At 65.3% G+C, this 56,708-nt stretch carries 53 protein-coding genes and 1 pseudogene (2 of these 54 running past the window's edge); 25 read left to right on the top strand and 29 right to left on the bottom strand.

The features are described from left to right. The 6 genes from N5B55_RS19120 to N5B55_RS19095 all read right to left on the bottom strand — a co-directional run. On the bottom strand, nt 1-43 hold the 5' portion of the coding sequence (locus N5B55_RS19120) for an NAD(P)/FAD-dependent oxidoreductase (RefSeq protein WP_304541216.1). Its footprint begins 1,184 nt before the window's first position; 43 of the gene's 1,227 nt are visible here — the first part of the coding sequence; its start codon is at nt 41-43; its stop codon lies off the left edge, out of view. Nucleotides 44-45: 2 nt separating this feature from the next. Continuing rightward, on the bottom strand, nt 46-384 hold the full coding sequence (gene nirD, locus N5B55_RS19115; protein WP_304541214.1) for a nitrite reductase small subunit NirD: 339 nt from the start codon (nt 382-384) through the stop codon (nt 46-48). Between the two features lie 26 nt (nt 385-410). Beyond that, nucleotides 411-2,966, bottom strand: coding sequence for a nitrite reductase large subunit NirB (gene nirB, locus N5B55_RS19110; RefSeq protein ID WP_304541212.1), 2,556 nt, complete (start codon nt 2,964-2,966; stop codon nt 411-413). A gap of 14 nt (nt 2,967-2,980) precedes the next feature. Beyond that, entirely contained in the window at nt 2,981-4,312 is a 1,332-nt protein-coding gene (locus tag N5B55_RS19105) for an MFS transporter (protein ID WP_304541210.1), read from the bottom strand. 381 nt (nt 4,313-4,693) lie between these two features. Beyond that, nucleotides 4,694-4,987 (bottom strand): hypothetical protein, encoded by a 294-nt coding sequence (locus N5B55_RS19100; RefSeq protein WP_065854484.1) that lies wholly within the window; start codon nt 4,985-4,987, stop codon nt 4,694-4,696. A gap of 161 nt (nt 4,988-5,148) precedes the next feature. Then, nucleotides 5,149-5,403 (bottom strand): GlsB/YeaQ/YmgE family stress response membrane protein, encoded by a 255-nt coding sequence (locus N5B55_RS19095; RefSeq protein ID WP_065854483.1) that lies wholly within the window; start codon nt 5,401-5,403, stop codon nt 5,149-5,151. Nucleotides 5,404-5,611: 208 nt separating this feature from the next. On the opposite strand from N5B55_RS19095, the gene N5B55_RS19090 reads away from it, so the two are divergent. The 3 genes from N5B55_RS19090 to N5B55_RS19080 are packed head-to-tail and all read left to right on the top strand — an operon-like array spanning nt 5,612 to nt 8,604. Further along, nucleotides 5,612-6,172: a GbsR/MarR family transcriptional regulator gene (locus N5B55_RS19090; protein ID WP_024974666.1), complete on the top strand. Its 561-nt coding sequence runs from the start codon at nt 5,612-5,614 to the stop codon at nt 6,170-6,172. Nucleotides 6,173-6,187: 15 nt separating this feature from the next. Beyond that, nucleotides 6,188-7,576: a cytochrome ubiquinol oxidase subunit I gene (locus N5B55_RS19085; RefSeq protein WP_178961968.1), complete on the top strand. Its 1,389-nt coding sequence runs from the start codon at nt 6,188-6,190 to the stop codon at nt 7,574-7,576. Then, nucleotides 7,573-8,604 carry a cytochrome d ubiquinol oxidase subunit II gene (locus N5B55_RS19080; protein ID WP_304541203.1) on the top strand — a complete coding sequence of 344 codons (1,032 nt, stop codon included), beginning with the start codon at nt 7,573-7,575 and terminating at the stop codon, nt 8,602-8,604. The genes N5B55_RS19085 and N5B55_RS19080 overlap by 4 nt, the downstream gene beginning before the upstream one ends. Before the next feature lie 14 nt (nt 8,605-8,618). On the opposite strand, the gene N5B55_RS19075 is transcribed toward N5B55_RS19080, so the two are convergent. Then, nucleotides 8,619-10,046, bottom strand: a complete 1,428-nt coding sequence (locus N5B55_RS19075) for a dipeptidase (RefSeq protein WP_304541201.1) — start codon at nt 10,044-10,046, stop codon at nt 8,619-8,621. A 239-nt stretch (nt 10,047-10,285) separates the two neighbouring features. On the opposite strand from N5B55_RS19075, the gene N5B55_RS19070 reads away from it, so the two are divergent. Next, on the top strand, nt 10,286-10,717 hold the full coding sequence (locus N5B55_RS19070; RefSeq protein WP_304541199.1) for a PGDYG domain-containing protein: 432 nt from the start codon (nt 10,286-10,288) through the stop codon (nt 10,715-10,717). Between the two features lie 4 nt (nt 10,718-10,721). Here N5B55_RS19070 and N5B55_RS19065 read toward each other — a convergent pair whose 3' ends face one another. After that, nucleotides 10,722-11,651 (bottom strand): hypothetical protein, encoded by a 930-nt coding sequence (locus N5B55_RS19065; RefSeq protein WP_304541197.1) that lies wholly within the window; start codon nt 11,649-11,651, stop codon nt 10,722-10,724. A gap of 184 nt (nt 11,652-11,835) precedes the next feature. Here N5B55_RS19065 and N5B55_RS19060 point away from each other — a divergent pair, with 184 nt between their 5' ends. Beyond that, the gene (locus N5B55_RS19060) at nt 11,836-12,732 is read left to right on the top strand and encodes an oxygenase MpaB family protein (protein ID WP_304541195.1); all 897 of its coding nucleotides are present in this window, start codon (nt 11,836-11,838) and stop codon (nt 12,730-12,732) included. 12 nt (nt 12,733-12,744) lie between these two features. Here the strand turns inward: N5B55_RS19060 and N5B55_RS19055 are convergent, their stop codons facing one another. Beyond that, nucleotides 12,745-14,325: an MDR family MFS transporter gene (locus N5B55_RS19055; protein WP_304541193.1), complete on the bottom strand. Its 1,581-nt coding sequence runs from the start codon at nt 14,323-14,325 to the stop codon at nt 12,745-12,747. A gap of 90 nt (nt 14,326-14,415) precedes the next feature. Then, nucleotides 14,416-15,363, bottom strand: a complete 948-nt coding sequence (locus N5B55_RS19050; protein WP_065854471.1) for a LysR family transcriptional regulator — start codon at nt 15,361-15,363, stop codon at nt 14,416-14,418. A gap of 127 nt (nt 15,364-15,490) precedes the next feature. On the opposite strand from N5B55_RS19050, the gene N5B55_RS19045 reads away from it, so the two are divergent. After that, a complete protein-coding gene (locus N5B55_RS19045; protein WP_304541191.1) occupies nt 15,491-16,117 on the top strand; it encodes an FMN-dependent NADH-azoreductase in 627 nt (208 codons plus the stop codon). Nucleotides 16,118-16,257: 140 nt separating this feature from the next. Here the strand turns inward: N5B55_RS19045 and N5B55_RS19040 are convergent, their stop codons facing one another. Next, nucleotides 16,258-16,404 carry a hypothetical protein gene (locus N5B55_RS19040; protein ID WP_178961952.1) on the bottom strand — a complete coding sequence of 49 codons (147 nt, stop codon included), beginning with the start codon at nt 16,402-16,404 and terminating at the stop codon, nt 16,258-16,260. A gap of 456 nt (nt 16,405-16,860) precedes the next feature. Between N5B55_RS19040 and N5B55_RS19035 the strand changes: the two genes are divergently transcribed. Further along, the gene (locus N5B55_RS19035; protein WP_004627564.1) at nt 16,861-16,992 is read left to right on the top strand and encodes a hypothetical protein; all 132 of its coding nucleotides are present in this window, start codon (nt 16,861-16,863) and stop codon (nt 16,990-16,992) included. A gap of 16 nt (nt 16,993-17,008) precedes the next feature. Here N5B55_RS19035 and N5B55_RS19030 read toward each other — a convergent pair whose 3' ends face one another. The 3 genes and pseudogenes from N5B55_RS19030 to N5B55_RS19020 form a co-directional block, all read right to left on the bottom strand. Then, nucleotides 17,009-18,742 (bottom strand): S10 family peptidase, encoded by a 1,734-nt coding sequence (locus N5B55_RS19030; protein WP_304541186.1) that lies wholly within the window; start codon nt 18,740-18,742, stop codon nt 17,009-17,011. 94 nt (nt 18,743-18,836) lie between these two features. After that, nucleotides 18,837-20,201: pseudogene (locus N5B55_RS19025) on the bottom strand (S53 family peptidase); the annotation flags it as partial. Nucleotides 20,202-20,352: 151 nt separating this feature from the next. Continuing rightward, a complete protein-coding gene (locus tag N5B55_RS19020; protein WP_304541184.1) occupies nt 20,353-21,411 on the bottom strand; it encodes a hypothetical protein in 1,059 nt (352 codons plus the stop codon). An 886-nt stretch (nt 21,412-22,297) separates the two neighbouring features. Here N5B55_RS19020 and N5B55_RS19015 point away from each other — a divergent pair. Further along, entirely contained in the window at nt 22,298-22,639 is a 342-nt protein-coding gene (locus N5B55_RS19015) for a DUF1488 family protein (RefSeq protein ID WP_065854467.1), read from the top strand. Nucleotides 22,640-22,725: 86 nt separating this feature from the next. Here the strand turns inward: N5B55_RS19015 and N5B55_RS19010 are convergent, their stop codons facing one another. The 3 genes from N5B55_RS19010 to N5B55_RS19000 form a co-directional block, all read right to left on the bottom strand. Next, a complete protein-coding gene (locus tag N5B55_RS19010) occupies nt 22,726-24,423 on the bottom strand; it encodes an AMP-binding protein (protein ID WP_304541181.1) in 1,698 nt (565 codons plus the stop codon). Nucleotides 24,424-24,575: 152 nt separating this feature from the next. Further along, nucleotides 24,576-25,097: a hypothetical protein gene (locus N5B55_RS19005; RefSeq protein ID WP_009240550.1), complete on the bottom strand. Its 522-nt coding sequence runs from the start codon at nt 25,095-25,097 to the stop codon at nt 24,576-24,578. 145 nt (nt 25,098-25,242) lie between these two features. Beyond that, the gene (locus tag N5B55_RS19000) at nt 25,243-26,127 is read right to left on the bottom strand and encodes a LysR substrate-binding domain-containing protein (RefSeq protein ID WP_304541179.1); all 885 of its coding nucleotides are present in this window, start codon (nt 26,125-26,127) and stop codon (nt 25,243-25,245) included. A gap of 131 nt (nt 26,128-26,258) precedes the next feature. Here N5B55_RS19000 and N5B55_RS18995 point away from each other — a divergent pair, with 131 nt between their 5' ends. Beyond that, nucleotides 26,259-27,017 (top strand): sulfite exporter TauE/SafE family protein, encoded by a 759-nt coding sequence (locus N5B55_RS18995; RefSeq protein WP_304541177.1) that lies wholly within the window; start codon nt 26,259-26,261, stop codon nt 27,015-27,017. A 546-nt stretch (nt 27,018-27,563) separates the two neighbouring features. Here the strand turns inward: N5B55_RS18995 and N5B55_RS18990 are convergent. From N5B55_RS18990 to N5B55_RS18975, 4 genes are all read right to left on the bottom strand, one after another. Next, a complete protein-coding gene (locus N5B55_RS18990; RefSeq protein WP_304541175.1) occupies nt 27,564-28,070 on the bottom strand; it encodes a redoxin domain-containing protein in 507 nt (168 codons plus the stop codon). Next, entirely contained in the window at nt 28,067-29,320 is a 1,254-nt protein-coding gene (locus tag N5B55_RS18985; protein ID WP_304541173.1) for a sialidase family protein, read from the bottom strand. Before N5B55_RS18985 ends, N5B55_RS18990 begins: the two co-directional genes overlap by 4 nt. Then, nucleotides 29,320-31,638: a TonB-dependent receptor gene (locus N5B55_RS18980; protein WP_304541171.1), complete on the bottom strand. Its 2,319-nt coding sequence runs from the start codon at nt 31,636-31,638 to the stop codon at nt 29,320-29,322. Before N5B55_RS18980 ends, N5B55_RS18985 begins: the two co-directional genes overlap by 1 nt. Nucleotides 31,639-31,722: 84 nt before the next feature. Continuing rightward, nucleotides 31,723-32,124 (bottom strand): DUF2946 domain-containing protein, encoded by a 402-nt coding sequence (locus N5B55_RS18975; RefSeq protein ID WP_065854453.1) that lies wholly within the window; start codon nt 32,122-32,124, stop codon nt 31,723-31,725. Between the two features lie 195 nt (nt 32,125-32,319). Between N5B55_RS18975 and N5B55_RS18970 the strand changes: the two genes are divergently transcribed. Then, entirely contained in the window at nt 32,320-33,501 is a 1,182-nt protein-coding gene (locus N5B55_RS18970; protein WP_304541168.1) for a hypothetical protein, read from the top strand. Nucleotides 33,502-33,590: 89 nt separating this feature from the next. Continuing rightward, the gene (locus N5B55_RS18965) at nt 33,591-34,619 is read left to right on the top strand and encodes a TraB/GumN family protein (RefSeq protein WP_304541165.1); all 1,029 of its coding nucleotides are present in this window, start codon (nt 33,591-33,593) and stop codon (nt 34,617-34,619) included. A 4-nt stretch (nt 34,620-34,623) separates the two neighbouring features. Here the strand turns inward: N5B55_RS18965 and N5B55_RS18960 are convergent, their stop codons facing one another. Beyond that, entirely contained in the window at nt 34,624-34,932 is a 309-nt protein-coding gene (locus N5B55_RS18960; protein WP_154205762.1) for a DUF1272 domain-containing protein, read from the bottom strand. Between the two features lie 21 nt (nt 34,933-34,953). Next, the gene (locus N5B55_RS18955; protein ID WP_304541163.1) at nt 34,954-35,907 is read right to left on the bottom strand and encodes a sugar-binding transcriptional regulator; all 954 of its coding nucleotides are present in this window, start codon (nt 35,905-35,907) and stop codon (nt 34,954-34,956) included. Nucleotides 35,908-36,118: 211 nt separating this feature from the next. Here N5B55_RS18955 and N5B55_RS18950 point away from each other — a divergent pair, with 211 nt between their 5' ends. The 11 genes from N5B55_RS18950 to N5B55_RS18900 all read left to right on the top strand — a co-directional run bounded on the left by N5B55_RS18950 (nt 36,119) and on the right by N5B55_RS18900 (nt 48,208). Continuing rightward, a complete protein-coding gene (locus N5B55_RS18950; protein ID WP_369812461.1) occupies nt 36,119-37,444 on the top strand; it encodes an ABC transporter substrate-binding protein in 1,326 nt (441 codons plus the stop codon). A 28-nt stretch (nt 37,445-37,472) separates the two neighbouring features. Then, nucleotides 37,473-38,426, top strand: a complete 954-nt coding sequence (locus N5B55_RS18945) for a carbohydrate ABC transporter permease (protein WP_369812448.1) — start codon at nt 37,473-37,475, stop codon at nt 38,424-38,426. Beyond that, nucleotides 38,423-39,244: a carbohydrate ABC transporter permease gene (locus tag N5B55_RS18940; protein ID WP_304541158.1), complete on the top strand. Its 822-nt coding sequence runs from the start codon at nt 38,423-38,425 to the stop codon at nt 39,242-39,244. The genes N5B55_RS18945 and N5B55_RS18940 overlap by 4 nt, the downstream gene beginning before the upstream one ends. Then, nucleotides 39,241-39,957, top strand: coding sequence for an HAD family hydrolase (locus N5B55_RS18935; protein ID WP_304541156.1), 717 nt, complete (start codon nt 39,241-39,243; stop codon nt 39,955-39,957). The genes N5B55_RS18940 and N5B55_RS18935 overlap by 4 nt, the downstream gene beginning before the upstream one ends. 34 nt (nt 39,958-39,991) lie before the next feature. Beyond that, nucleotides 39,992-41,110: an ABC transporter ATP-binding protein gene (locus tag N5B55_RS18930; RefSeq protein ID WP_304541154.1), complete on the top strand. Its 1,119-nt coding sequence runs from the start codon at nt 39,992-39,994 to the stop codon at nt 41,108-41,110. Nucleotides 41,111-41,143: 33 nt separating this feature from the next. Continuing rightward, a complete protein-coding gene (dalD, locus tag N5B55_RS18925) occupies nt 41,144-42,562 on the top strand; it encodes a D-arabinitol 4-dehydrogenase (RefSeq protein WP_304541152.1) in 1,419 nt (472 codons plus the stop codon). 68 nt (nt 42,563-42,630) lie between these two features. Further along, the gene (xylB, locus tag N5B55_RS18920; protein WP_304541150.1) at nt 42,631-44,139 is read left to right on the top strand and encodes a xylulokinase; all 1,509 of its coding nucleotides are present in this window, start codon (nt 42,631-42,633) and stop codon (nt 44,137-44,139) included. After that, nucleotides 44,136-45,083 carry a carbohydrate kinase family protein gene (locus tag N5B55_RS18915; protein ID WP_304541148.1) on the top strand — a complete coding sequence of 316 codons (948 nt, stop codon included), beginning with the start codon at nt 44,136-44,138 and terminating at the stop codon, nt 45,081-45,083. The genes xylB and N5B55_RS18915 overlap by 4 nt, the downstream gene beginning before the upstream one ends. An 80-nt stretch (nt 45,084-45,163) precedes the next feature. Continuing rightward, nucleotides 45,164-45,496 (top strand): YnfA family protein, encoded by a 333-nt coding sequence (locus N5B55_RS18910; protein WP_304541146.1) that lies wholly within the window; start codon nt 45,164-45,166, stop codon nt 45,494-45,496. A gap of 143 nt (nt 45,497-45,639) precedes the next feature. After that, on the top strand, nt 45,640-45,957 hold the full coding sequence (locus tag N5B55_RS18905; protein ID WP_154205754.1) for a hypothetical protein: 318 nt from the start codon (nt 45,640-45,642) through the stop codon (nt 45,955-45,957). Between the two features lie 100 nt (nt 45,958-46,057). After that, complete coding sequence (locus N5B55_RS18900; RefSeq protein ID WP_304541144.1) at nt 46,058-48,208, top strand: ATP-dependent helicase; 2,151 nt, start codon at nt 46,058-46,060, stop codon at nt 48,206-48,208. Nucleotides 48,209-48,233: 25 nt separating this feature from the next. Here N5B55_RS18900 and mdtD read toward each other — a convergent pair whose 3' ends face one another. Further along, nucleotides 48,234-49,664 carry a multidrug transporter subunit MdtD gene (gene mdtD / locus N5B55_RS18895; RefSeq protein ID WP_103519153.1) on the bottom strand — a complete coding sequence of 477 codons (1,431 nt, stop codon included), beginning with the start codon at nt 49,662-49,664 and terminating at the stop codon, nt 48,234-48,236. Between the two features lie 190 nt (nt 49,665-49,854). Here mdtD and fumC point away from each other — a divergent pair, with 190 nt between their 5' ends. Together fumC and N5B55_RS18885 are read left to right on the top strand one after the other, a co-directional pair. After that, entirely contained in the window at nt 49,855-51,243 is a 1,389-nt protein-coding gene (fumC, locus tag N5B55_RS18890; protein WP_154205752.1) for a class II fumarate hydratase, read from the top strand. Between the two features lie 103 nt (nt 51,244-51,346). Beyond that, nucleotides 51,347-52,393, top strand: a complete 1,047-nt coding sequence (locus N5B55_RS18885) for a sensor domain-containing diguanylate cyclase (RefSeq protein ID WP_304541136.1) — start codon at nt 51,347-51,349, stop codon at nt 52,391-52,393. 1 nt (nt 52,394) lies between these two features. Here the strand turns inward: N5B55_RS18885 and speD are convergent, their stop codons facing one another. The 5 genes from speD to N5B55_RS18860 all read right to left on the bottom strand — a co-directional run bounded on the left by speD (nt 52,395) and on the right by N5B55_RS18860 (nt 56,033). Then, the gene (speD, locus tag N5B55_RS18880; protein WP_116575242.1) at nt 52,395-52,820 is read right to left on the bottom strand and encodes an adenosylmethionine decarboxylase; all 426 of its coding nucleotides are present in this window, start codon (nt 52,818-52,820) and stop codon (nt 52,395-52,397) included. Then, nucleotides 52,817-53,002: a hypothetical protein gene (locus N5B55_RS18875; protein WP_039375299.1), complete on the bottom strand. Its 186-nt coding sequence runs from the start codon at nt 53,000-53,002 to the stop codon at nt 52,817-52,819. The genes speD and N5B55_RS18875 overlap by 4 nt, the downstream gene beginning before the upstream one ends. After that, nucleotides 52,999-54,447, bottom strand: a complete 1,449-nt coding sequence (locus N5B55_RS18870; protein WP_304541131.1) for a DUF4178 domain-containing protein — start codon at nt 54,445-54,447, stop codon at nt 52,999-53,001. Before N5B55_RS18870 ends, N5B55_RS18875 begins: the two co-directional genes overlap by 4 nt. A gap of 88 nt (nt 54,448-54,535) precedes the next feature. Continuing rightward, on the bottom strand, nt 54,536-55,585 hold the full coding sequence (locus N5B55_RS18865) for an SPFH domain-containing protein (protein ID WP_304541129.1): 1,050 nt from the start codon (nt 55,583-55,585) through the stop codon (nt 54,536-54,538). A 49-nt stretch (nt 55,586-55,634) separates the two neighbouring features. Continuing rightward, nucleotides 55,635-56,033 carry a DUF350 domain-containing protein gene (locus N5B55_RS18860; protein WP_009240530.1) on the bottom strand — a complete coding sequence of 133 codons (399 nt, stop codon included), beginning with the start codon at nt 56,031-56,033 and terminating at the stop codon, nt 55,635-55,637. Nucleotides 56,034-56,210: 177 nt separating this feature from the next. Between N5B55_RS18860 and N5B55_RS18855 the strand changes: the two genes are divergently transcribed. Continuing rightward, nucleotides 56,211-56,708, top strand: the start of a protein-coding gene (locus N5B55_RS18855; RefSeq protein WP_304541123.1) for a polyamine aminopropyltransferase. Its footprint extends 1,080 nt past the window's final position; the window shows 498 of its 1,578 coding nt (coding positions 1-498); its start codon is at nt 56,211-56,213; its stop codon lies off the right edge, out of view.

The raw sequence follows: 56,708 nt of genomic DNA, 5'->3' as shown, positions 1-56,708 counted from the left end.
TTCCGTTGCCAATGACGACCAGCTTGGGGCGCGCCGACGTCATGCTCACACCCCCACCCAGACGGTACCGTTCTCGACCTTGGTCGCGTACGCGTGCACAGAGTTGGCCGGCGCTTCCAGGCACTCGCCCGTGGTCAGGTCGAAATGCTGCTTGTAGATGGGCGACGCCACGACGATGCGCTCTCCCAGATTGCCGACCAAGCCGCGCGAAAGCACGGCGGCGTCGGAGTTCGGATCGTAGTTGCCGATGGCGTACACGCCTTGCGTCGTGTTGCCGCCGACACGGAACACGGCAACCTGGTCACCTTCCACCAGCGCGCAGACGCCGGTGTTGGGCACGATGTCGTCCAAGGCACAGATGGGCGTCCAACGGGATGCTTGCATGGAGTCCTCCTCTTCCTCTATCAGGCTCAAGCGGCCTCAGCAACGACAGGAATGCGCACGGGCCGCGTCTTGGCACGCTCCTCGACCGAGGCCGGGCGGATCTGGCCGCGTTCTTCGACGAAGACGACATTCGCATCCTTCGCTTCGCTGTTGACGAAGTGGCGGAAGCGCTTGCGCACGTCAGGGTTCGTCACAGCCGTCTTCCATTCGTCCTGGTAGGTGTCGACCACGTGCTGCATCTCGGCTTCGAGTTCCGCCACGATGCCCAGCTTGTCGTTGATCACCACATCCTTCAGATAGTCGAGACCGCCTTCGAGGTTGTCGCGCCATGTGCTCGTGCGTTGCAGGCGGTCGGCCGTGCGCACGTAGAACATCAGGAAGCGGTCGACATACTTGATGAGCGTTTCCTGATCGAGGTCTGCCGCCAGCAGTTCGGCATGGCGGGGCTTCATGCCACCGTTGCCGCACACATACAGGTTCCAGCCCTTCTCGGTGGCGATGATGCCGACGTCCTTGCCTTGCGCTTCGGCGCATTCCCGCGTGCAGCCGGAGACGCCGAACTTGATCTTGTGCGGCGAGCGCAGGCCCTTGTAGCGGTTCTCCAGCGCAATCGCAAAACCCACCGAATCGCCCACGCCATAGCGGCACCACGTCGATCCTACGCACGACTTCACCGTGCGCAGCGATTTGCCATACGCGTGACCCGACTCGAAGCCGGCCGCGATCAGCTCTTCCCAGATCAGCGGCAACTGCTCCAGCCGCGCGCCGAACAGATCCACACGCTGGCCGCCCGTGATCTTGGTGTACAGGCCGTATTTCTTGGCGACCTGGCCTACGGCGATCAGCCCGTCTGCCGTGACCTCGCCGCCCGGCATGCGCGGCACCACGGAGTACGTCCCGTCTTTCTGGATGTTGGCGAGAAAGTAGTCGTTGGAATCCTGCAGGCTGGCGTGCTCTTTCTTGAGCACGAAGTCGTTCCAGCACGAAGCAAGGATGCTCGCAACAGCCGGCTTGCAGATGTCGCAGCCCATGCCGCTGCCGTGCGCTTCCAGCAGCGCGTCGAACGACTGGATGCGGCCCACGCGTACCAGGTGATACAGCTCCTGACGCGAATACGGAAAGTGCTCGCAGATGTGGTTGTTGACCGCCAGGCCCTGTTTCTTCATCTCGGCCTTCATCACCTGCGTCATGAGCGGCACGCAGCCGCCGCACGAGGTGCCGGCCTTTGTCGCATCCTTGAGTGCGCCCACGGACGTGGCGCCAGCACACACGGCCTGGCACAGCGCGCCCTTGGACACGTCGTTGCACGAGCAGATCTGCGCGCTGTCGGGCAGTGCATCCACACCCAGCGCCGGGCGTGCATTGCCATCGGCCTGCGGCAGGATCAGGAATTCCGGCGCCTCGGGCAGTTCGATGCGGTTGAGCATCATCTGCAGCAGCGTGCCGTATTCGGCCGCATCGCCCACCAGCACGCCGCCCAGCAAATACTTGCCGTCTTCCGATACCACCAGCTTCTTGTAGATCTGCTTGCGCTCGTCTGTGAACTGCACGCTGCGGCTGCCCGGCGTCACGCCCTGCGCATCGCCCAGGCTGGCGACGTCCACGCCCATCAGCTTGAGCTTGGTGCTCATGTCGGCGCCGTTGAACTCCGACGCATCGTCGGCGGCCAGGATCTGCTTGGCGGTGATGCGCGCCATCTCGTAGCCGGGCGCAACCAGGCCGTAGACCTTGCCGCCCCACAGTGCGCATTCGCCAATCGCGTACACATCCGGCGCGGAGGTACGGCATTCGGAGTCGATCACGATGCCGCCGCGCTCGCCCACCTCCAGCCCGCAAGCGCGCGCCAGTTCATCCCGCGGTCGGATGCCGGCCGAGAAGACGACCATGTCGGCTTCCAGGTGCGTGCCGTCGGCAAAATTCAGGCGATGCGTCGCCGTTTCGCCGTCGACGATTTCCGACGTGTTCTTCTGCGTGTGGACGGTCACGCCCAGGTCTTCGATCTTCCGGCGCAGCATGCGGCCGCCGCCGTCGTCCACCTGCATCGCCATCAGGCGTCCGGCAAATTCGACTACGTGCGTTTGCAGGTTCATGTCGCGCAGCGCCTTGGCGCATTCCAGCCCCAGCAGGCCACCGCCGATGACGACGCCCGTCTTGGCACGCTGACCGCACTCGGCCATCGCTTCGAGGTCTTCGATGGTGCGATAGACGAAGCAGTCCTTGCGGTCGCGGCCCGGTACGGGCGGCACGAACGGCGACGAGCCCGACGCGATGACGAGCTTGTCGTACGGCAGCACCTCGCCGGTAGAGGCGGTGACCGTTTTGGCAATGGTGTCGATGGCGGTCGCGCGGGCGTTGAGTTTGAGCACCACGTCATCGCGATCAAAGAAGCCCGGCGCCACGAGCGAGAGGTCTTCCGCCGTCTTGCCCGTGAAGAATTCCGACAGATGCACGCGGTCGTAGGCGGGGCGCGGCTCTTCGCACAGCACCGTCACTTGCAGGTGATGGCCGGGTGCATGCAGCAGGCTTTCCAGAAATTTGTGGCCCACCATTCCGTGGCCAATGACGACGATCTTCATGGTCATGGTGATGTCCTCTTTCAGGCGTTGCCGGCGGCGGCCAGCGTGTTGTCGTACAGCGCTTGCTCGCGCGCCTTGTGCTCTGCCGAGAAACGCACGGCGATGGCGCAGATGGCCGACAGCGCCACCAGCACGCCGAGGATGGACAGCGTGGCTTGCGTGTCGGCCATACCCTTGAGCAGGAAGCCCGCCGCCACCGCGCCAGCGTTGCCGCCCGCACCGATGATGCCGGCCACACCGCCGAGCGCACGGCGATCGATGAACGGCACCAGCGCATACGTGGCACCGCATGCCATGTGCGTGAACAGACCGAAACCAAGCATCGCGAGCACCGCCACCGTCACGCTTCCTGCATGGGCAAAGCCGAACAGGCCGAGGCCCTCACCCAGCATCAGCAGGCACAGCAGTTGTGCGCGTGCATCCAGGCCGCGCTTGGCTGCCACGCGGTCCGACACGATGCCGCCCAGCGCCCGGGCAAACAGCGCGAGCAGGCCGAAGCTGGCCGCGGCCATGCCGGCAGCCGACAGCGACAGGCCAAAGTGATCGACGTAGTAAGTGGCGGCGATGTTGTGGATGAAGATCTCCACGCCAAAACACGCGCCATAGGTAATGAACAGCAGCCACACGCGGTAGTTGCCGGCAGCCGTGACGAAGCTGCCCATAGCACCCATCGTGCCCTTCTTGCCGCCGTCGATGGTCTTGCCGGCGGCGCGCAGCGCGCTGAAGTTGCCCTCCGGGCAGTCCTGCGTATAGCGCCAGTACAGCGCCGCGACGATCAGCATCGCCACACCCGGCACCACCATGGCGATGCGCCACCCCATGCTCTGCGTGACGCCCATCATCACGATGGCGGTCAGCAGCAGCGGCATCGTGCCTTGCGCTACACCGCCGCCTGCGTTGCCCCAGCCGGCCGCCGCCGCGTTGGCGGTGCCCACCACGTTCGGCGCGAACATGACCGACGTGTGGTACTGCGTGATGACGAAGCTCGCGCCAATCGCGCCAATTGCCAGGCGGAAGAACAGGAAGGTCTCGTAGCTTTGCGCCAATGCCACGCCCAGCACGGGGATGGCCCCCAGCAGCAGCAAGCCGGTATAGGTCTTGCGCGGGCCGAAACGATCGCACAACGGGCCGACAATCAACCGCACCAGGATCGTCACCGCAACCGCCGCAATGTTGATGTTGGCGATCTGCCCGGGCGTGAGGTGAAACTCGCCCTTGAGCACCGGCATGAGCGGCGCGCACGCGAACCACGCGTAGAAACACACGAAGAACGCCAGCCACGTCAGATGGAAGGCGCGCATCTGCGGGGTATGCAGGCTGAACAGGTCGATTCGGGTCGCTTTGCCGGTCATGTTGAATCCCAATCAGGGGCCGAAAAAAAGAAAGGCGTCCGAGAGCCCGGCTGCAGTAGCCGGGTCTGGGACGCCGTTGTCCAAGTCGCCCTGAGCACCAGGGCCTTCACCACGAAGCGCGCGAATCGCCTTTGACCCGCGCAATGGTGCTATGCAACAGGTGTGCCAACGACATAAAGCGCTGAACCATCAAGGTTTGCGCGAGATTGCCTCCAAATTGGGCGAGGCGCTTGCCTCATGCGCGGGCACCGCCCCGCACGGTTTCGGTGCAGATGCGGCTCGGGATGGTGCGGCACAGCAAGGCGCCGGCCGCCACCAAAGGCGACAGGAGCATCAGTTGAAGGTCGGATCGTAGGAAAGCTGGCGAACCGGGCTTCGGCGTCAGTAGCCGTGCGTGACGATCGACAGCACCGACAGGTCCGGATGCGTGCCGTCGACAATGCTGCGCGCCACGCGCACGGCTTCTTCCATGGCCTCTTCGGGGCTGCGGAACGTGTCGTCGCCATCGGCGTGAAACGGCACAACGTGACCGGGCAACTGCGGATCGGCGCCGGGGTGGCACACGTAGCCGGTGTAGGTGTAGCGCGAGGAGTTTGCCCGTGTCGGGCTTGGAACAACGTGAATTTCGAACCCTTCGTAGAGTTCTTGCGGTGCGGTGATGAGCTGGTCAGACATGGTGGCCTCGCCGGGTTAGCGTGTACCGGCCGGGCCGGCGCTTGTGGCGCGGCGCGGCTGCCCTTGGTTCAACCAGTCTAGGTGATGCGGTAGCTGTTGAAATCCGGCGGTTGGATGACATTCGCATCCACCGCCGGTCTTCGGACGAGTGCTGCGCCAAGCTATGCGCGCTTGATCAGCCGGATGATGAACAGCAGGATCACCGCGCCGATGACCGCCGTGATGATCGAGGCGATCCAACCGCCGCCCAGCGAGATGCCCAACACCCCCGCCAGCCATCCGCCGATGAACGCTCCGACGATGCCGACCACGATGTCGACGAAGATGCCGAAACCGCCGCCCTTGACCAGGATGCCGGCCAGCCAGCCCGCCACCGCGCCGATGATCAACCAGGCAATCAAACCATGTGAGGCCATGTTTGCGCTCCAAAGAATGTGCGTTTTGAGGGACGTTACTGCATAGGCATAGTAGGCGAAGACAGCACACTCGCGATGTGCGTTCGACGGGGTTTTTGCAATTGCATTGGGCTCCACCCAGGCATCCCGCGACAGCGCGTCACATTGCACTGCACGGCGGGACGCCTAAAATTTCAGAAATTCCTAAAAATTGCGAAAGATCAAAACAATGCAACTCTCCCCCTTGAAACAGCGCTTCGTCCTGCATTTCGGCGAGATGGGCAGCCGCTGGGGCATCAACCGCACGGTCGGGCAGATCTACGCGCTGCTCTACGCCGCACGCGAGCCGATCAATGCGGACGAGATCGCCGAGTCGCTGGGTTTCTCCCGCTCGAACGTGAGCATCGGGCTGAAGGAGTTGGAGTCTTGGAAGCTGGTCCGCCTCTCGCACAAGCCGGGCGACCGGCGGGAATATTTTTCCGCCCCGGACGACATCTGGACCATCTTCCGCACGCTGGCCGAGGAGCGCCGCAAGCGCGAGATCGATCCCACGCTCTCGCTGCTGCGCGACGTGATGCTGGAATCCCCCACCGATCCCGACGACCGCCACGCCCAGGCGCGCATGAAGGAGATGTACCAGCTCATCACGCTCATGACGAACTGGTTCGACGACGTGCAGAAGCTCGATGCCGAATCGCTGCAGCAACTCATGAAGATGGGCGCCAAGGTGCATAAGTTGCTGGAAATGAAGAACAAGCTTGCCGTCGTCGTAGGCGGCAAGTCCAAGTAGCCCCCGAAAAAGCCCATGTCACTCGATCCCGTTGTCCTCGCGCGCGTGCAATTTGGCGCCAACATCACGTTCCATATCCTCTTTCCCACCATCAGCATTGCGCTGGCGTGGGTGCTGCTGTTCTTCAAGCTGCGCTTTCGCAAGACAGGCGATGCCGCCTGGATGGCCGCGTACCGCCTGTGGGTCAAGGTATTTGCGCTGACCTTCGCGCTGGGCGTGGTGTCCGGCGTCACGATGAGCTTCCAGTTCGGCACCAACTGGCCCGGCTATATGAATACCGTCGGCAACATCGCGGGGCCGCTCCTGGCGTACGAAGTGCTGACGGCCTTCTTCCTGGAGGCGAGCTTCCTCGGCATCATGCTGTTCGGTACCGGGCGCGTGAGCGAGCGCATTCATACGTTCGCGACGTTTCTGGTTGCGCTGGGCACGACGATTTCCGTGTTCTGGATCGTCGCCCTCAACTCCTGGATGCAAACACCGGCCGGCTACGAAATGATCGACGGCCGCGCGCACCCGGCAAGCTGGCTTGCCATCATCTTCAATCCGTCGTTTCCGTATCGATTCACCCACATGCTGCTGGCGTCGGGCCTCACGGTCGCGTTCCTGCTGGCGGGGCTGTCGGCGTATCGGTGGCTGCGCAACGATCGTTCTGCCGATGTGCGCTTCACCCTCAAGACCGGCGTCGTCCTGGCTGCCATGCTGATCCCGCTGCAGATTGCCGCCGGCGACGCGCACGGCCTCAACACGATGGAGCACCAACCCGCCAAGCTGGCCGCGATGGAAGGCATCTGGCAAACCGAACGCGGCGTGCCCGCCGTGCTGTTCGGCATTCCGGACGAAGCAACCCGCAGCAATCGCTACGAGATCGCAGTACCGAAGGCCGCATCGCTGTATCTCACGCATTCGCTGGACGGCGAGGTGCGCGGGCTCGACCAGTTCGACAGGCATCCGCCCGTACTGCCCGTGTTTTTCGCGTTTCGCCTGATGGTGGGCGTGGGCCTGCTGATGCTGGCCGTCTCGTGGACCAGCGCCTGGCGCCTGCGCCGCAACGGTGAGCTGCCGCGCTGGCTGGCGCGCGTCCTGGTGGCCATGACGTTCTCCGGATGGCTCGCGGTGGTGGCGGGCTGGTATGTCACGGAAATCGGTCGCCAGCCCTGGTTGGTGTACGGCGTGCTGACCACCGCGCAGGCAGCGTCGTCCGTGCCGGCCACGATGATCGGCAGCACGCTGGCGATGTATCTGGCGCTGTATGCATTCCTTATCGCCTCCTACATCGGCGTGGTGTTCTATCTGGCCCGCAAGGCCGGCGGCGTCATCGACCCCACCGACCCCGATGCCACCGGCACACCCGTCATCGAAACACCCAACCCGGTCTTCGCCCAACCTGCCCGGAGCCAAGCATGAACGCCATCCCCGACCTCACCCAACCCGCCGGCTGGCTGCCGGTGGTCTTTATGGCCCTGATGGGGATTGCCGTGCTGGCCTACGTCGTGCTTGACGGCTACGACCTCGGCGTCGGCATCCTGCTGCGCCGCGCCGACGACGCCGAGAAGGACACCATGATCGCCTCCATCGGCCCGTTCTGGGACGCCAACGAAACTTGGCTCGTGCTCGGCGTCGGGCTGTTGCTGGTGGCGTTTCCGGCGGCGCATGGCGAGATCCTGGGCGCGCTGTATCTGCCGGTGGCGCTGATGCTGTTCGGCCTCATCCTGCGCGGCGTGGCATTCGACTTTCGGGTCAAGGCGCGCGCGCACCACAAGCCGTGGTGGAACCGCGCGTTTTATGCGGGCTCGGTCATCGCAACGGCCGCGCAGGGCCTGATGCTCGGGCTGTACATCACGGGGTTCCACTACGACGCCGCCAACGTTGTCTTTGCGATCTGCACCGCGGCCGGCCTGATTGCCGGCTACCTGCTGCTGGGTGCCACGTGGCTGATCATGAAGACGGAAGGCGCGCTGCAGCGGCGCGCGGTGCAGTGGGCGCGCGGCAGCCTGTGGTTCACCGCGCTCGGCGTGGCCGCCGTGTCGCTGGCCACGCCGTGGGTCAGCACACGCGTGTTCGACAAGTGGTTTGCGCTGCCGAACATCATCCTGCTGGCACCCGTGCCGCTGGTGACGATCGTGCTGTTCCTGCTGATCGACTGGGTCCTGCGCCGCCTGCCACAGCAGATTGCCAAGGGCGATGAACACTTGATCTGGGCGCCGTTCGTCGGTACCGGCGCCATCTTCCTGCTGGCCTTCAACGGCCTGGCCTACAGCCTGTTCCCGTATCTCGTGGTGGACCGGCTCGACATCTGGCAGGCCGCCAGCGCGCCGGAATCGCTGGAGTTCATGCTGGTGGGCGTGGCGATTGTGCTGCCGACCATCGTCGGCTACACGATCTACTCGTACAAGGTGTTCCACGGCAAGGCGACGGAACTTCGGTACTACTGAGCGCGCTGACGCGATCAAGCCATCGTCGCCTCAAACACCCGGCGGTAGTTTGCTCCCAGGATCTGGCCGACTTCCTCAACCGTGAAGCCCGCTTTGAGCAGCGCCGAGGCCAGCGCCGGCAGTTGCGCATAACTAGTGAACACCGGCGGCCGGATAAAACCGAGCATGTCGGTGCCCAGTCCCACGTGCGCCACGCCCACCACATCGGCCATGCGCTTGACCCCCATCGCCATGGCGTCGAGGTTTGGAAAATCCGCCGCATTGGGCCAGACGCCAATCACGCCGCCGGTGTCCGCCACTGCCCGTGCATGGTCTGCGGAAATCAGCCGGCTGCGCGGCCGGGGCGACCTCGACAGCGCCGTGTGCGACAGCACCAGCGGTTTGGTGGTCGTCGCCGCGGCACGCTTGACGAGGTCATACGTGCCGTGCGCTACGTCCACCACAATGCCCAGCGCGTTGCAGCGGCGCACCACGTCTGCGCCGAAATCGGTCAGGCCGCCGTGCACCGGCGGCTCGGTCTGGATATCGCCAAGTTCATTCACGCGGTAATGCGTCAGCTGCAGGTGCCGCAGACGGTGCTGCGTGTAAGCCTCGTCCACGCGCTCGATGCGGCCTTCCAGAAAGTCCGCACCTTCTGACGCGATGATGACGCTCGGCCCGTGTGTGCCCATGGCCGCCAGCGATGCGGCGTCGGTCACCACATGCAGCTGCTCCCGCTCGATCAACCGCTGGGCGCGCGCAAACTCCGTCATGCCCAGCTGGTACAACTCGCCCGGGTCCGGGGTGCGGTACGCCTCGAAACGGTTGCCGCCAGCGCCTACGTGCACGGCGGTGGTGTCGGTCACGATGGCGAGGCAGATCACATTCATGCCCCCGGCTCGCATCGGTTCTGCTACCGGCAAGAAAAGCCGGTTGGCGCCGATCTGGGGGTCGCGCGAGACGATCACGCGCCCGGCGTGCGTATGCATGTCGATGGTCAGGGCACCCGGCGGGGGCGTCCACCTGGAAGACGTGTCCGATGGCGCATCGGTGTAGTTGGCAAAGCGGCCCGGCGCGCAGGCTGCGAGACCCATCGCGGCACCTGCGGCCAGGAACACGCGTCGGCTGACGCGCGGCGATCCGGCCGCAGGCTGCCCGGGTGCGAGCGCTGCATCCACCAATTGATAGCGCCAGCCTGCGGGGTCGTCCTGCAAGCGCACCAGCCGGCCGCGGACGCGCGTCACATCACTCACCCGTATCGGCTGCGCTGCAAGGACTTCGATGCTGGCGGCGGGGTTGCGCGACACGCAACCGCCGCAGCACGGCGCATCGGCGCTCAGCAGGAAGTAGTCGGCAGACTCCGCCGCGGCGTCCAGCGGCATCGCCCAACCTTCCATGTCGACGATCGTGTCGTGCAGCGCGTCAGCCTCGCGCGTGGCGATGAAGGACCAATCGATGAGCATGCACACCCCGCGAAATTGAGCTGCGGTATTGTGCGCGTGATCGGCTCATCGCTCTATCGGCGCCGGTTACACGGTCCTACACCGGATGACGCGTCGCAGCGTAAGCGCGAGCCCGCGATCATGCTGCGCAACGTCGCCGCGCCCGAAGCGGTCGGGCATCGCCTGCCGATGGGCAACCATTTGCGCTACGCTTACAACCTTTCGCCTGACTCGGCTTCCATTGCCTTTTGCTTCACCTCATGCCTGCCCTGCAACACGTCGACCTGCGCACCGACCCCGCCGCCCGCCCTTTTGTGAAAGACGAGACCGTCCACGTCGACTTTGCCGCAGAAGCCGGCGAGCTGATGAGCCTGGAAGGCCCCAACCGCTACGCCCCCGGCGATGCGCTGATCACCGGTTCCACCGGAGACCGCTGGGTCGTTTCGCGCGAGCGTTTCGATGCAAAGTACGTCCCCGCGGATGCATCGCTCGCGCAGGGTCAGTCCGGCGCTTACCGCAACCGCCCCAGCGTGGTGCTGGCCAAGCAGATGCACGAAGCGTTCTCAATGGCGCGGTCCGAAGCCGGTGACGTTCTGCACGGCCAGGCCGGCGACTGGGTGCTCCAATACGCCCCCGGCGACTACGGCGTCGTGCAGGCGCAGCGCTTCGCCAAGGTCTACCGCCCGGCCTGAAGCGTTACTGCGCCGCCTGCTGCTGGCGCTCGACTTCGTGGTGCTTCATCTGCAGATAATCCTGCCGCTCCACTTCGTGCAGTTGGCGCGGGTACTGCTCGGTGGCGGTGAACCAGGCATTAAGCCGTTGCTGCAAGCGCTTGTCGGGCGGCGCCGACAGCGACTTCAGATAGGCGTCGATGGCCAAGTAATAGCGCATCGTGTTGCGTTCGAGCAGGCCGCGCACCCCGCCCACATATTCGGGCTCCCCGCCCGATGAGGATTCCGCCGTCTTGGTAAAGCCGACCTTGCCGCTACCGACCGTGGCAAGGTATGTGCGCATCGCCAGGCGCCCCGCCGTACCGTAACCGTACGCGTAGGTCAGGTGCAGGAAGGTATGGTTGCCGGCGCCCGGCGCGGGTATGGCCTCCAGCATGATGTGGTAGTCACGCGTGCTGAGCGGGCCGGAAGCCGCGCTGAGTTCCACGCGAAAATAATCTGCACTGCTGGCAACGGGGTGATAACCGAACTCGAGGCGATAGCTGCTGGAGAGCGAGTCTTCCACCTTGCGGCCGAGGTTCACGTTCAGCACGCTGCCATCCGTACCCTGCGTGGCGTGGCAGTACTTGATATTCAGATGCAGGATGAGCACGTCGCACCAGTTGGAAGCGCCGTGCTCCGGATCCCCCAGCGCGCTCTTGACGGTGGCGAACGGGTAGTCGAGCACGCTATAGATGTCGCTCTTGAGCCGTTCGGGCGCTTCGGTGGATTCCAGCACCAACGGGCGATGGAACACGTTATCGGCCAACTGGGGCGCCACGGTCTGGTATTTGTCGCGCAGCGCTTGCGCGTTGTCTGCCGCATGTACGGAAAGGCTCAGGCATAGGCCGGCCGCCACTACAAGCGCGGCGAGCCAGCCCCGCCGAGCGGTATGTCGGTGAGAGGTCATAGGCATGGCGTTCTCAAGGAATCGTTCTTCATTCTAGGAGGCGCGGATAGACATGCCGACGCAACAAATGGTCCTGCGAAGCCACATCCGCCATGCGGCTTTCTGTCACCACGACAGCCAAGGCGTGCGCCGATGCGGCTCGGTAAAATGAAGGCTTCTTCGCCTCGTGCTTCCCGGCACTTCCGGCACCATGCCCTCGCCCCTCGTCGCCATTCGCGAACGCATCGCCAACCAGGTCCGCGGCCTGACGCGCGCCACCGGCAGCCTGACCCTCGACATTGCCTCGCCGCCGGGCGACCCCGGCCTGTTCGGCCCCGACGCGGTCTGCTGGAAGGTGCATGCCGATTTTCCGGCGATGATGGCTGGCGGGATCAGCGCGCTGTTGTTGCAGGCGCTGCACCCGCGCGCGCTGGCCGGCGTGTGGGACCATTCGAACTTTCGCGAAGACCTGCAGGGACGCCTCGGCCGCACCGCGCAGTTCGTAGCCGGCACCACGTACGGCAGCCGGCATGACGCGCTGGCGCTGATCGAGCGCGTGAAGACCATCCACGACCGCGTGCAAGGCATCGCGCCAGATGGCCGCCCGTATTCAGCAAACGACCCGGATCTGCTTACCTGGGTGCATGTCGCAGAGATGTCGAGCTTCCTGGCAGGCTATCTGCGCTACGTGGATGGCACCCTGAGCACCGCCCAGCAGGATCGCTACTTTGAAGAGACCGCGCTGGTGGCCGAGATGCTCGGCGCGCGGGACGTGCCGAAATCGCGGGGGGCCGTGCATACTTATTTGAATGCGATGCGCGCCGAGCTGGTGGCCAGCGATCGCACGCGCACGGTCGTGGAAGTATTGATGACGTGGCAGGCGCCGCGCCCGGGCTTGCGCCCTGCGGTACGCCTCTTCCTGGACGCTGGCATCCAGTTGCTGCCGCCGTGGGCAATACGAATGCTCGATCTCAAGCGGCCGCCGCTGCAGGCGGCCTTTGCATCGGCAGCCATGCGCACGGTGGCACCCACGCTGCGCTGGGCGCTGTACGAAGGCAGCGTGGCCCGCCGTGCTCGTCGGCGCGCGCTGGCGCCTGTCGCCAGCTAGCGCGCCCGCCATTTATTCGATGGCTTCGGCCAGCGACACCTTGCCGCGCAGCACTTTCTCTTCCAGCCGTACGATCAGCAGGGGCGAAATGACCGACACCGCAGCGGCAAAGAAGAAAAGATGCCGGAACGCGCTCTCGCCCGCGCGTTGCAAGGCCTGGGCATCGGCGCCGTTGCTTGCCAGGGCTGCGTGGAAGAGATCCATCAGCACGTCGCCGCCGGCCGCCACCTGGGCGCCGGGCGCAGCCTGACGCATCAGCGCAATCAGCACGGAGGTCAGCACCGCCACGCCCACCGCGCCACCCAGCAGACGCGAGAAGGCGGTCAGCGCGGTGGCCAGCCCCACCGTCTGCGGCGACACCGCGTTTTGCGTGGCGACCAGGCCCGTCGGGAACTGCACGCCAATCGCCAGCCCCAGCACGATCATCGCAAGGGTCAGCGCCAGTACGCTGTGCGGGTCCAGCAAACCCAGCGATGCGACGGCAAACGGCACCACGCTTGCGCCAATCAGCATCAACGGCTTGTAGCGGCCGCTGTGCGTCATCCACCGGCCGGCGATGAAGGCGCCAAGCGGAATCGACAGCGTGAGCGGCACCAGGCGCAGCGCGGCGGCATCGGGGCTGGCCCCTGCCACCATCTGGAAGCGCAGCGGCATCAGCACCGACGTGGCAATCAACTGGAAGAAGCAGAGGAACAGCGCCAGGCAGCAGATCGTGACCGTGCGCACACGGAACATCGACAGCGGAATGATCGGCTCCACAGCACGATTCTCTTGCCAGACAAAGGCGCCCAGCAACACCACCGCCCCCGCCAGAAGGCCGAGATTGTCGGGCTGCGTGAGCGACGTGCCCTGCCCCACCCGGGTAATCATCAGCAACAGGGCGGTCAACCCCGCCGCAAACAGCACCACGCCCAGCACGTCAATCGGGCGACGCTGATGCGCCACCGGCAGATGCCGAAGCGTGCGGCGCACGACCAGCAGCGCGACAATGCCCAGCGGCAGGTTGATCCAGAAAATCCAGCGCCATGACAGGTAATGCGTCAGGTAACCGCCGATCACCGGACCGGCGAGGCTGGCCATGGCCCACATGCCGCTCACGTACCCCTGGTAGCGGCCACGCTCGCGCAGCGGCACCACATCGGCAATCGTGGCCTGCGATATCGAGATGAGACCGCCGCCGCCCAGCCCCTGCAGAACACGCGCAACGAGCAGCATCGGCATGCTGGTCGCCAACGCACACGCCACCGAGGCCAGCACGAACAGGACGATGGCGGTCGTCAGCATGGCGCGGCGGCCGTAGAGGTCACTCAATTTGCCGTAGATGGGCGTCACCACCGTAGACGCCACCAGATACGCCGACACCAGCCACGCCATCAGCGCAAAGCCGTTGAATTCGCCCGCAATCACGGGCAAGGCCACCGCAACGATGGTTTGCTCCAGCGCGCCCAGCAAGATGGCAAGCATCAGCCCGCCCATCACCGCCATCACCGGAATTTCAGGCACGGGCAGCGCATCCAGCGGGCTGGATGCCGACGCAATGGGCGCAGTAGGCGTATCTGGCTTGGGCGGTTCGATGCTGGGGCGGGAGGACATGGGAGCGTGCGCGCATGCCGCTCAAGGCACCCGCGCCAATGGGAGAAGCGAAGCCGTTGATGATACTGCCGATTCGCAATCGTTGCAGAGTCAACGATCGGGCTGCCGGACGATGTCCTCATAGCAACGGCTGACGTTTGCCGTCATGCCGGGCAACTCTTCCGCAAGGAATTCGATGAACGCGCGCACGGCCGGCACGAGCCCCCGGCGTGACGGGAACACCGCGTGAAACTGGTGCACCGGCAACCGGTATTCCGGCAGCAGCACGACCAGCCGGCCATCACGAACGGGCTCGGCGCACAGGTTGAACGGCAGTTGTGCAACGCCAATCCCGGCCAGCGCCGTCTGCCCCATCAGATACAGGTCGTCCGTCACCAGCGCGGGGGTGTATTCGATGTCGACCGCGCCGCCGTCAGGGGCGGTCAGGCGCCAGCGGGTGCGCTCCCCGGCCGCACCGTCAACGCCCACCCCGATCGCGCCGCGCATCGATTCCGGCGTCTCGAACGGACCATGCTCGGCCACAAATGACGGGCTGGCGACGAGCACCTGGTCGCTCACGCCAAAACTGCGCACGACGAGGTTGGAATCGTCCAGCGTCGAGCGCACGCGCAGCGCCACGTCGTAGCCGTCGCCGATCACGTCGACACGGCGGTTTGTCACGTCCAGCTCCAGGCGCACATCGGGCTGCGCGCGCAGGAATTTCGACAGCACGGGCGCGATGAACACATGCGCCACGCCCACCGGACAGCTCACGCGCAGTCGCCCGGAAGGTTTCTCGCCTGCGTGCTCGGCCACTTCGAAAGCAGCGCGGGCCGCCTGCGTCATCGATTCGCAATGGGTAAAGAACGCCGAGCCCACGTCCGTCACATGCACCGCCCGCGTTGAGCGCTGCAGCAGCCGAACCCCCAGGCGGGTTTCGAGGTCGGCCACGCGGCGGCTCACGCGCGATTTCGGAATCCCCAGCGCCCGCGCGGCGCCGGAAAAACTGCCGTGCGTCACCACGCTGGCAAACAGGACGAGGTCGTTCAGGTCTTCCATGGCCGTTCTCCAAGGCATCGGCGCATTGTCTCACTCATAGAACGATGTGTGTCGATTCGACCCATTACTGGAACTCGCCGCATCGCACTATCTTTGCAGCAACCCACCTTTTACTTGGAGAGACACCATGCAAGTCCTTCACATTGATTCCAGCATCCTCGGTGACGCCTCGGCCTCGCGCTTGTTGAGCGCCGCCATTGTTGACGCGCTGCGCCGCGAAAACCCGAGCGCCACCGTCGTCCACCGCGACCTGTCGGTCGAAGCCATTCCTCACCTGGACGGCGCCATTGCTGCCGGCTTCCGCGCCACGGGCGCCGACGATTTTGACGACGCGACCCGCGCCGAGCATGCCCGCTCGGAAACGCTCGTGAACGAGCTGCTCGCCAGCGACGTGATCGTGGTTGGCGCGCCGATGTACAACTTCTCGGTGCCGAGCCAGCTCAAGGCGTGGATCGACCGCGTGGCGCAAGCCGGCCGCACGTTCAAGTACTCGGAAAACGGCCCGGTCGGCCTGGCCGGTGGCAAGAAGGTGATCGTTGCATCGACGCGCGGCGGCATGTACTCCGCCGGCCCGGCCGCCGCGATGGATTTCCAGGAGGCGTATCTGAAGACCGTGTTCGGCTTCTTCGGTATCACCGATGTGCAGTTCGTGCGCGCAGAACGCCTGGCGATGGGCCCGGACGCTCGCACGCAAGCCTTGGAAGCAGCACACGCCGCCATGCGCGACGTTGTGAGCCAGGCCGTGGCAGCCTGAGCGAACACGATTGCGGCGCAACGGGACGCACCGCAACCGGCCTCGCAGAATGCCAAACGGGCGCCAGCAGCAATGCGGCGCCCGTTTTCGCTTTTACCGGACCAAGAAGGTGAAGTCGGCGCGAAGGGCCGAGCGGCGGACTACTCGTCGCGGTGCTCGCGCGCGTGGTGCATGGCTTCGAGCACACGGCGCGCCCGCAGTTTGTTCCACACAGCCGGCACGACAATCGCGGTAGCGATCAGGCACGGTGCAGCCCAGGCGATGGTCGATTCCAGAAAATTCGTCATGATGCATCCCCCCGATATGTTGCCGATGCGCACGGTTGGGCGGCGCGCATCGCGTGGTCCCCGCAAGGCTTGCTGCCTCGACTGGGCCAAGGCGCCCTGACATCTGTCTCTATACAAACGGCTATCGGCGCCGCGCGTTCAAACTTGAAGCACAACGTTTGCCGTTTGGTGTATTTCCCGCCGATCTCAACGATCTGTCAATACCGTGACGATAAGTTCGTGGAACATCGTGGCGCGGCACTGACAGTGTCCGAGCTACGCCCGGTGCTCCATAGTCCCGCCGCAAAGGTAACGGCAAATTACGGCGCACCCGATCCGCGCGTTGCCAATGCGGGGAGGACGCCCGATTACCGGCTTGGGCGTCACAGTTTTTCTTACAAACCGTAAAGCGCGGTTGCGAGGCATTTCCATACAGTGAGGCCAGATCAACGATCGCCATCACCAAGGAGCCTCGTCATGAAACGCACTATCGCCCTGCTCATCCTTGCTGCTGCCGCCACCTCTGCGCTGAGCGCCTGCGTGGTGGTTCCGGCAGGCGGCTACTACGACCGCCCGCATTACTACCATCCGTACTACCGCGGGTATTGATCCGCAAACTGTGGGCTCACGCCTTGCGCGCCTGCAGCATGCGAATGCGCGCAACGGCCTGGTGGTCGGTCGTGGCGGCGTCATACAGGCGCGCGAGGTCGGCCTTCAATGCCGTGCGTGAGCCGCCATCCAAATACACCATGTGCCCCGATGGGTAGAACCCCGCCGACAGGTTCTTGCGTACATCGGCATCGAGCAAGGGCATCGCCTTCAGGTCGAGCATGGTCTGGTAGAACGGCGTGACGAAGTCGTAGTAGCCGTTGGCGGAGAACACTTTCAGATCCACGTTCAGGCTCATCGTGGCGGCCAGGTCGCCCGCCGTGTACAGCGCGACATTGCCATTGGCATCGAGCCCTTTCTGCGCGCCGGTCGGATCGGTGTGGCGGAAATCCCAGTGGCGGAAGGCTTGGTCGTTCAAATCCGTGAAGGCCGAGTTGGACGTGAACTTCAAATCGGCGTTCAGGTAGGTGTTCCACATGGCGGTGTAGACGCCGGACACCGCCGTCATGGTCGGATCATTGCCGCCGGAGTTTGGATTCACGCTGGCCGCAATGCCGGTGTGAATACCAGTGACGCGACCGTCGTACGCACCCAGCGACAAGCCCTTGTCAGCCAGCAGCGTGGTCAGGAACAACGACGTGCCCGCGCCGTCGGACGCTGCCACATCGAGCCGCCAGCCCTGCAACGTCGCCGCATCGATGCCAGTGAGGGCAGACAACGTCTTGAGCACGACCGGATCGGCATGCGCGGGTTCGGCGAGCGCCTTTTCGTATTCGGTGCTGGCAAAGACGGCGGCGGCTTCCGCAAAGTCGCCCACGTCTGTGGGCAGCGGTCCGCCTTTGGGGGCAGTTGCGCGCTTGTGGAACCACGCATCTGCCGCGCACGTCGGTAAAAGCCCGACCGGATTGCCTGCCTGTGTGTAGTCGAGGATGGAAGACTGCAGCGTGATGCCGTTCAGGTCGACCCCGTCCTCGTGCAGCAGGTACGAGAGCACGCAGGAACGCGCCGTGCCGTAAGACTCGCCAAACAGAAACTTGGGCGAATTCCATCGATCATTGGCGGTCAGCCAGCGCTTGATGAACTGCGCGATGCTGCGCGCGTCCTGGTCAACGCCCCAGAAATCGAGGTTGCGCTTGGGCGCGATGGCTGTCGAATAGCCGGTGCCCACAGGGTTGATGAAGACAAGGTCCGAGCGATCGAGCAGGCTGTCGGGGTTGTCTTCCATGCGATACGGCGCAGGCGGCGTGAACGACGGCATCGACGTCACGATGCGGCGCGGCGCAAACGACCCGAGCAGCACGAACACCGCCGAAGACCCCGGTCCGCCGTTATAGAAGAACGTGACCGGCCGCGCCTGCGCGCCGCCTTCCGGGGCATTGGCCACAAAGGCCACATGGAACATCTTCGCCACCGGCTGCGAACTGCTCGGGTCGACCGTAACGAGGTGGCCGGCATGCGCGGTGTAAGCGATGTCGCGTCCGCCGATGCGCACGGCGTGGTGCGTGATCGCCATGCCCTCGCTGGTGTCGGTCACGCTGTCGTCGGGGCCGTTGCCGTAAGCGGTCGGGTCGAAGAACGGCTGGTCGGTGGTGGTCATGCGTGCCTCGCTGCTAAAAAAGGTTGGCGATCGCGTCGCCCTTGGGGCTGCCCAGGCCAGTGCAGGCGTCCCAGCCGGGCGCGGCGGCAAAGGTGCCGTTGTTGCCCTGCTTGATGTCGTTGAACGCGCCCGGGTTCCGATACAGCCGCGCATGCAGATACCCCGCCGGCCGCCCCTTGATGGCATTGATGCGCGCGATGAGCGCAGCCCACAGCGGCGCGGCCGCGCTGGTGCCGCCCACGACGCCGGTCTCGCCATCCACGCGGACGACGTAGCCCGTCAGCGGGTCGGCATCGGCCGACACATCGGGCACGCCGCGCCGCGCGAGCGGCACACTTTCGCCCTGCGTCTCCTGGGCGGCCAAGCCCTGCTGCCAACTCGGCAGCGCGAAGACGGCGCTGATCCCGCCGCCGCCCGCGCCGCCCTGTGCGCCGTCGTTCCACACCGTTTCCTCGGCGATGCGGTTGCCGCTGGCGCGCACGCTGGTGCCGCCGCATGCCAGCGCGTATGGGCTGGAGGCGGGAAAGTCCACGTGGTCTGCGCGATCGGGCTGGCCGTCGCTGGAGCCGCTATCGCCCGATGCCACACACACCGTCACGCCCATCGTGGCCGCGCTTTGCAGTGCGGCGTTCACGGCTTGCATGGCCTGCGGCGTCCACGCGCTTTCGGGCGCGCCCCAACTGATGGACAGCACCGATGGCCGCAGCTTGGTGTCATGGATGGCGGCGTTGATGGCCTGCACGAAACCGGCATCGGTATTCACCGTGAAGTAGACGGCCAGTGTGGCGCCTGGGGCCGCGGCGCCTGCCACCTCCAGGTCGAGCATGACTTCGCCGTCCGGGCCGCCCGGGTCCCCCGTTGGCCGATTGGCGCCCTGCCCGACCGGCACGGCCGTCACCGTCGGCATCGGCACGCCAAGCTCCTGGAAGTACGCTCGCAGATCATCTTCCCGATAGCCGCCGCCAAGTTCGACAAACGCAATGCACTGCCCTGCGCCATCGCCCTGCGGAAAGCCGTAGAGCTGAGCGAGCTGCACCGGCGTATAGGACGCAGTCGGGGCCGCACGCGCGGGCCGGATGCCTCCCGGCTCAGTCGACCCCGTGGGCAGCGGCGCAAAACGGAAATGCGGCTCCGCCTGCGGGCGTGAGTCGAGCCCCAGCACGGCAACCACCACGTCCTGCAAAGACTCCGGCAACCGCAGCGGGCCCGAACGCCCTCGGTATTCGCAGTCGCCGTGCGCGACGCGGTGCAGGTGCGTATCGAACGCGCGGCAGAATTGTTCAACGGTGCCCTCGAGCGTGACGGTGGCGGCGGCCACGTTCACCTCAGTCACTTGCAGGCCGTGTTCGTGGGCAAACGCGCGAACGGCGTCGATGTCGTCCGTGGTGGCGCCAAACTGGGCGGCCCATTGTTCGCGGGTGAGCGGTGTGGGCGGTGGAGTCCCGGCGGCATGCGCGTGGGCGAATCCGGACAGGCGTGCATCGAGATCAGCCTCATTCGGGCGGCGTAATTGCACGAGCGCTTGAATCTGCTCCGCCGGGTGCGCATCGCCGAGGATGCGGGCGTCTTGAGGAATGGTGCGTTCGCTGCCGCGCAGGGGGTGCCGGACCATGGGCCATCTCCATGTAGGTAGGTGGCCCGTGCGTCGCAACCGGCGTGCCGAAGGCGCCCAAGTCGCGCAGTTCGCCCAGGTCGCCGGCAGGATGCGGCGCCACCTCCAATCACGTTAGGCGATGGCTTGCCCGCTTGATCTGCAAGGTACGTTAGTCGCCGAAGTCGGCGCTCCCGGCGCCATCGGCGGGAAGCTGCGGCTTACCTTCGGCAAACGCACGGCGGATCAGTGCGCCGCATGCCGCGCTGCGCACATACGCGCGTGGGGCGAGCGTCTCGCGAACGAGCATGCCGTAGTGGCGCTTGTCGGCGGTGATCCAAGGGTAGAAACCGAATGCACCGGCCGAGCTGAATGCGCCGTCGCCGCCGGGCTGATCTTCGATCCAGTAATTGAGCGCGTAATGCCACGGCAGTGCAGCCGGCGTGCTGACAGCGGTCGGACAGGTACCGGGCTCGGTGCAAACGGCATGCTGACCGAGCATCTTGCCGAGCTGATAGTCGCCGCGGATGAGGCGGCGCAGGAACTGCCCGTATCCTGCCGGCGTGGCGATCATCCCGCCAGCCGGTTCGGGTGCGAGAAAGCGGATGCCGAGCGGCTGGCCACCTTCGCGCGCGCCGGGGGTATTGGCAAGCTGTCGGTCGAGGTCGTTGTTGAGCGCCTCGGCGTCGGCACGGCCCAGGCCGAGATCGATCAGCAGCTTCTGGTCATGGCCGCCGTTGTAACTGAAGCGTCCGACGTGCCCGGGCGTGAAGGTCGCGTTGCGACCGCGCTGAAAGCAGCTCTGCACGGTGTCGTTTCGATTGCAGAGCAGCGGATTGAGCCCGTCGTAGCCGGAGCGCATGGTAAGTGCATCGATCTGGGCGGATGTGGGCTTGCCATTCGCGCGCTCGACCACGTAGGCGCCGAACACCCATTTTGATGCCGATCCCAACCGCACGGTCTTGTTGGCGCCGATGCGCTGGCCGCGCTGCCCCCGCATCAGCACGCCATCAGCGTCGCCGATTTCCCAGTAGTAATCGCCCATTTGCTGACAACTGGCCGCACGCGCCAACGTCGACTCCACGGCGGCGCGGCGTGTTGCCAAGCTGGGCGGGGCAGCAAGCGCGGCGGTCGTTACCGCCCATATTGTCGATGCCATCAAGGCGGCGCCCCCCAAACGCCCGAGCCCTGCCAGCGCCCTGATGTTCCGGGCGCGTCTTACTTGCGTCATGTCGATGTCCTGCACCTTTTCTAATGCTTAGCCAGCCCCGCGGCACTGTACCGCAGCCCGCGCAGCATTCTTGTTGTTCTACGCTCGAGCCCCGTTTCTGTGCAGTCTTGCACCATGCCGCTGTCGGAAACGTATGACTCTATCGGCGTCGCCTTGTGGGCTTGTTACGAAGAATGACTGGGATACATTTCAAACGTAAGCGTTTGCGTATCGATTAATCGGCTTCTAAGGTGATGAATATCACTTCATATTCGCCTCCCCAATATGTCCTAAGCCTCCCGTTTATGAGCCAAATGGAGGATAAGAATCATGCCAAGGGGCGCTAGCGGTCTGCATAGAGTGTCCTAGAATGCAATCGAAGAAAAGCAGAATTAAATAAAAGTAAATACGGGGCATCGACGAGCTTCCGGGAGCGGGCCATGGGAACAATGAAACGGGGAACGGCGGGCTTGACTGCTCGTCTGGGGTGGGAACGACACACTGCCAATTGGCAGGTGATTCCTACGCGTCGGCGCCTTTTCCAAACGCGCCTTCCTTCTACGCGCGCCTCTACCGTTTTCCTCTGGTTGCTGGCCATCTCCATCGCTATTGGGCTCGGGCTGCTGCATCGATTGTGGTAACCATAAAAACATAAGCAAGATTTGTACGGGGAAGGTCGCAGCGCGAGAGCGAATCGCAGTCACACCGAATTGACAGACCGGCATAACGGCACCGAGGGACAGTCCGACCCGCTTCACTGGGTCAATTGCATCCGGATCGATTCCACATCCGGGGCATCGTCATCCCTCCATTCGGAAATCAAGCTCCTGCATGTGGCCACTACGCCGCGAAAGCGGCATGTGGGGCACGCCGCTCAACCGGCGGCCCGATCAATGGGGGGAGCATCATGAACATTTCTTTCACCGGCAAGACTTTCAGGTCCGTAGGCGACCTGTTCTTCCAAGCCATCGTCGACGGCAAGGTCGTGAGCTGTTTCGTCACGTCCGAAGCGCTGTCGCTCTGCGATTGCGCTCATCAGAAGATTTCGGCCGAAGAGGTCTATCGAAATTACCGCGACTGGATAGAGTTGGCTGCGTCGGACTTGATCCGAGCAGGCTCGCTCGCGCCGGTCATCGTGCGCGGCCGCGACCTCGCGGCCTCGCGGGCATCGCTGCCGCACGGCGGCGTCCCCGCCTACGATCTGGATCGCGTGCGCCAACTGCGCCTGGTCCCGCGCTCGTCGCGCTGATATCCCGCAGCGCTGGCGCCACGGAACGAGCGGTCGAGCGGCCGCACGTTCCGTGGGTGCCGAAATGCCAACACGCAACGCGTAAATCAGTCGGCAGGAAAATCCTCTTCCCAATATTCCTGCAGGTTGCGTACGCCCGCGGTGTGCTCGCTGCGCGCGGCTTCACGCATGCGCAGTTCGACGCGCCGGATCTTGCCCGAGATGGTTTTGGGCAGGTCGGCAAATTCGATGCGGCGCACGCGTTTGTAGGAAGCCAATCGGCTGCGGCAAAACCGGAGGATCTCGCGCGCCAGTTCCGGGCCGGCCTCATGCCCCGCCCGCAGGACGAGGAATGCTTTCGGCACGGCCAGGCGCAACGGGTCGGGGCTCGGCACAACGGCGGCCTCTGCGATGGCCGGGTGCTCGATCAGCACGCTCTCAAGCTCAAATGGGCTGACACGGTAATCCGATGCCTTGAATACGTCGTCGGCGCGGCCGACGTAGGTCAGGTAGCCGCTCGCATCGCGCGCCGCAATGTCGGAGGTGTGATACACGCCGCCGCGCATGGCTTCGGCGGTTTTGTCGGCGTTGCCGGCGTAGCCTTCCATCAGGCCGGTCGGCCGTGAATCCAATTCGATGCAGATCTCGCCCTCTTCGGCTTCGTGGCCGTCGGGGTCGCGCAGCGTGATGCGGTATCCGGGCAGCGGCCGACCCATCGAGCCTGCCTTGACGGGCTGCCCCGGGCTGTTGCCGATCTGGCAGGTGGTTTCGGTCTGGCCGTAGCCGTCGCGAATGGTGATGCCCCACGCCGCGCGCACCCGTTCGATCACCTCGGGGTTGAGCGGCTCGCCCGCGCCCACGAGTTCGCGCAGGGCGGGCTTCCACGCGGCCAAGTCTTCCTGGATCAACATGCGCCACACCGTGGGCGGTGCGCACAGCGTCGTCACCTTGGCCCGGCAGAGCACATCCAGCACTGCTTTAGGCTCGAAGCGCGCGTAGTTGTAGATGAAGACGGTGGCGCCGGCATTCCACGGCGCGAAGAAGCAGCTCCACGCGTGCTTGGCCCAGCCGGGCGAGCTGATGTTCCAGTGCACATCCCCCGGGCGCAGGCCGATCCAGTACAGGGTGGACAGATGCCCGACCGGATAGCTCGCATGCGTGTGCATCACGAGTTTGGGTTTGGACGTGGTACCGGACGTGAAGTACAGCAGCAACGGATCGCTAGCCTCCGTGGGTGCGTCAGGCGTGAACTCGGCTGGGGCATCGTAGGCGTCTTCAAAGCGGTGCCAGCCCGCCGGCGCCTTGTCCGTACCGATCGCAATGCGCGTGAAGGTGCCCGATACAGCGTCGAGCTTGGCGCAGTCCGCCGCGCCCACCACCACGTGGCTCACCTCGCCCATGGCGATGCGTTCACGCAGGTCTTCGGCGGTGAGCAGCGTGGTGGCCGGGATGATGACCGCGCCGATCTTGATGCTGGCGAGCATTACATCCCACAGCCCGGGCACGTTGCCGAGCATAAGCAGGATGCGATCCCCACGCTGCACACCAAGCGCCCGAAAATGGTTGGCCACGCGCGCCGACCGCTCGGCCATCTGCGCGAACGACAGCCGCGTCTCGTTGCCCTGATCGTCGACGACCCAGAGCGCGATGGCGTCGTTGCCACGCGCCATGGCGTCGAAATAATCCAGCGCCCAGTTGAAGCGGTCCAATTGGGGCCATGCAAAATCGCGCACAGCGGTGTCGTAATCCTCACGGTGCGCGAGCAGAAAGTCGCGGCACCGCAGGAAAGCGTCCAGCGATGTCATGCCTGTCTCCTGGGGTTCGGAGCGTGGTGTTACGCACGCTCCAACAGCACGCGCCTCGTCCGGGCGCTACGGAAACGCACCTGCAACCGACATCGCCACTTATAGGAGGAATTCCTCCGCCAGACCAGCCCGGATTGTCCCGAGCCATACGCTCATTGCGAGCGCGGCGGAAAACGCAGCGATCGGCCGCCACCCAGGCTCAGCCACGCCCAGGCGGTTGCGGCAACCACCACACCCAGCACGACGATCCACTGGGCGCCCACCAGCATCAGCTCAATGGTGCCGGCCATGTCCGGAAGAATCTGCGGCCACGCCGGCGCAAGCCAGCCGTCGGCATCAAACCATGCGCCGCGCCCGGCCCCCGTGGCCAGCTCCACCGCCAGCAGCGCCGCATTGATGGCCGCGAACGCCATGCCGCTGTGTGCCAGCAGGCGGCTGAACACCGGCAATTCATACAGGGGCTTCATATATTGGATGTGCCGCGTAAGCGACCACGCGCACACGATGAGCAACGCAACGCTGATAGCCGCTATCAGCGCCGGGCTGCGCAGGCACACGCCGAGCGCGATCCACGCCAGCGCATTGATTTCGTGGCGCCGGTAGATGCGCAGCGCGCGCGCCGCGTGCAACAGGCCAATCGGCGGAACACCAGGGGGAACACCGGCAGACGCCATGATGTGCTCCATGAGCGGAGGGTTGGTGCGGCGCCGCACGTTTGTGGCGCTGTGCGGCCCGCAACTGCTTGCAGTGTACCGACGCGTTTTCACCGACGCGAGTTCAAACAGCATCTATCCATCAAATGACGGACGCGCTCCCTGCTCAGGCCTCGCGCAAATGCTCGATCAACTGGCGCGCAAAGACAGGCAGGTCATCGAAATAGCGCACGCAGATGCGCAGCAGGCGCGTCGCCCAGGCGTCGGTCAGGCGCACACGGCGGATGCCCATGGAGCGTTGCAGACGGATCGCCGCATGCTCTGGAATGACGCCCACGCCCACGTTGCGTTCCACCATGCGGCATACCGCGTCGAAACTGCGCAGGCGCACGCGATATTTGAGCCGGTGGCCGGCGCGTGCGGCGTGCCCCGCCAGATACGCCTGCAATGCGTTGTCGCCTGTCAGGCCGACAAAATCTTCCTGCAACGTTTCAACGAAGGCCAGTTCGCGGCGCTCCGCCAACGGGTGGTCGCGCGCGGTCACCAGCACCAGCCGATCGTGGCGGAACGGAAAGGTTTCCAGCCCCGACAGATCGACCGCGTCGTTGACGATGCCGATGTCGGCGCGCCCCTGCGCAATCGCTTCGACAATCTCGTGGCTCACCAGCTCTTCCAGGTCGATATCGACTTCAGGGTGTGCGGCCAGAAAAGCGCTGAGCGTTTCCGGCAGGAACTCGGTCATCGCCGCCGTGTTGGAAAGCAGCCGCACGTAGCCCTTGAGGCCACGCGCGTACTCACCCAGCTCACCGCGCATGCGGTCCATCTGTTGCAGGACAACGCGCGCATGGTGGACGAGCGTGCGGCCCGCAGCGGTCGTTTCCACGCCGCGCCGGTTGCGCGTGAGCAGGGGCACGCCAAGCGTGTCTTCCATCCCGCGGATGCGGGCGCTGGCCGATGCCAATGTGAGGTGCGCGCGTTCGGCGCCCGCCGTGATGCTGCCGGCTTCGGCGGTGTGGAGGAAGAGTCGGAGGTCGGTCAGGTCGAAGCGCACGATACCTATCAAATTTGGAGTCTGCCTCAGCCTCACACTGAGGCTCGCTCAATGTATCGCAGATTGCCGCGGGGTCGCCACTGCTCGAGACTGAGGCTTCTTCCGACAGAACATTCCCAAATTCGCCCCCAATGGAATCCGCCACGCCGTTGCTTTTTGGCGCGGGCCTGCTCGCCGGCATGATGAATGCGCTGGCGGGCGGTGGCTCGTTTGTCACCCTGCCCGCGCTCATGTTCGCGGGTGTGCCGTCGGTGTTTGCCAATGCGTCGAGCACGGTGGCACTGCTGCCCGGCGCGGCCACATCGGCGTGGGCGTATCGCGCCGACTATCGCGGGTTCGGACACGTCTCGATGCAGGCCATGGTCGGGATCAGCCTGGTGGGCGGGCTGCTCGGCGCGCTGCTGTTGATGAACACATCGTCTCGCGCGTTCGATTTCATCGTGCCGTGGCTGCTGCTGATCGGCTCGCTGGCATTCACCTTTGGGAAACAGGCCGGTGCGTGGCTGCGTCGGCGCGTGCAGATCGGGCGGACAACACTGCTGATCGCGCAAGGTGCGCTGGCCGTTTATGGCGGCTACTTTGGCGGCGCGGTCGGGATCATGATGATGGCCGTCTGGGCACTGTTCGGCCATGACGACATCAAAGCACTGAACGCCTCACGCACCTTGCTGGTGGGGGCAACCAACCTGGTAGCGGTGGCGTGTTTTGCGCTGGCAAGAATGGTGTGGTGGCCGCAGACGCTGGTCATGCTGGTGGCCGCCGCGCTGGGTGGCTATATGGGGGCGCATGTGGGCAAGCGTTTGCCGGTGCCGGTTGTGCGGGCGCTGATTTCCACATTCGGCTTTTCGATGACAGCGCTGCTGTTCCGGCGCGCCTGGTTGCACGTTTGAACGTCAAGAGAACCGCCATGTCGCACATGCAGCCTCATTCGACACACCGCGCACCCGCGCCGCGAGCCCATCGCGATCCGCTCCCACACCGCGCCTCGCGCAGTGCCTGGCACGCCCACATTGCCGAGACCCCACCTGCCAAATCGGAAATAGCGGGGGCGCAAACGGTGTTCTATATCGCGCGCGGTCTTGCCGTCTTGCTGGCCGCCGTGGCCGTGGGCCTTGGGGCCGCATCCAAGGACGCGGAACGCCCATCCACGCCATACCCCTCTTCTTCGCAGGCGACAGCGCGCTAAGGGCACGTTATCATCCGCCCCGCCACCGCACTGTCCCGGGAAATACAGATTCACTTTTCGACCGGGCAAAGAAAAAGCCCGCGGGCCGGGGGGCGAGCGGGCTTAACATCTTCAGCCTTTGACGACGAAAGATGGTCGGGTGTGCTTTGTGAATGAGCAATGCGCCGGAATTCACAAAGCGAAGCCATTATAAAAAGTGCACGCCCCCCGCCATACCCCAACAACGAGGGGGGTCTGCGTCATTTTCTGATTAATCCCTGAGCGCTGTTTCCAGTATTTGCGGCGTCAGCAACCCGCTCGATGCGTGACGCTTGCCGTCCGGGCGGAGGATGATCGTGCGCGGCATCTCGCCCTGCCAGCCGGGGTCGAGCGCGGCGCGCAGGCGCTCCGGCATGTCTTCGGCGTTGGCGTACTGCGGCATGCGTGCAACGTCGATCTTCCCGTCGCGGGCCAGCGGCGCCAGCGCGCGGTTCAGCATCTCGGCCTGGTCCGGACCATCCATCGACACCATCACCACATCCACGTTCTTCTTGGCGGTACGCCGCCATTGCGCGATACGCGCGATGTTCTCGCGGCAGTAGCTGCAATCCAATGACCAGATTTCGACGATGAGCGGACGCGCATGGGGCGTCTGCAGCAGCGCCGGCACATCGCGTGCATGCAGCGGCCGGAACTGCAGCGCACCGGCGGCCTGCGCCGTCAAACCGGCGGCCGATAGCGCCACGGCCGTCGCCACCGCTCTCCATCGAATTTTCATTTCGATGCCTCCAATGATGGATTGGTCGGAACGACATTGCTGATATCGATCAGGCGGTAACCCTCCGCCTGGGTACGCCAAGACAGGTAGACATGGCCGTCGCGCGCGAGCAATTGCGGGTGATCGCTGCCGCCATCGGTGTTTGCCACGCCGGCCGGCGCCGACCAGTGCGGGCCGCCGTCGATGGATTTGCGCAGCAGGATCTGCATGCGGTCGTCGGCAAACTGTTTCCAGACCAGCCACAGCGCGCCATACGCGGCGACCAATGCGGGGTGCGAGGCCTGCGCTCCGGCTTGTGGCGAACCGGCGAAGCCCCAAGGCTCGCCGATCGGTTTGCCGTCGGCCGACAGCCGGCTGTAGAACAGACCGGGCTTGTCCTGTTGCACGGAGAACCACGCCATGTGCCGCACGCCATCTGCCGTGACGGCCAACGCGGGGCCATGGTGCGGACACGCATCGACGCGCCACTCCGAGAACGTCGCGCGCGTGACGGCAAGCGGCGTGTTATCGATCGGTAATGTCGCCAATGCGTGATCTCGGATCTGCCCGGCAAACACGTTGCGCCACAGCGCGAGCATGTGCCCGTCGGCATCGGGCGCCAGCGCAATGCGGCAGCATTCGCAGGTCTGGTCGATGATCTTGCGCTCGGGCGCAAAGGTGGCGCCGCGGTCGGTCGAAACGGTGTAGTACACCGCCGCGCCGTCGTACGGCTGCTTGGCGGCCTGCGCCCGCAGCAGGTCGCGCTTGTCGATCCACGTGACGAAGACGTGGCCTGCGCTGTCGACCGCAATCGAATCGAAGCGGTGCGTGATCGGCTGGCGATCGTGATGGACCGTGACTGGCGCGCTCCACGTCTTGCCGCCGTCGAGCGAGCGCGAGAAACGCACGAAGCCCGTGTATGGCGCATCGAGCGGGCGCGACCAATTCACATACAGCGCACCGTCCGGGCTGGCGATAACCTTCGGGCGGTTCTCGCCGTCGGTATAGATCGGCTCGGGTTGCGGGTTCACGCGCTGTGGCGCCGACAGCGTTTTGCCGAGATCGTCGGACGAAGCGACCACCACGTGCTGCCCTTCCGCCCACGTCACCCACAGGCGCCCTGCCTTGTCGAACGCCGCCGTCGTAGCAAGCTGCGGTTTGGCGGCGCCCTTGCCTGCCATGCCGCCGTGGTCGTGACCTTCGTGCGCAAGCGCCAGCGTTGCCGCAAAAACCAGCAGCGCACCGGCCAGGAATCGAGGAATCGATTGCATTACAGACGCCATTTCAGTTGCCCATAGAAGGTGCGCGACGGGTACGGGTGATACACGAAATACTGCCTATCGGTCAGGTTGTCGACGCCCAGCGCCAGCGTGACGTGCTTGTCGATACGGTAGCTGGCCTTGAGGTCCACGGTGAAGAAGCTGCTGGTGCCGCCGTAGACGTTCGGCAGCACATCGGTGTTGTCGAGCGTGCCGTATTGGCGGCCGGAGTAACGCACGCCCGCGCCCACGGTCCAATCGGGGGTAGCGTGCCAGCTCGCAAAGAGATTGGCGCGCACGCGCGGCATGCGCGGCCAGGTCTTGTCGACGTAGGTCGGGTTGGCGGCGTCGGCCAGCATCTTCGATTGCGTGAAAGCGACGTTGGCTTCAACGTCCACGCCGCGCACACCCGCATCCTGCAGAACGTCCTGTCCCGAATACGCCAACTCGATGCCGCGCGTGCGCACGCGATCGACGTTCTGCACGTTCGTCACGTTGGGCGTGACGGTGATGTTGGTCTGCGTGTAGATGCTGTCGCGCACGTCGCTCTGGAACAGGCTGGTACGCAATACGCCGTAGGGCACAGCCTGCTCGACGGTGAAGTCGAAATCATTGGCGCGTTCAGGTTTGAGGTTCGGGTCGTTGTTGACGATCGTGTTGCCGCTGATCGTGCCCTGGAACAGCTCCGCCACCGTCGGAAAGCGCACGGCGCGGCCATACGACAAGCGCAGCAGCGTGTCTTGCGTGGCCTGCCATTGAATGGCGGCCTTGGGCGAAAACGCGTCTTCGGTACGGCTGGCGTAGCCCAACGTGCTTGTGCCGTTGCCGAGCTGGCCGTTGTAGGCGCGCCAGCTTTCGTAGCGCAGGCCCAGTGTGGCCAGCCAGCGTGGCGCAAACGCCCACGCGTCCTGCAGGAAAACGGCCTGCGTTTGCGTGTCGCCCTGGTAGCTGGATTTGAGCGTGGATAGGGTTTCCGTCGACCAGTTCGTCGCGTTGAAGGTCTGGTTGCGCAGGTGGTATTGGTCGTAGTGGTAACCGGTCGTGAAGGTATGGCCGGACACCGTGGGCGACGTCGCCTTAATGTCGAAGTTGGACCAGCCGGTACCGTCGCCGTAGAACACCGTGCCGGGTCCATTGCCGGCCGCCGTGTTCGACGCGCGCAGGATGTCGCGCGAAACGTTGTAAGCGGAAGCGTTGGTGTCGATTTTCCAGCCGCCGATCTTGCCCTTCACGCCCAAGCCGTAGAGCCAGTTTTCCTGGTCGCCGTTTTGCGGGGCGAAGGTGTTCGGGGCGATCGTGTAGGGCGTGCCGTTGATCAGCACATTGCCGCCCGTGATGGTGTTGCCGGCGGCATCGCGCAGAAAGCTGAGCGCCTGATCGTTGAAATGGTTTTCCCAATGGCCCAGCGTGAGCGAGGCCTCTAGGCTGTCGCTGAACACGTAGCCGAATCGCAGCGTCTCTTGCAGTTGCTGGGTGCGCTCGAGCATCTGGGGCCCGAGAATCACGCGCGGCTGGCCGTTGGGGCCGAGATCCTGCCGCGCGCCCGTGACCGGCACCGGCGTGCCGCCCGCGGTGAACCGGGAGTTGGGCGTGGCGTATTGCATCGGTTGGCTGTCGTTCTCCAGCCGGTCGACTGACAGCGCATACCAGAACTTGCCGATGCGGTCGCCCAGCGATGCGCTTTCGTGGTTTCCGGTGACGTTGCGCGAAAAGCCATAGGCATCGTTGTAATGCTGGCTCATCACCTGCGTCTGCGCGGCAGCCTCGAATTTCTCGGGGCGGCGTAACGTCATCGCAATGGTCGTGCCCATCGAGTTGCCGGGCAGCAGCGCAGAGAACGGCCCATACAGAATATCGACGCGCGCCAGGTCGTCCGGCCCGACCATCGACCAGCGCGGCGGGAAGCTGTAGCTCGAGCCAAGCAGGTTCGAGAGCAGAATGCCGTCGGCATACAGCAGGCCGCGGGCGCTTTGAATCTCGTTGAAATCGCGTCCGGCGAAGATGGAATTGCGGTCGCCAATGAAGCGGCGGCGCACCATCACATTGGGCTGATATTTGACCGCGTCTTCGGCGGTGACGACGTTGCGGTCAGCCAACTGATCGGCCGTGACGCTTTGTACGACCGCCGGTGTATTGCGGGCGAACGGCGCGGGGTTGGCAGTGGCGCGCACCACGGTGGGCGCGAGTTCCTGCGTGACGGGCGCGGGCACGGATGCCGCATCCTCGGCCGAAAAAGCAGACAGCGGTGCCGCTGCGCTCAGGGCGAGCGCAGCGCGGCACACCAGCGTGCGCTTAGGGGCAGCGGCCCCGGTGCGCTTGTGGAATGACATCAGAAAGGTCTCCGGATTGCGATGGCGTCGGCCCCGCCAGGGCCCAACGCAAAGGCGCCACGGGGTTCATCCCCCGCAGGCGCGTCAGATCGACAACGACGGAGACACCGGAGGCGCGCGCGACTCGGCCACGCGCAGCGCACTGCGCGCGTACACGGGCGCCGGGGTGGCCGGCTGCCGCACGCGATAGACGAAATGGGCGGAAGGAACATCCAGCGCCGGCACTGACGCCAGAGCCAGCCCGGCGGCAAACCCCGGGCAATACAGACAGTGCGCCACGCTGTGGTGGCCGGCCGACTTGTCGGCGGAACCATCGCCTTGCAGGTCGATGGCAACCTGCACGGTGCTGCCATGCGGTGCCGTGGCGCTGCACAGCTCGACGTCAAGCGTGCCCGTGGCCGCCGCGCGTGCGGAAGCGAGCACCGGCGACAGTACGTTCAGTACGATCGCAAGCCAGACGAGGAAGAGCCAACGGCGATGGAGCATGGATGGACAACGTCAGAATGTGTGGAGTATAGCGCTGCACACAGTTCCCCGAATTGCGTGCGGCACAGTGCCGCGCAAAGTGAAACTGGGGGGATCGACAAATATCGACGGGCCTTCGAGCGGGAATTAGCCTTAATTATGACTTCGACTATAATTTATACCGACTTCCATAATTCGGTCTAAAAAGGGCTTCTCATGGATTCGGACACCGATACCGGACGCTTCAGCTTCCACCGCCAGGACCTCGCCAACACGCTATGCAACAGCCTGGAAGGCAAGGGTCTGGCCGATGCGCGCTCCGGCCTGTTCCTGGCAGCGCCCCGGCGTACCGGCAAAAGCACGTTCCTGCGCGAAGACCTGGTGCCGGAGGTCGAGCGCCGCAAGTGGATCGCCATCTACGTCGATTTATGGGCCGACCGCGCCCGCGACCCCGGCCTGCTGATCGCCGACGCCATCAAATCCAAACTGGCCCAGTTTGACGGGCCGATCGCCAAGCTGGCCAAGCAGGCCGGCATGGAGAAGGTCGACGTGTTGCGCACCTTCACCTTCAACCTCGGCAAGATCGGGCTCCCGCCGGGCATCACCCTGGCCGACGCGCTGGATGTGCTCTACAAGGCGGTACAGCGGCCGGTCGTGCTGGTCATCGACGAGGCGCAGCACGCGCTGTCCACCGAGGCCGGCACCAACGCCATGTTCGCGCTCAAGGCCGCGCGCGACCAGATGAACCAGGGCGTGGAGGAACCCCGCCTCTTCCTCGTCTTTACGGGGTCGAACCGCGACAAGCTCGCGAACCTGCTGCTCAATCGCACGCAGCCGTTTTTCGGCTCGCGTGTGACCAACTTCCCGCTGCTGGGGCGGCCGTATGTGTCGGCGTACACGGCGTGGGTCAACCAGCACCTGGCGCCGAACAACCAGTTCAAGGAAGACGACATGTTTGCCGCCTTCCAGCTGGTCGGACACCGGCCTGAGATGCTCAAGGGCATCGTCAGCGAGATCGCCCTGGAGCTGGGCGAGGCGGCCAGCCTGGGCGAGTTGCTCAAGCGCGGCGCGCAGGGTTTTCGCGACCGCATCTGGGGCGAGATCGAAAGCGACTACAGCGCGCTGACGGAAATCCAGCGTGGCGTGCTGGCGGTGCTGATCGAGCGGGGGCAAGGCTATTCGCCGTTTTCGGAAGACTCGATGAAGGCGTATGCGGCCAAGCTCGGCCACAGCGAATTTTCCACCGCCACGGTGCAAGCCGCGCTTGACGCGCTGCGCGAGAAGAACCTGATCTGGAAGGAGTCGCGCGGCGCCTATGCGCTGGAAGACGAAAGCCTGGCGCTGTGGTTTCGCGAGACGCGCGGTGCGCATGCCGTGCCACCGAAGCTGAGCGAATAGCGCGTCTGGGCGGATCACCGTGAGGCACGCAATGGCCCGCGCCCGCTACACTGCATAAACGACCACAACAATATTCGGGGAGCAGCCAAATGGCACGCAATCGCACCACGTGGCGCGCGCTCGCGGCCGCGCTTTTCTTTTTCCTATCGGCGGGAGTCGGCACCGCTGTCGCGCAAGACACGACGCCCGCGCAGGCACAGGCACCGGCCCCGAACTGTCCGCCACCCGCCTCCAGCTTCATCCCCAAAGACGGTTGGGCCGCCGCCGCGCAACGCGCGACCGACCACGGCCTGCTCTGGCGCATCGAAAAGAACGGTCACACCTCGTGGCTCTACGGCACGATCCACGTTGCGCGGGCCGACTGGATGCTGCCGGGCCCCACCGTGCGCAGCGCGCTTCAGCAAGTTGACAGCATCGCGCTCGAACTCGACCTGCTCGACAAGGACGCCGACCGCAAGGCGCTGACCGCGCAAAACAGCGCAGAGGACCGCCGGCTCCTGACCGGTCGTCGCGGCGAACGCTTCAACAAACTGCTCTCCGCGGCGTGCCTGCCCGACACGGCGCTCACACAGATCCGCAAGTTCCAGCCGACCATGCAACTGGCTTCGCTGGCGGTGCTGGGCGTGCGCACGGATGGGCTCTATCCAGATTTCGGCATCGACCTGTTTCTTACGGCCTACGCCAAGAGCGTGCACTTGCCGATTGTGCCGCTCGAAACGCTGGCGCAGCAGGTGCGCGTGCTCAACGAGATCGTGCCGAAGAACGAGGTCGCGCAGCAATTCGATACCGTGCTCGACGCGATTGAATCGGGCGAGGCGCGCACGCAGACGCTCACGCTCGCCAATGCCTGGGCCGACAGCGACATCAGCACGCTCGAGCACTACCCGCAGTGGTGCGATTGCCTGAAGACGGCATCGGACAAACGCGCCTTCCAACGGCTGGTGACGAACCGCAACCGCGCCATGGCCGAGAACATTGCACGCGTGCACAACAGCGGCCAGCGCGTGTTTGGCGCCGTGGGCGCGCTCCACATGATCGGACCCAACGGAATTCCCGCGCTGCTGGCGGCACGCGGGTACACGGTCACGCCGGTGTTGCCCGCGGCCACATCGCGTTAGACCGTCAGCGCTTTTCCGGCGGCGTCGATCCGATGGCCGCCGCCAATTCGGCATGCGCGGCCAAATCCGCGCGGCGATGCTTGACCGTCGTGCTGGCCGGATACTTGCCCAGGAAGTTGCCGTTCTTCCAATCCTTCGACGGGCGGATCGGCCGTGCCGCAAAGCCGCCCCCGCAGTTCGGGCAGACATTGCCGAATACGCCGTCCGCACACGTCGCGCAGAACGTGCATTCGAATGAGCAGATGCGCGCGTGCGTGGAGTCGGGCGGCAGGGCGGTATTGCAGTGTTCGCAGGTCGGGCGGAGTTCGAGCATTGCGTCCTCGGTGGAATAGGTTCAGTCCAATGCAGCCAGGATTCGCTGGGCGCAGGCTTCGTCGGTCACAAGACCCGTCAGCCAGCCGCCGCGCAACGCCGCCCCGATCGCGCCTGCCTTGGCCACGCCACCTGCAATGGCGATCACGGGACGAGACGGCATCGGCTTGAGCGGCAAGCTGGTAATGCGGGTCTGCAGCGGCACCTTGAGCAAGCGCCCCTGGCCGTCGATGGGCCGGCCGATCAGCTCGCCGGCCGCGCCATGGGCTAACAGGTCATCGACATCCTTCTCGCTGATGAAGCCATCGACCTGCAATGCGCAACCCGGCCCGATCGTGCCGACACCGATGAAGGTGACATCCGCCTGCGCAGCCAGATCGGCCACCACACCGTAAAGCCTGTGCTGGCACCACTGCCGCGTGTCTTCCGCGTTATCGGCAACGAGCGGCGCCGGGAGCAGGTAATAGCGGCTGCGCGTTTTCTCCGCCGCCGCAAGCGCGACGTCGTAGCGGTTGGACGAGCCATCCGCCGCAATCGCCCCGACCATCGAGACGATGCGATGCTGCGGCCGGTCAAGATCCGGAAGTTGGTCGATCGCGGCACGCAGCGTGCGACCCGAGCCGACGTTCACCACGCGCGACGCGTCGGCCAGCAGGTGGCGCTCCATGATTTCTGCGGCGGCCACGGCGATCATGCGTTGGGCAGCGTCTGCATCGTCGGCACTGGCCGGCACCACGTGGCAGGTGTCCAGCCGGAAACGGCTGCGCAGGTTCTCCGCCAACTCCAGACACGCAGACACCGGATGCGTCACACGCACCTTCACCAGCCCATGCTCCACGGCATAGGCGATCAGCCGCTGGGCGATCTGGCGTGACACGCCCAGTTGCTCGGCGATGTCGTGTTGCGTGTGGTTGCCCACGTAGTACAGCCACGCCGCCCGCGCGGCCTGGTCTCGTTTTTCCTGCTGCTTGGACACGCAGCGCCTCCTCTAGAACCCTGGCGATATGCATCGTAGCCTGCTTTTGCCCCTGCAACGAGCATTTGCTTGACAAGCGCAACATCGCATCCGATTATTTGCCCACAACACGGACAATTGCTCAAACCCCGAAGCAAGTCCTGGCGGTGCGCCCGCATCGCCACATTCCAAGAAAGGAGACGACTGCATGTTCCGCACGCTTCTGCGCGGGATGGCCCGCCCATCCCACCTACTCAAGCTGACCGCCCTCGCTGCCTTCCCCGCTCTCTGCGCTGTCTCTGCGCAGGCCGCACCCACCACGCTCACGATCGCCACGATCAACAACCCCGACATGATCGTGCTGCAGAAACTGTCGACACAGTTCGAGCAGGCGCACCCCGACATCAAACTGCGCTGGGTCACGCTGGAAGAAGGCGTGCTGCGCCAGCGCGTGACCACCGACATCGCCACGGGCAGCGGCCAGTTCGACCTGATGACGATCGGCGGCTACGAAGCGCCGCTGTGGGCCAAGAAAGGCTGGCTCGCCCCGCTCGACATGCCCGCCAGCTACGACACGGCTGACCTGCTGCCAACGGTGCGCGATGGCCTTTCGCAGGGCGGCAAGCTCTTCGCCGTGCCGTTCTATGCCGAAAGCTCGATGACGTACTACCGGCACGATCTGTTCAGCGCGGCGGGCTTGAAGATGCCCGAGCAGCCCACGTATGAGGACATTGCCAAGTTTGCGGCCAAGCTGCACGACCCCGCCAAGGGTGTGTACGGCATCTGCCTGCGCGGCCGGGCAGGCTGGGGCGAAAACATGGCGCTGGTGTCCACCATGGTCAACACGTTCGGCGGCCGCTGGTTCGACGAGAAATGGCAGCCGACCATCGACACGCCGCAATGGAAACAGGCGGTCAACTCGTATGTCGATCTGCTGAAGAAGTACGGCCCGCCCGGAGCAAGCAGCAACGGCTTCAACGAAAATCTCGTGCTGTTCTCGGGCGGCAAGTGCGGCATGTGGATCGACGCCACCGTCGCCGCCGGCATGGTCAGCAGCGCGAAGGATTCCAAGGTGGCCGACAAGGTCGGCTTTGCGAATGCGCCTATCGCCAGCACGCCGAAGGGCTCTCACTGGCTGTGGATCTGGGCGCTCGCGGTGCCGAAGTCGTCGAAATCGCCGGAGGCTGCCAAGACGTTCGCGGCCTGGGCGACATCAAAGGACTACATCCGCGCCGTGGCCAAGGCGCAGGGCTGGGGCGAAGTGCCGCCCGGCACGCGCGCATCGACGTATGACGATCCGGCCTACCAGAAGGCCGCGCCGTTCTCGAGCTTCGTGCGCCACGCCATCGAGACCGCCAATCCGAACGATCCGTCTGCGCAAAAGGTGCCGTACACCGGCGTGCAGTTCGTGACGATTCCGGAGTTCCAGTCGCTGGGCACGGTGGTCGGCCAGGCGATTGCCGGCGCGCTCACTGGCAAGACGACGGTGGACGACGCACTGCGTGTGTCGCAATCGCAGGCACAACGTGCGATGCGCCAAGGCGGCTATCTGAAGTGATGCGGCCGCTGCTGCGCCAGGAGGTGTCATGGAACACGTATTGGAGTCACAGGTGAACGGCATGGGTGGTACGCCGTCACCGGCCCAGCCCGTACAACCACAAAACGGCGCCCGGCGCTGGCTGCCGACGCTGCTGGTGTCGCCATCGGTGCTGGTGCTGCTGCTGTGGATGACCGTGCCGCTTGCGATGACGCTGTATTTCTCCGTCAGCCGCTACAACCTGCTCAACCCAGATCAGACCGGTCTGGCGGGGCTCGACAACTACCGTTTCCTGATCGAAGACCCCGCCTTCTGGCCGGCCATCGGCAATACGCTGGTGCTGATCGGCTCGGTGCTGGTGATCAGCGTCGTGGCGGGCACGCTGCTGGCGGTGCTGTTCGATCAGCCGTTTGCGGGGCGCGGCGTGGCGCGCATTCTCGTGATCAGCCCGTTCTTCGTCATGCCGACGGTGGCGGCACTCATCTGGAAGAACATGATGCTGCACCCCGTGTACGGCCTGGCCGCCTGGGTGGCGCGGCTGTTCGGCGCCGAGCCGGTGGATTGGCTGGCGGCGCATCCGATGCTCTCCGTCATCATCATCGTTGCTTGGCAGTGGACGCCATTTGCCTTCCTGATCCTGCTGACGGCACTGCAATCGCTCGACCCCGAGCAGAAGGAAGCCGCGCAGCTCGACGGCGCGAGCCCGGTGCGCATCTTCTGGCACATCGTGCTGCCGCACCTGAAGCGTGCGATTGCCGTGGTGGTGATGATCGAGACCATCTTCCTGCTGTCGATCTTCGCCGAGATCCACACCACCACCGCGGGCGGCCCCGGCACGGCCACCACCAACCTCGCCTACTTCGTCTACAGCCTCGGCCTGCAGCAGTTCGACATCGGCATTGCGTCGGCGGGCGGCATCGTGGCGGTGGTGCTGGCAAACGTGGTGGCGTTCTTCCTGGTCCGCATGCTGGCCCGGAATCTGAAGGGAGTGCATGAGCAATGAGCACGCTCACCTCAACCTGGCGCACGCGGCTTGCCGGCGTGCTGGCCTGGGCGATTGCCCTGGCGCTGTTCTTTCCCATCGCGTGGGCGGCGCTGACGGCCTTCAAGACCGAGCAGGACGCGTATACGCCCACGCTGTGGTTCACGCCCACGCTCGCCAGCTTCCGCGAGGTGCTCGGGCGCGCGCATTACCCGAGCTTCCTCGGCAACTCGCTGGCGGTGTCGATCATCTCCACGCTGCTGGCGCTGGCGATTGCCATTCCCGCGGGCTACGCGATGGCGTTCTTCCCGAACAAGCGCACGCAGCAGGTGCTGCTGTGGATGCTGTCGACCAAGATGATGCCGGCCGTGGGCGTGCTGCTGCCGGTGTACCTGCTGGCGAAGACGGCGGGGCTGCTGGATTCCATTACCGCGCTCGTCATCGTTTACACGCTCGCCAACCTGCCGATTGCCGTGTGGATGGTCTTTACCTACTGCAACGACGTGCCGCGCGAGATTCTCGAGGCCGCGCGCATGGACGGCGCCAATCTCTGGCAGGAACTCGTCTACGTGCTGTTGCCGACGATGCTGCCGGGGCTTGCCTCCACCGCACTGCTCCTGCTGATCCTGTCGTGGAACGAAGCGTTCTGGAGCCTGAACCTGACCAGCATCGATGCCGCGCCGCTCACCGTGTTCATCGCGTCGTACTCCAACCCCGAGGGGCTCTTCTGGGCGAAGCTATCGGCGGCCTCGGTCCTGGCCATTGCGCCGATCCTCGTGCTGGGTTGGCTGGCACAACGGCAACTTGTGCGTGGCCTGACGTTCGGGGCCGTGAAATGACATTACACGCCAACGAATATGCCAACGCGCGCGCGCCCGCCTACCTGATCTGTGACTGCGACGGCGTGCTGATCGACAGCGAATCGGTGGCGCTGCGCGCGCTGATCCGCACGCTGGGTCCGCACGTGCCGCATCTATCATCCGCCGCGCTTGAAGAAGTGCTCGAGCCGCGCCTGGGCATGAACACGATGGCGCTGTTGACGGAGCTGCAGAGCAGCCTCGGCTTTCATCTGTCCGACACGCAACTGGCCGGCGTGCTGGCTGATGTCGAACACGACTGCGCCACGCAATCGCAGCCCGTGCCCGGCATCGCCAACCTGCTTGCAACGCTGCCGCAGCCCAAGGCCGTCGCCAGCAACAGCAGCCGCCCCCGCATTGAAGCAAGCCTGCGCAGAGCAGGCCTGCTCGACGTGTTTGGCCGGCACATCTACAGCGCTTACGAAACACCGCGGCCCAAGCCGGCACCGGATGTGTACCTCGCAGCCTGTGCGGGCCTGGGCGCCAGCCCCGCGCAATGCTTGGTCATAGAAGACAGCGACACCGGCGTGCGCGCCGCACGAGCCGCCGGCCTGACCGTATTCGGCTTTGCCGGCGTCGCCCATGTGCCGGCAGTCGCCACGCAGCGCCTGCTGGCTGCCGGAGCGCGCCACGTCTTTACCGACACGCGGGCACTGGCCGATGCGCTGACGTCGACGCTCGCCACGCCCGCCTGATCCGCACACAGAACATGCCCAAGGAGACCTCGCCATGGCCAGCCTGACCCTGCGCAATCTGCAGAAGCGTTACGAGCAGAACACCGTGCTGCACGACATCAACCTCGACATTGCCGACGGCGAATTCGTCGTCTTCGTCGGCCCTTCGGGCTGTGGAAAATCGACATTGCTGCGCACGATTGCCGGCCTTGAGGGCATCGACGCCGGCGACCTGCTGATCGGCGAGACGCGCGTGAACGACGTGGTACCCGCCAAGCGCGGCATTGCGATGGTGTTCCAGTCGTACGCGCTGTATCCGCACATGAGCGTGTACGACAACATGGCCTTCGGCCTGAAGCTCTCGGGCATGAAGCACGAGGCCATCGACCGCGCCGTACGCCGCGCCGCAGAAGTCCTGCACATCGATGCGCTGCTCGATCGCAAGCCGCGCCAGCTCTCCGGCGGCCAACGCCAGCGCGTGGCCATCGGCCGTGCCATCACCCGCGAGCCGAAAGTCTTCCTGTTCGACGAGCCGCTCTCCAACCTCGACGCCGCGCTGCGCGTGAAGATGCGCCTGGAGTTCGCCCGGCTGCACGACGCGCTGAAGACCACCATGATCTACGTCACGCACGATCAGGTGGAAGCCATGACGCTGGCCGACAAGATCGTCGTGCTGCGTGACGGACGCATCGAACAGGTCGGCTCTCCGCAGGCGCTGTATCACCATCCGGCCAGCCAGTTTGTGGCGGGCTTCATCGGTTCGCCCAAGATGAACTTCCTGCGCGGCAGCGTCGTGCATGCCGATGCGTCGGGGGTGTCCGTGGCGCTTGCAGGCGGCCAACAGCGGGTGGCCGTATCGCCGGGTGAACTGCGTGCGGGGGATGCCGTCACGCTCGGCATCCGCCCGGAGCATCTGCATCTGGACGCAGCCGGCACGCTACGGGGCACCGTCACGCATATCGAGTCCCTGGGCGACGTGGCCTATCTGCATGCCGACTGCGAAGCCGCATCTGACGGCCTGGTGCTGCGCGTGCCGGAATCGACCCGGCTCGCGCATGGCAGCACCATCGCGTTGGCGGCAGACGCCACGCATTGCCATCTGTTCGACGCCGAAGGCCGCGCGCTGCCGCGCCTGCACGCCCCGCAGGCCCAACAATCCCAACACGCCGCCTGAGGGTCACCCCGTCCAACGTTGCACGCACCGATCATGCCTTCCCCCAACGCTTCTTCCACCTGGCTGCACCTCGGTGCCGGCTCCTTCCATCGCGCCCATCAGGCGTGGTATCTGCATCGCCTTCGCGAGACCGGCGACACGTCGTGGCGCCTGGCGCTGGCCAATATTCGCGACGATGCCGGCTCGCTGCTGCATGACCTTGCCGCACAGCGCGGCGCCTACACGCTGGAGACGGTCGACACCGCCGGTCATCGCCAATACACGCGCATCCAATCGATTGATGCGGTGGTGCCGTGGGATGCCGAACTTGCGGCTCTGTGCGAGATCGGCGCGGCAGCCGACACGCGCGTGATCTCGTTCACCGTGACGGAAGGCGGCTACTACCTCGACCAGCAACACCAGCTCGACGCCACGCAGCCGGACATCACCGCCGACCTGCGCGGCGGTGCCAGCACGCTCTACGGTGCCCTGGCGCGCCTGCTGCGCCTGCGCTTGCAGCGTGGCGGCGCACCGATCACGCTGCTCAATTGCGACAACCTGCGCCACAACGGCGAGCGCTTCCGAAGCGGCCTGCGCCAGTTCCTCACGCTGCGCGGCGAGCCCGGTGACAGCGACCTCATCTCATGGCTCGACGCGCACGCCAGCACGCCCAACACGATGGTCGACCGCATCACGCCGCGCCCCACCGACGCCTTGCGCCAACGCGTGGCGGCACAAACCGGCTGGCAAGACCGCTGCCCCGTGATGGCCGAGACCTTCGCGCAATGGGTGGTGGAAGACGACTTCCGCGCCGGACGGCCCGCGCTCGAACGCGTGGGGGTGGAGTTCGTCGCCTCGGTGCTGCCGTACGAGGAAGCGAAGATCCGCGTGCTCAACGCCAGCCACAGCTGCATCGCGTGGGCCGGCACGCTCCTGGGGCTGCAGACGATCGATGAAAGCGTGGCGGTGCCGTCCATCCACCGCATGGCGAGCGATTACGTGACCGACGATGTCATCCCCTGTCTCACGGCCAACCAGCCCAGCCCCATCGACCTGGCCGCCTACCGCGACACCGTGCTCGACCGTTTCGCCAACCCACACATCAGGGACACCAACCAGCGCGTGGCGGCGGACGGCTTTTCGAAAATTCCCGGGTTCATCACGCCCACGCTGGCGGAATCCTTTGCGCGCGGGCATGTGCCGCTTGCCACGGCGATGCTGCCGGCGCTGTTCTTTGTCTTCCTGGAGCGCTGGCACGCCGGCACGCTGCCGTATGCCTATCAGGATGGCCAGTTCGATCCGGTTGCCGCACATGCCATGCTCGAGGCCGATGACCCGGTTGCCGTGTACTGCCGGAACGCTGCGCTGTGGGGCAGCCTTGCGGGCACGGAAGCGCTCACCGGTCTTGTCCGCAACGCCATCGGGCGTGTGCGGGCGTGGCTGGCAGTCGAACAAGGCGCCACTGCCGGCTAGTCATCGACAAACGCAACGGCGGATTCGCGCGACAATCCACGGTTCAAGCAACCGGACCCGGCGGCCTCATGTACCTCGGCATCGATCTCGGAACCTCGGAAGTCAAAGTGCTGTTGCTCGATGCAGCGGGCACCATCGTCGGCACGGCCGGGGAGCCGCTCACCGTATCGCGGCCGCATCCGGGTTGGGCCGAACAAACGCCGGAAGATTGGTGGCAGGCCACCAGCGCCGCCATCGGAAAACTGCGTGATGCGGCGCCGGAGGCCTTCGCTGCCACCCGCGCCATCGGCCTGTCGGGCCAAATGCACGGCGCGGTGCTGCTCGACGCACGCAACCGCGTGCTGCGTCCAGCCATGCTCTGGAACGACACGCGCAGCACGGCCGAATGCGTTGAACTGACGCGCCGTGTGCCGAACCTGCACACCGTGGCCGGCAACCTGGCGATGCCCGGTTTTACCGCGCCGAAGCTGCTGTGGAGCGCACGCCATGAACCCGATGTGTTCAACGCCATCGACTGCGTGCTGCTGCCCAAGGACTACCTGCGCCTGCGCTTGACAGGCGAGCGCGCGTCCGACCCCTCGGATGCGGGCGGCACGCTATGGCTGGACGTGGCACGGCGCGCGTGGTCCGACGAACTGCTCGCCGCGACGGGCTTGGCACCCAGCAAGATGCCGCGCCTGGTGGAAGGCAGCGCCCCCAGCGGAACGCTGCTGCCCGAGGTGGCCGATGCATGGGGCCTCGCGCATGGCGTCGTCGTGGCTGGCGGCGGTGGCGATGGTGCAGCCAGCGCTGTAGGCATCGGCGCGACTCAGCCCGGCGATGGCTTTCTGTCGCTGGGCACATCGGGCGTGATCTTTGTGGTCAACGACCGCTTCCGTCCGAACCCCGCCCAAGCCCTGCATGCGTTCTGCCATGCGCTGCCGGGGCGCTGGCACCAGATGAGTGTGATGCTTTCCGCCGCGAGCTGCCTGCGCTGGTTCTGCCGGCTGACGAGCGTGCCGGAAACCACGCTGCTGCCTGAAATTGCCGCGCTGGCCGCCACGGAACAAACGGAACGCCAGTCAGCGCCGTTCTTCCTGCCCTACCTCAGCGGCGAACGTACGCCGCACAACGATGCGTTTGCGCAAGGCCATTTTCACAACCTCACGCATGCCAGCGACCGCGCCGCGCTGGGCTATGCCGTGATCGAAGGCGTCGCCTTCGGCATGGCGGATGGCCTGGACGCCTTGCGCGCAGCCGGCACACAGGTGACCTCGCTCTCGTTTGTGGGCGGCGGCTCGCGCAGTCCGTTCTGGGCGCAGTTGCTGGCCGACACGCTCGACACAGAACTGACCACGCATGTCGGCAGCGAAGCCGGTGGCGCGCTCGGTGCTGCCCGCCTGGGCTGGATGGCCGATGGCGGCATCGAAGCAGCTGTCTGCGCCAAGCCGCCCGTGCAAGCCACGTATCGGCCCGATGCCGCACGCCACGCGCGGCTTGCTGAACGCCTATCCACGTTCCGTGCGCTGTATCGGCGAGCTTCGCCGCTGCCGGTCACGCCCGCCACCCAGTCGACCAACCTGCCCTTGCCCGCATGACCGATGCCCTGCCACTGCCCCGCCTTGTCGTCTTTGGCGAAGCGCTCACCGATTTCCTGCACCAAGGCAACGGCCAATGGCTCGCCCGGCCAGGCGGCGCATGCTGGAACGTGGCGCGCGTGGCGGCGCGTCTGGGTGTACCCACGGGCTACGCCGGCGCCATCAGCAACGACGTGTTCGGCGATGCGCTCTTCGCCGATTCCCAGGCCGCCGGGCTCGACCTGCGCTATCTGCAGCGCGTGGATCGCTCGCCGTTGCTCGCGATGGTCACGTCGACCCAGCCGCCGCACTACTTCTTCGTCGGCGATGACAGCGCCGACCTGCATTTCGATGCGCAAGCCCTGCCCGCCGGGTGGCAAACCGCCGCGGAAATCGCCCACTTCGGCTGCATCAGCCTGGCGCGCGAGCCGCTCGGCAGCCGCCTCGTGGCGCTAGCCGAAACGCTGGCCGCGCAAGGCACTCGCATCACCTTCGACCCGAACTGGCGCACGGCGATGAACGCTCCGCACTACGCGCCGCTGCTGCTGCGCATGGCTGCCATCGCATCGGACATCAAGGTGTCGGATGAAGACTTGCGCCAGCTGTTTCCCGGTGATGCCGATCCGCTCGCCACGCTGCGCACCCTCGCGCCGCAAGCCGACATCCTGCTCACGCTCGGGGCCGACGGCATGGAATGGCTGGCAGCGGTGCACGGCGGGCAAGACGATGCGCGTATCGCCCAACCGGCCTTTGCCGTGCCGGTGGCGGACACCGTCGGCTGCGGCGATGCCGCGATGGGCGCCTGGCTGGCGAGCCAGCTGCAGTCGCCCGAGGCGCCACCGCAGGCGCATCTGCGCCAAGCCGCTGCGGCGGCCGCCCTCACCGCCACGCGCGCCGGCGCGTATGCGGGCACGCAAGCCGAAATCGATGCGCTGCTGGAGGCGCACGCCGCCTCGCCCGCCTGAGATCGGGTGACCATCGCGGCAGCGCCGCCCCACATGCCACAATCGGCGCCGTCTACGTCTTCATTGCTCCGGGGCCCGATTTGGAACTGCTTCGTATTGCCGTGCTGTTTGCCGTCACCGCCGTGGCGGAAATCGTCGGCTGCTATCTGCCTTGGCTCGTGCTGCGGCAAGGCAAGCCGATCTGGCTGCTGGTGCCGGCGGCCGCCTCGCTGGCGCTGTTTGCGTGGTTGCTGACATTGCACCCGACCGCGGCCGGCCGCACCTATGCCGCATACGGCGGCGTGTATATCGCCGTGGCACTGGTGTGGCTGCGTCTGGTCGACGGTGTGTCGCTCACCCGCTGGGACATCGGCGGCGCGGCCATTGCGTTGACGGGCATGGCCGTCATCGCCCTGCAGCCGCAGGCCAATTGATCGGATTGCACGCGATATTTAGGTTTTCCTGAGCGAAACGGAACCCTAAGCTGCCGCCATGATCGGAGGGTGGATCATTGCTGCGGCCACCGCGCTGCGCGCCGGTCACCTACTCACCCAACCGTTCTGTTCTGGAGGCCACGATGCCTGCCAACACCCTCAAACACCTTGCCGTGGCCACGATGCTGATGACCGCAGCGATGACCGCCTCGGCTCTGACCACGTCAACGTTCACTTTCACCGATCAGGATCTGCAAGGGATGCTCGCGCACAGCCAGCCTCCGCAGCCGATCCAGCCGGCCAAAGCCACCGAATCGGCGTCTCCTGACCGGCTCCGCGTCGGCCTGAGCGATCCGGGCACGCAGCTCGTGCTGCCCTGGTTCCTGGCGGATCTGGTGGACGCGGTCAACCGGCGGGCATCCCCGCAGGACTTCGCGAAAAAGCTGCGGGACGGGATCTGATCGGCCAACGTCGCCGGCCTTCCGTCCGCCGCTCTTACTTTCCGCAGGCAGGCATCACAGTGCTGTATATTCATACAGTTATTTTTTGTGACGCCCTGCCGTGCTTGCCGCCTCCCCCACCCCAGACACCGCCAATGCGCCGGCCACGCCGGGTTACCTGGCCCAGCTGAACGACCAGCAGCGCCAGGCGGTCGAGTTCGGTATTTCGGGGGCAGACGCAGCGGAAACCGGGCCGCTGCTCGTGCTGGCCGGTGCCGGATCCGGCAAGACGCACACCCTGGGTTGGCGCGTGGCGCACCTGGTAGCCAACGGCGCCGATCCGCAACGCATCCTGCTATTGACGTTTTCCCGCCGGGCGGCGAGCGAACTGTCGAACCGTGCCGGCCACCTGCTGGCGCGAGCCATGCAGGGCGAGCGATCGAACAACGCCCTCAATTCGGCCGGCACTTCGTACAAGACCACGCTGCCCTGGGCCGGCACCTTCCACGGCATCGGCGCGCGCCTGCTGCGCGAATATGCCGAGCGCGTGGGCCTCGCCCTCGATTTCACCATCCATGACCGCAGCGACTCGGCCGATCTGCTCAACGTCGTGCGCCATGAGCTGAACCTGTCGACCAAGGAACGCCGCTTCCCGCTCAAGCAGACCTGCATTGCGATCTACTCGCGCGCCATCAACGCCGAGAGCCCGCTGAACGCCGTGCTAAAGCACCACTTTCCGTGGTGCGCGATGTGGGAGACGCAATTGCGCACGCTGTTCGATGCGTATGTCGAAGCCAAGCAGGCGCAGCACGTGCTCGATTACGACGACCTCCTGCTCTACTGGCACGCGATGGTGTCCGACGCCGAACTGGCGGCCGAGATTGGCGCCCGTTTCGACCACATCCTTGTCGACGAATACCAGGACACCAACCGGCTGCAGTCGTCCATCCTGCGTGCGTTGCGCCCGGACGGCCGCGGCGTGACCGTGGTGGGCGACGACGCGCAATCGATCTACGCATTCCGCGCGGCGACGGTGCGCAACATCCTCGAGTTTCCGCGCCACTTTTCGCGGCCGGCGCACACGGTGCTGCTGGAGCGCAATTACCGTTCGACGCAACCGATTCTGGATGCCTCCAATGGCGTGATGCGTTTCGCGACGGAGCGCTTTGCCAAAACGTTGTGGACGGACCGCGCATCGACGCACCGGCCCCGCTTGATTTCAGTGCGCGACGAAGCCGAGCAGGCGCGCTGTGTGGCTGAGCAGGTGTTGCATCACCGTGAAGGCGGGCTGACGCTGAAATCGCAGGCGGTGCTGTTCCGCACCGCAAGCCACAGCGCGCCGCTGGAGATCGAGCTCACGCGCCGCAACATCCCGTTCGTGAAATACGGCGGCCTCAAGTTTCTGGAGGCGGCGCATGTGAAGGATGTGCTGTCGGTACTGCGCTGGGCCGAGAACCCGCGCAACCGCATTGCCGGGTTTCGCGTGATCCAGTTGCTGCCAGGTGCAGGCCCCGCCACGGCGGCACGCGTGCTCGACGCCATGGCGGAAGCGGCGGACCCGATTGCCGCGCTGCTCGCCTACGAGCCACCTGCGCGGCTGGCCGGCGACTGGTCAGCACTGATGGCGCTCATGCAAACCTTGCGCACGCCCAAAGACAGCCTGGAATGGGCTGCTGAACTCGAAGCCGTCGGCGCCTGGTATTCACCCCACATGGAGCGCCTGCACGACGATGCGGCCGTGCGCCAGGGCGATCTGGACCAGCTCGCCCGCATGGCCGCAACGTACGCGACCCGGGAGCGCTTCCTGACCGAGATGACGCTCGACCCGCCCGAGCTGACCAGCGATGAATCGGGGGACCCCTACCGCGATGAGGACTACCTGATTCTCTCGACGATCCACTCATCGAAAGGCCAGGAGTGGAAGGCGGTGTATGTGCTGAACGCCGTGGACGGCTGCATGCCGGCCGATCTGGGCGCCGGCTCGCACGAAGAACTGGAAGAAGAACGCCGGCTGCTTTACGTGGCGATGACCCGTGCGCGTGAGCATCTGGACATCCTGGTGCCCCAGCGTTTCTACGTCACGCAGCAAACACCCAATGGCGATCGGCACATCTACGCGTCGCGCACGCGCTTCATTCCGCCTGCGCTGCTGCCGCTGTTCGAGGCATGCGCGTGGCCGGAACCGGAGCCCGGCGCGGACCCCGCAGCCGAAGCGCGCGCCGCGGCCAAGGTGGACCTCAGCAAGAAAATGCGCGGCTTCTGGAAAAAATAGTCAGCCTGGTCGCCGAAGCGGGCGTTCAATGCACTTCCATCTCGGGCCGCTTGACGACGTGCGTTGACTCGAAGCGGGAGAGCTGCGCGAAGATCCACGCGGCCGCGCAGGTCATGACGCCCACACAGACAAACGTCTTGTGGAAGGCCGCCAGCGTGTCGCGCCCTTCCGGCCCGGCGGTAAAGTCGGTAAAGCCCGTCAGCAGTGCGCCGGCGGCGGCCACGCCCAGGCTCATCGACAGCATCATCACCATCGACAGCATGCTGTTGCCCGCGCTGGCCAGCGGGCCCGTCAGGTCCTTGAGCGTGAGCGTGTTCATGGCCGTGAACTGCATCGAGTTGAACGTGCCGAAGATCGCCAGTTGCACGATGCGCAGCCACACCGGCACGTTGGGCGTCATCACGGCAAAGCTGGCCATCATCAGGCCGACCATCACCGTGTTGACAGAGAGCATGCGGCGATAGCCATAGCGCTTGATGGCCCAGGTGCCCAACGGTTTGGCGGCCATGCCGGCAGCAGCCACCGGCACCATCATCAGCCCGGCCTGCAGCGGCGTGTACCCGAGGCTGACCTGCAGCAGCAGCGGAATGAGGAACGGCATCCCGCCGCTGCCGATGCGTGCAAACAGGTTGCCGAGCACGCCAATGGAGAAGCTCGGAATGCCGAACAGCGTGCGCGGAAACAGCGGCCCGACCACGCGCCCAGCATGCAGCCAGTAAGCCGTGAGCGCCGCCAGACCAAAGATCAGCAGCACCAGCACCGTCGCGTGCTGGAAGCCCAGTTCGGACAGCCCGTCGAGCGAGAACGACACCGCCGCCATGCCGAAGGCCAGCATCAGATAGCCGGACCAGTCGAAGCGGCTGTCGTCTTCAGCGTGCACATCGGGCATGACCTTGAGCGTGACCAGCGCGCCGATCACCCCCACGGGAATGTTGATCAGGAAGATCCAGTGCCACGACACGGCCTCCACCAGCCAGCCCCCCAGCGTCGGGCCGATCAGGGGGCCGATCAGCCCCGGGATGGTGACGAAACTCATGGCCGGCAGGAACTGCTCGCGCGGCACCACGCGCAGCACCGTCAACCGCCCCACGGGCATCAGCAGCGCGCCGCCCACCCCTTGCACCACGCGTGAGGCAATCAGCATGGTCAGGCTGCGCGATTCCGCGCACAGCAAGGAACCGATCGTGAACAGGAAGATGGCGGCGAAGAACATCTTTCGCGTGCCGAAGCGATCGGCCAGCCATCCAGACGCAGGCATCAGCATGGCGGTCGTCAGCGTGTAGGCGATGATGACCGACTGCATCTTCAGCGGGCTCTCCGACAGGCTGCGCGCCATGGCCGGCAAGGCAGTGTTGACGATCGTGGAATCGAGGGTCTGCATGAACAGACCCATCGCCACCAGCCAGAGCAGCGGTTTCAAGGAGGGGTCGACGGAGGCGGAGGGCGTGGTGGGCATGAGGCGGGGCAGAAGCGGCAGAATGCGGCGCAGCCGCCATTGTGGCGTGCCTCGCCTGTGCCCGCAAACCGTGTACCCAACGCGCGGGAATGTGTAATGTGCCGCCATACCGCCCCTACCACCAACAAGGACACCGCGCTCTGCCTATACTGGAGCGTTCATCCCAGTCACTTCGTGCCATTCCTCTGCCATGACGACCCGTACCGAACGCGACACCTTTGGCCCCATTGAAGTCCCTGCAGACCACCTGTGGGGCGCACAAACGCAACGCTCGCTGCAGAACTTCGACATTGCCGGCGACCGCATGCCCCGCGAGCTGATCGACGCGCTCGCCCGCATCAAACGTGCCAGCGCCGTCGTCAACCATCGTCTCGGGCTGCTCTCCGCAGACAAGGCCAACGCCATCGTCAGTGCCGCCGATGAGGTCATCGCGGGCAAGCACCCGAACGAATTTCCTCTGGTGGTCTGGCAGACGGGTTCGGGCACGCAGACCAACATGAACATGAACGAGGTGCTCGCCAACCGCGCCAGCGAGCTGCTCGGCGGGGAGCGTGGCGAAGCGCGCCTCGTGCATCCGAACGATGACGTGAACCGCAGCCAGTCGTCCAACGATGTCTTCCCCACGGCGATGCACGTAGCGGCCGTGACGGCCATCACCCGGCACCTGCTGCCCTCGCTCCGAACGCTGCGGGAGACCCTCGCCAAGAAAGCTGCGGATTTCAACGACATCATCAAGATCGGCCGTACGCACCTGCAGGATGCGACGCCGCTCACGCTGGGCCAGGAGTTCTCCGGCTACGTTGCCCAGTTGCAGCACAACGAAACGCATCTGAACGCCGCCCTGCCACACCTGTGCGAACTCGCGCTGGGTGGCACGGCGGTCGGCACCGGCCTCAACGCACCGGCCGGTTACGCCGAACAGGTGGCCGAAGAGCTGGCGCAACTGACCGGCCTGCCCTTCATCACCTCGCCGAACAAGTTCGAGACCATGGCCTCGGCCGATGGGCTGGTGCATGCGCACGGCGCGCTGAAAACGCTGGCGGCCAGCCTGACCAAGATCGCCAACGACATCCGTTGGCTGGCCAGCGGCCCGCGCAGCGGGCTGGGCGAAATTTCCATCCCGGAGAACGAGCCCGGCTCGTCGATCATGCCCGGCAAGGTGAACCCCACCCAGAGCGAAGCGGTGACAATGCTGTGCGCGCAGGTGTTCGGCAACGACGTCGCCGTGAACGTGGGCGGCGCGTCGGGCAACTTCGAGCTGAACGTATTCCGTCCGATGATCGCCTACAACTTCCTGCACAGCGTGCGCCTGCTGGCCGACGGCATGCGCAGCTTCAACGATCACTGCGCCGTGGGCATCGAACCCAACCGCGACCGCATCGACGAGCTGGTGCAGCGCTCCCTGATGCTGGTGACGGCCCTCAACCCGCATATCGGCTACGACAAATCGGCGCAGATCGCCAAGAAGGCGCACAAGGAAGGCACCAGCCTGCGCGAGGCCGCCCTGGCGCTGGGCTATGTCACGCCCGAGCAGTTCGATGCCTGGGTGCGGCCGGAGAACATGGTCGGCGCTAAATGATTTGTCATCGGGCCGCGGCTAGCAGGGCGCGGCCTATCCTTTTTCTTTTTTCCTTTTCCACTGCCCGTTTCAAGCGCGCCGGCACGCCCGGCGCCCTTTGCGCATGAAACCCGCTCCCATTCCGAAGAACGAACGCGAACGTCTTGCCTCGCTGCAAGACATGCTGTTGCTCTCCACACCTGACGAGGAGTTGTTCGACCGCGTCACGCGCACGACCAAGCGCGTGTTCGACGCCCCGATCGTGCTCGTGTCGCTCATTGACGCCCAGCGTCAATGGTTCAAATCCTGCATCGGTTTGGACATGCGCGAGACCGGACGCGACATCTCGTTCTGCGGCCATGCAGTGGCCGAAGACGAGATGCTCGTCATTCCCGACACCAAGGCCGACCCGCGCTTTGCCGACAACCCGCTGGTGACCGGCGCGCCGCATATCCGCTTCTATGCGGGGCGCCCGGTCAGGAACCTGGCTGGCTACCCCGTCGGCACGCTCTGCGTGATCGACCAGAAGCCACGGCCGTTTGAACAGGCCGAGCGCGAGTTGCTCGATGATCTGGCCAGTTGGGTCGAATCTGGATTTCGCGAGCGCGAACTCAGTGAAACGCAGCGCTCCATCCTGACCGAGCTGCAGGTTGCGCGTCACGAAAGCCTGACCGATCCGATGCTGGGCATCTGGAACCGGCGCGCTGCGATGGAGCTGCTCACGCGCGAATGCGGCCACGCGATGCGCTACGGGCAGCCGCTTTCATTGCTGGTGGTGGACGTTGACCACTTCAAGCGCGTGAACGATACGTACGGCCACCCCGCAGGCGATGCAGTCCTGGTTGAGATCGCACGCAAGCTGCGCGTGAATGCGCGTCCCGTCGATGCGGTCGGCCGCTACGGCGGCGAGGAATTCCTGGTGCTGCTGCCTGACACGACCACAACGCAGGCCACCGGCATTGCGGAACGACTGCGCAGCGCGGTGGAGTCCTTGGAGATCCCCACCCCGGACGCCAACATCCGCTGCACCATCAGCGTGGGCCTGGCAAGCTGCGAGCAGGGGCAGAACCCATGCACGCCCACCGACCTCATCATGCGCGCCGATGCGGCGCTGCTGGCCGCCAAACGGCTGGGGCGCAATCGCGTGATATTCGACGGCCAGCCGGTGTAGATCAGTTTGACGCAGGCTCCGCGCCGCGGCGGGCGACGCGCACATCCACCCGCTGCGGCGCCAACGCCTGCTCGAACACCGCGCGCGCGGCATGCGTCGTGCCGGTACCGCACATGAAGGCATCGATGGCTGCAAAGCCGTGCTCGGGCCAGGTGTGGATGGAAAGATGCGATTCAGCGAGCAGCAACACGCCTGTGACGCCGCCCTGCTCACCCGCGGGCAACCCTGCGCGCACAGAATCAAAGCGATGCAGATGCGCATGCAGGATGGTGGCGCCGAGCGCGCTTGCGGCATCGCGTAGCGCCTTTTCCAGTGCAGCCGCGTCGCGCAGCAGCGCTGGCGCCACGCCGTAAAGATCGAGCAGAAGGTGCTCGCCCACGGCGCCTGCCGCCTCCTCCGACGACAGCGCTGCGTCGGTGCGCGTCACTTGTGGCCCCCGCTGAAGCCGCCGCCATAACCGCTACCGCCGGAAGAGCCGCCCCAATAAGACGATCCGCCCGTGCTGCTGCCGTACGACGGCGTGCGCGGCGCGGCAAAGCCGGCCTTCCAGTCCATATAGGTCGCACCAATCACCACCGCCACGGCGTAGAGAACGAACCAGTTCTTCATTCTCCACCCCCGATCTTGGCCACCAGCCACGCAGGCACCAGCAACAGCAACGCCGCAAAGAACGTGATACCGAATACCGAACCCGGCGCCATGAAGAACGGTACGAGGTTCAGCAGGCCGAGCAGCACGCACGCGACCACCGCCACCGTCATGTAGTTCGACGACGAAGCCTTGGCCGGCTCAGCCACCACCTTGCCGAACCATGCCTTGATCTGCGCGGCGCTGACAGGCGTGCTCTTGGACCACGTCAACTCATGCGCATCGCTCTCCGCTGCCAGGCTCTCCTGGCCCGCGGTGTATTCGACAACGCGCGTCTGGTCGCCCGATTGGACACGCCAATTGAAGGCGCCGGCGGCATAGGTCACGCGCGCGGTGTAATCCTCGTCGCGAGCGTAGACCTTGCCGTCGAGCACCGCGGTACGGCTGTCGCTCCGGGTGGGCCAGCGGTCGAGCACGTTCGCGCGGAACCAGCCGTCGTCCGTTTCCACCATCCAGCTGAAACCGCGCTTGGGGGTGTACAGCAAATATTCAAACCATTCGCCGCCGCCGTCGACCACCGTGCGGCGCATCACGCCGATCACCTGCCATTGCAGGCCATCGATGAGCGCTTTGTCGCCCAGTTCCAGCGTGGTGGCTACCTGCGGGACCGAGCGTGCGCGCGCGATGACGTCGCCGCGGGGCGTGGCCGCATCGATGCCCGCGCCGCAACTGGGGCAGAGCACATGGCCCGTCACGCCGGGGCTGAACGGGATCGACGTACCGCACTGCGGGCAGTCGAGATTCGTGAGCTTGCCCGGGACGCGGCCTGCGGTCTCCTTGATCTCGGCGTCGGTGCGCAGAAGCTGGCACTTGAGCACCTCGAGCGTGGTGGCTTCACCCACGTAGAGCGTCGGTGCTGTACCGTCGGAGTAGTCCAGCGTGATGAAAGCGTCTTCGCGGCGGCCGTCGGCTACGCGCGCATGCCAGCCCTCGCCAACGCGAAACGGCAATTCGCCCTGGCCGCCAGTGCAATCGGCTTCGCGCAGGTCGGACAGCGTGAATTGCGTGCCCTCGGCGTCGTACAGTTGCCCCGGGCGCAACGCCTCAAATGCGACCGCATTGGCCGGCGTGCCGCGTGCGAACGTCATGGTCACCTGCCCGGATGCTTCGGCCAGCCAGCCGTCGGTGCCGTCGTCGAACAGCACGTACCACTCGTTCCAGAAGCCCGCGTCATAGCGCAACTGGATGCGGCCAACCACGGTGAACGCCTTGTTCTTGTAGCGCCCGGTGGTGCCGATCTGCACGCGCGCGTAGTCCTCGAGCACGGCAGACATCTTGCCGATGTCGGAAAGCGTCTCGCCGTCGCGCAGCAACGTGCTCTTGCAGAAGCTGCACACCGCCATGACGGCAGCTGCAGACTTCAGTTCCACCGGCGCGCCACACGCCGGGCAGTTGGCATGAAACATGGTCAGGTCGTTCGATTGCGCGAAAAATGGCGCAGAAAAACGGGCGGCTTGCGGTGCCGCCCGGTCATCCGATCAGCGGGGCCGAGGGTCAGCCTCCGGTCAGCGCCTTCAGCACGGCAGCCTTGCCGGCATCAAAGTCCGCTTGCGTGATGAGGCCCTTGTCGAGCAGTTCCTTGAGCTTGGCCAGGCGTGCCGAGGGGTCGTCCGCTGCCGGAGCAGCTGGGACGGCGGCGGCAGATTGCGCTGCAGGAGCTGCCGCACCGCCAGGGTTGCCCTGCACAGCGGTACGCAGGCTGTCGGCCATCGCCTGGCCCATTGCCAGCCCTGCCGCCAAACCCGCACCCGTACCGGCGATGCCGCCTTCGTTGCGTGCCGCCAGCGGCAGCGATTCGGCCGTCTGATATTGCGTGAAGCGCTGCATGTCGCCGGTCATGTCCATGCTGATGCGGCGATCCAGTGCGGCCTGCAGTTCGTCCGGCAGCGTGACGCTGGACACCTGGAAGCTGTCGAGCGCCAGACCGTACTGCGTGAACTGCGGCAGCAGCGCCTCGCGCACCTTGTTCGACATCAGCATCTGGTTGGCGGCCAGGTCCAGGAACGGCACGCCGGATTCGCCAAACGCGGTCGCCATCGCGCCCATGATGACGGGGCCCAGCTGCGCCTCGACGTCATCCACGGTGTAGATGTCGCGCGTGCCGCTCACCTGCTGGTAGAACAGCTTCGGGTCGGCCACGTGGTAGGCGTACACGCCAAACGCGCGCAGGCGGATCATGCCGAAATCCTTGTCGCGCACCGTCACGGGCTGCGGCGTGCCCCAGCGGCGGCCGAGCTGCTGGCGCGTGCTGAAGTAGTAGACGTCGGACTTGAAGGGGGACTCGAACAGCTTGTCCCAGTTCTTCAGGTACGTGAGAACGGGCAGCGTCTGCGTGGTCAGCTTGAAGGTACCGGCGCTGAACACGTCGGCGATCTGGCCTTCGTTGACGAACATCGCCATCTGCGAGTCGCGCACGACCAGGGTGCCGCCGTTCTGGATTTCCATGTCCTGCATCGGATAGCGCCAGGCGAGCACGCCGTCCTCGCTCTCCGTCCATTGCAGGATGTCGATGAACTGCTTCTTGATGAAACTGGACAGGCTCACAGCAAACTCCTTCGCGATGATTCGCGGGGCAGGAACAATCAGGACAAGGTCAGGACAGGCACGCCGCGTTGATCACGCCAACGGCCAGCGCGCTCACGCCAAACAGCATACCGGCGGCGATGTTGTTGTGCTCGATCTGCAGGCGGTAATCCGGCATCAGCCGCGTGAGCACCAGGAAGACGATCAGTTGCACCACCGACGCCATCACCGCCCAGAACAGGAACGGCACCAGGCCATCGGCATGCGTGATGCTCGACGCGATGGTCAGCACGAACCCTAGCAGCGCCCCGGCCAGCGACAGCGCCGCCGCGATATTGCCTTCGCGGATCAGCTTGAACTCGTCATACGGCGTCAGGCGCAGGTAGACGAAGAAGAAACCGGAAAACACCACGGCGCCCGCCAGCAGGTGCGAGGCATAGGCGATCACGGAAGCGGTCATGTCAGGCATGGGAAGGGGCCGTGCAGTACATAGGTGGCGCCACTATAGCGGCTGATTCGCCGCTTGCGTACCCCCCGATGCAGCCATGCAGCAGCCGACTCGCAGGCTGGGAAAAAAGGCGGCACAATCGCGCTCGCCTCGGCATCCGCCGTTTGTTAACGCCCCTTCATTTTCCACCTTCGCAGCATGTCGACGCCGCAGCCTGACGCCACATACGAACCCACGCAGCCTGCCGGCCGCAGCAATGCCCTGCTGGTCCTCGCCGTCTTCGTGGTTGCCTCGTGCGGGCTCGCGTACGAATTGATTGCCGGGGCATTGGCTTCGTACCTGCTGGGCGATTCCATCCTGCAGTTCTCTTCCATCATCGGCGCCTATCTGTTTGCCATGGGCATCGGCTCATGGCTCTCGCGCTACGTGGCGGACGACGCGCTGCTCGCCCGCTTTGTCGATCTGGAATTGTTGGTCGGGCTGTTTGGCGGCGTATCCGCTGCGGCGCTGTTTGCGTTGTTTGCGCTGGAATCGGCGCCGTTCCGCTTGGTGCTGTACGCGCTGGTCACGGTGATCGGCGTGCTGGTGGGCATGGAGATACCGCTGGTGATGCGCATGCTGCATCGGCGGCAAGCCAAGTTCTCCGATCTCGTCAGCCGCGTGCTGACGTTCGATTACCTGGGTGCGCTGGCGGTG

Origin of the sequence: Ralstonia pickettii (assembly GCF_030582395.1) — a bacterium.
Lineage (GTDB): Bacteria > Pseudomonadota > Gammaproteobacteria > Burkholderiales > Burkholderiaceae > Ralstonia > Ralstonia pickettii_D.
This window is presented reverse-complemented; position numbering and strand designations above follow the sequence as displayed.

Excerpts from the sequence above, each read along its gene's own strand:
- N5B55_RS18950 (WP_369812461.1), top strand. The coding sequence starts at position 36,119 with ATGGCCCGCCCATCCCACCTACTCAAGCTGACCGCCCTCGCTGCCTTC.
- N5B55_RS19075 (WP_304541201.1), bottom strand. The coding sequence starts at position 10,046 with ATGCTCATCGATTGGTCCTTCATCGCCACGCGCGAGGCTGACGCGCTG.
- mdtD (WP_103519153.1), bottom strand. The coding sequence starts at position 49,664 with ATGCCCACCACGCCCTCCGCCTCCGTCGACCCCTCCTTGAAACCGCTG.
- N5B55_RS19100 (WP_065854484.1), bottom strand. The coding sequence starts at position 4,987 with ATGTCTGACCAGCTCATCACCGCACCGCAAGAACTCTACGAAGGGTTC.
- N5B55_RS18960 (WP_154205762.1), bottom strand. The coding sequence starts at position 34,932 with ATGCTCGAACTCCGCCCGACCTGCGAACACTGCAATACCGCCCTGCCG.
- N5B55_RS18930 (WP_304541154.1), top strand. The coding sequence starts at position 39,992 with ATGGCCAGCCTGACCCTGCGCAATCTGCAGAAGCGTTACGAGCAGAAC.
- xylB (WP_304541150.1), top strand. The coding sequence starts at position 42,631 with ATGTACCTCGGCATCGATCTCGGAACCTCGGAAGTCAAAGTGCTGTTG.
- N5B55_RS19105 (WP_304541210.1), bottom strand. The coding sequence starts at position 4,312 with ATGACCGGCAAAGCGACCCGAATCGACCTGTTCAGCCTGCATACCCCG.
- N5B55_RS18990 (WP_304541175.1), bottom strand. The coding sequence starts at position 28,070 with ATGAAAATTCGATGGAGAGCGGTGGCGACGGCCGTGGCGCTATCGGCC.
- N5B55_RS18975 (WP_065854453.1), bottom strand. The coding sequence starts at position 32,124 with ATGCTCCATCGCCGTTGGCTCTTCCTCGTCTGGCTTGCGATCGTACTG.
- N5B55_RS18970 (WP_304541168.1), top strand. The coding sequence starts at position 32,320 with ATGGATTCGGACACCGATACCGGACGCTTCAGCTTCCACCGCCAGGAC.
- N5B55_RS18985 (WP_304541173.1), bottom strand. The coding sequence starts at position 29,320 with ATGCAATCGATTCCTCGATTCCTGGCCGGTGCGCTGCTGGTTTTTGCG.
- N5B55_RS19060 (WP_304541195.1), top strand. The coding sequence starts at position 11,836 with ATGCCCTCGCCCCTCGTCGCCATTCGCGAACGCATCGCCAACCAGGTC.
- N5B55_RS19005 (WP_009240550.1), bottom strand. The coding sequence starts at position 25,097 with ATGGCGTCTGCCGGTGTTCCCCCTGGTGTTCCGCCGATTGGCCTGTTG.
- N5B55_RS19045 (WP_304541191.1), top strand. The coding sequence starts at position 15,491 with ATGCAAGTCCTTCACATTGATTCCAGCATCCTCGGTGACGCCTCGGCC.
- N5B55_RS19095 (WP_065854483.1), bottom strand. The coding sequence starts at position 5,403 with ATGGCCTCACATGGTTTGATTGCCTGGTTGATCATCGGCGCGGTGGCG.
- N5B55_RS19020 (WP_304541184.1), bottom strand. The coding sequence starts at position 21,411 with ATGACGCAAGTAAGACGCGCCCGGAACATCAGGGCGCTGGCAGGGCTC.
- N5B55_RS18875 (WP_039375299.1), bottom strand. The coding sequence starts at position 53,002 with ATGAAGAACTGGTTCGTTCTCTACGCCGTGGCGGTGGTGATTGGTGCG.
- N5B55_RS19080 (WP_304541203.1), top strand. The coding sequence starts at position 7,573 with ATGAACGCCATCCCCGACCTCACCCAACCCGCCGGCTGGCTGCCGGTG.
- N5B55_RS18870 (WP_304541131.1), bottom strand. The coding sequence starts at position 54,447 with ATGTTTCATGCCAACTGCCCGGCGTGTGGCGCGCCGGTGGAACTGAAG.
- N5B55_RS18995 (WP_304541177.1), top strand. The coding sequence starts at position 26,259 with ATGGAATCCGCCACGCCGTTGCTTTTTGGCGCGGGCCTGCTCGCCGGC.
- N5B55_RS18940 (WP_304541158.1), top strand. The coding sequence starts at position 38,423 with ATGAGCACGCTCACCTCAACCTGGCGCACGCGGCTTGCCGGCGTGCTG.
- N5B55_RS18915 (WP_304541148.1), top strand. The coding sequence starts at position 44,136 with ATGACCGATGCCCTGCCACTGCCCCGCCTTGTCGTCTTTGGCGAAGCG.
- N5B55_RS18935 (WP_304541156.1), top strand. The coding sequence starts at position 39,241 with ATGACATTACACGCCAACGAATATGCCAACGCGCGCGCGCCCGCCTAC.
- N5B55_RS19070 (WP_304541199.1), top strand. The coding sequence starts at position 10,286 with ATGCCTGCCCTGCAACACGTCGACCTGCGCACCGACCCCGCCGCCCGC.
- N5B55_RS18980 (WP_304541171.1), bottom strand. The coding sequence starts at position 31,638 with ATGTCATTCCACAAGCGCACCGGGGCCGCTGCCCCTAAGCGCACGCTG.
- N5B55_RS19040 (WP_178961952.1), bottom strand. The coding sequence starts at position 16,404 with ATGACGAATTTTCTGGAATCGACCATCGCCTGGGCTGCACCGTGCCTG.
- N5B55_RS19010 (WP_304541181.1), bottom strand. The coding sequence starts at position 24,423 with ATGACATCGCTGGACGCTTTCCTGCGGTGCCGCGACTTTCTGCTCGCG.
- N5B55_RS18885 (WP_304541136.1), top strand. The coding sequence starts at position 51,347 with ATGAAACCCGCTCCCATTCCGAAGAACGAACGCGAACGTCTTGCCTCG.
- N5B55_RS19065 (WP_304541197.1), bottom strand. The coding sequence starts at position 11,651 with ATGCCTATGACCTCTCACCGACATACCGCTCGGCGGGGCTGGCTCGCC.
- N5B55_RS19090 (WP_024974666.1), top strand. The coding sequence starts at position 5,612 with ATGCAACTCTCCCCCTTGAAACAGCGCTTCGTCCTGCATTTCGGCGAG.
- dalD (WP_304541152.1), top strand. The coding sequence starts at position 41,144 with ATGCCTTCCCCCAACGCTTCTTCCACCTGGCTGCACCTCGGTGCCGGC.
- N5B55_RS19050 (WP_065854471.1), bottom strand. The coding sequence starts at position 15,363 with ATGGAAGACCTGAACGACCTCGTCCTGTTTGCCAGCGTGGTGACGCAC.
- N5B55_RS18860 (WP_009240530.1), bottom strand. The coding sequence starts at position 56,033 with ATGCCTGACATGACCGCTTCCGTGATCGCCTATGCCTCGCACCTGCTG.
- N5B55_RS18905 (WP_154205754.1), top strand. The coding sequence starts at position 45,640 with ATGCCTGCCAACACCCTCAAACACCTTGCCGTGGCCACGATGCTGATG.
- N5B55_RS18945 (WP_369812448.1), top strand. The coding sequence starts at position 37,473 with ATGGAACACGTATTGGAGTCACAGGTGAACGGCATGGGTGGTACGCCG.
- N5B55_RS18965 (WP_304541165.1), top strand. The coding sequence starts at position 33,591 with ATGGCACGCAATCGCACCACGTGGCGCGCGCTCGCGGCCGCGCTTTTC.
- N5B55_RS19030 (WP_304541186.1), bottom strand. The coding sequence starts at position 18,742 with ATGCGCGGCTGTATCGGAACCCGGGCGCGTTCAACGACATCAAGCAGG.
- nirD (WP_304541214.1), bottom strand. The coding sequence starts at position 384 with ATGCAAGCATCCCGTTGGACGCCCATCTGTGCCTTGGACGACATCGTG.
- N5B55_RS19085 (WP_178961968.1), top strand. The coding sequence starts at position 6,188 with ATGTCACTCGATCCCGTTGTCCTCGCGCGCGTGCAATTTGGCGCCAAC.
- N5B55_RS19035 (WP_004627564.1), top strand. The coding sequence starts at position 16,861 with ATGAAACGCACTATCGCCCTGCTCATCCTTGCTGCTGCCGCCACCTCT.
- nirB (WP_304541212.1), bottom strand. The coding sequence starts at position 2,966 with ATGACCATGAAGATCGTCGTCATTGGCCACGGAATGGTGGGCCACAAA.
- fumC (WP_154205752.1), top strand. The coding sequence starts at position 49,855 with ATGACGACCCGTACCGAACGCGACACCTTTGGCCCCATTGAAGTCCCT.
- N5B55_RS19015 (WP_065854467.1), top strand. The coding sequence starts at position 22,298 with ATGAACATTTCTTTCACCGGCAAGACTTTCAGGTCCGTAGGCGACCTG.
- N5B55_RS19055 (WP_304541193.1), bottom strand. The coding sequence starts at position 14,325 with ATGTCCTCCCGCCCCAGCATCGAACCGCCCAAGCCAGATACGCCTACT.